Genomic DNA, 57,671 nt, shown 5'->3' with positions numbered 1-57,671 from the left:
TTTTTATCTGCTTAGGTTTAATCTTGGGTAACCGCTCCATACCCATTAAATTAAGAACGTTAATAATGATACAAGATAGGGGCGTAAGCTGGCTCACATCCGCATTTTGCCTATTTGGCGCTGCAAAACCTTTTGGTATCACCGCTATTAGGGCAACAAAGTAAAGGATAAGAAAAATAGAGGGGGTAACATGTTTGGTTTTCATTAACGAGTCCTTGTCATGAAAAATACCTTTATCAGCGCCATAAACAACTTGAGCTAATAAATAAGCTTTATTGTAGCCAGTACGTAATTCATGAGGAAAACTCAAACCGTAGGTGTGTATAACACCAAATACAGCAATAGGTTGCAATCAAAGTTAATCTGAAAAAATAATAATCGAAAGGTTTAAAATTGCGAGGAGCTAAAACGAGAAAACCCACCTCTATGAGGTGGGTTTTGGAATTTGGTCGGCGAGAGAGGATTCGAACCTCCGACCCACTGGTCCCAAACCAGTTGCGCTACCAAGCTGCGCTACTCGCCGAAAACGGTGTGAATAATACTGCCAAGAATGGGGGTCGTCAACCCATTTTTATCGAATCTCGTTCATTTGCTGATAAAACCACCAAAAAGGTAAGGTTTCTTTGTTCTTTTACCAAACTCACTACAAAAATAAGCGCTAAATACAATTTAGCGCTTATTTATCAAACAGATTAACTTTTATAAAAAGACACTCAGTTGCACATTAAATGTGCAATTTGGCCTTATTGTAGTAAAGAAATATCTGCCACCTTTAAAAATAGCTCACGTAACTGGCTTAAAAGTGTTAAACGGTTCACTCGAACAGCTTGATCTTCATCCATTACCATGACATTTTCAAAGAATTCATCAACGACATCACGTAAAGAAGCGAGCTCAGCAAGTGCATCTTGATAGTTTCTTTCTGCAAACATTGGTGCTAGCTTATCTTGCAGAACAACAACATGTGTCGCCAGTTTCACTTCTTCTGGCGTTTTCAGCACGGATGCTAAAACAGTATCAGATAATTTCTCATCTGATTTACTCAGAATATTTGAAACTCGCTTATTTGCCGCCGCAAGGGCCTGTGCTTCTTCCAATGTACGGAAATGCGTAACTGCTTTCACGCGTGCATCAAAGTCAGCAGGCTGCGTTGGACGACGCGCTAATACCGCTTGAATGGTATCAATGCTATAACCTAGCTCTTGATACCAAGAACGGAAACGGCCAAGCATAAATTCAACCACATCATTGACTACATCTTTGTTGGTTAATTTATCACCGTATAAACGTGCAGCCTCTTCAGTCATTTCCACTAAATCAAGCTGGTAACCTTTTTCAACGATAATACGCAGAACACCTAATGCGGCACGACGCAAAGCAAATGGGTCTTTATCCCCTTTAGGGTGCTGGCCGATTCCGAAGATACCCGCTAATGTGTCCATCTTCTCTGCAAGTGCTAATGCAGCAGAAACATCAGTAGAAGGTAGCTCATCACCAGCAAAACGTGGTTGATACTGCTCTTTAAGTGCTAATGCAACGTCTTCTGATTCACCATCATGGCGTGCATAATGCATTCCCATGACACCTTGTGTATCAGTAAATTCGAAGACCATGTTGGTCATTAAATCACATTTCGCTAATAACCCTGCACGAGTTGCATGGTTAACATCCGCACCAATTTTACCTGCAATCCAACCCGCTAAAGCTTCTAAACGATCCGTTTTATCACGCAATGTCCCTAATTGTTTTTGGAACAAGACAGTTTCTAGGCGTGGTAAATTATCTTCTAAACGTTGCTTACGGTCAGTTTTAAAGAAAAACTCCGCATCGGCTAGACGAGGACGAACGACTTTTTCGTTACCAGAAATAATCTGCTGTGGATCGGAAGATTCAATATTCGCCACGAAAATGAAATTTGGCATTAAATTGCCGGCGTTATCATAAACAGGGAAATATTTTTGGTCGCCTTTCATAGTATAAACCAGCGCCTCTGAAGGAACTTCTAAGAATTTCTCTTCAAATTTAGCAGTTAATACCACTGGCCATTCAACCAATGAAGCAACTTCTTCTAATAAGCTTTCGGTTAAGTCTGCTTTTCCACCCAACGCTTGGGCCGCTTTTTCTGCGTCGGCTTTGATAACCGCTTTACGCTCTTCGTAATCCGCCATGACTTTACCGCGTTCGCGTAAAATAGCCGGATATTGCTCAGCATTATCAATCGTAAACTCAGGTTCGCCCATAAAGCGGTGACCACGAATCGTTCTCGCGCTCTTAATGCCTAAAATTTCACCGTCAATAACATCGCTACCCAGTAGCAGTGTAACAGTATGAACAGGACGCACAAATTGTGTGTCTTTATCTGCCCAACGCATCAATTTAGGGATAGGCAGTTTCGCTAATGAACGGCTGACCATATCCACCAGCAATTCGCTGACAGCTTGGCCTTTCATTTGCGCACGATACAGTAACCATTCGCCTTTATCTGTCGTCAAACGCTCTGCTTGATCAACAGTAATACCACAACCACGCGCCCAGCCTTCCGCCGCTTTAGTCGGCTGTCCGTCTGCACCAAATGCTTGGGCAATAGCAGGGCCGCGTTTTTCAACTTCACGATCAGGTTGTGATGCCGCTAAATCGGCGATTTTAAGCGCTAAACGACGCGGAGCAGCAAACCAAGTTACTGCGCCGTGAGCAATGTCAGCTCCATCAAGCTCTGCGGTAAAGTTTACAGCGAATGATTCAGCTAATGAACGAAGAGCCTTCGGCGGTAACTCTTCGGTACCGATTTCCACAAGGAAAGTCTGTTGAGTCATGACAGCCTCTTAGTTCTTATGACACATAGGGAATCCAAGCGCTTCACGTGAAGCATAATACGCTTCTGCGACCCCTTTAGTGAGGGTACGAATTCGTAAAATATAGCGTTGGCGTTCAGTAACAGAAATGGCTTTACGCGCATCCAGTAAGTTGAAAGTATGAGCGGCTTTTAAGATACGTTCATAAGCAGGCAATGGAAGAGGAGTTTCCAATGCTAACAAATGTTGTGCTTCTTTCTCATATTCTTCGAAGCATTTGAAGAGAAAATCAACATTTGCATATTCGAAGTTATAGGTGGATTGCTCAACTTCATTTTGGTGATAAATATCACCGTAAGTGGTTTTGCCTAACGGGCCATCACACCACACAAGGTCGTACACACTGTCGACACCTTGGATGTACATTGCCAAGCGTTCTAAACCATAAGTGATTTCACCCGTTACAGGTTTACATTCAAGCCCACCAACTTGTTGGAAGTAGGTAAACTGAGTGACTTCCATCCCGTTTAACCACACTTCCCAACCCAGTCCCCAAGCACCTAGTGTTGGGTTTTCCCAGTTATCTTCAACAAAGCGGATATCATGAATAGTTGGGTCTACCCCTAGCTCTTTCAACGAGCCGAGGTACAGTTCTTGGATGTTGTCTGGTGATGGTTTGATGATCACCTGAAACTGATAATAATGTTGCAGACGGTTTGGGTTCTCACCATAGCGACCATCAGTTGGCCTACGAGAGGGTTGAACATAAGCCGCAGCAATAGGCTCAGGGCCTAATGCACGCAAACACGTCATTGGATGGGAGGTTCCTGCGCCGACTTCCATGTCCAGTGGTTGAACAATGGTACAGCCTTGACGCGCCCAATAATCCTGTAATGTCAGGATAAGACCTTGGAAGGTTTTGGTATCAAACTTTTGCATGTTAGATCCGCACGCGATACGTTAAATTTAATGAAAGTACGCCAGTATACCCTTTGACCGACAGATATACAGCATTGAATATGTCTGTATTTATTCTAAAAATAAAAAAATATCCTTTCATCCCTTTTAAACTGGTTATTTATACAGTATAAGTATTGTGTTTTTGAGGCAAGTTGATTGTGATTGGAAAAAGGATGAAAAATGGATACATCACCGACACGTTGTCATTGGGTCAATCAAGATCCTGAATATATTGCCTACCATGATGATGAATGGGGCAAACCAAACCATGATAATCAGCATTTATTTGAAATGCTTTGTTTAGAAGGGCAGCAAGCAGGGTTATCTTGGTACACAATTTTAAAAAAACGCAAAAACTATCGGGAATTGTTCCACCAATTTGATCCCCAACGTATTGCATTGATGAATGAAGACGATGTTGAGCGATTAATGCAAGACCCACGAATTATTCGTAACCGCTTAAAGATCAATGCGATAATTGCAAATGCAAACGCTTATTTAGCAATGCAAAAAAATGGAGAAGACTTCTCAACTTTTCTATGGGAATTTGTCGACGGACAGCCAATAATCAACCGCTGGGAAAGTTCGTCCCAAGTCCCCGCGGAAACAGAACTTTCCAAAAAACTCTCCAACGCACTCAAAAAACGGGGATTTAAATTTGTTGGCTCAATCACCTGTTATGCCTTCATGCAAGCCACTGGCATGATAAATGACCACTTAATTAGCTGTTACCAATTTAAATGATTCAGAATTTATAGATGGACCACCCTGCTGGGAAAGAAAAATAAACTATCAAAACATCAACATCAAAAACTATATGTCTATTTATTTCTTTATTTGCAACATTTTAAATTGAAATTAAATAAAAATAAGCGGTTGAACTCTAGGATTGGGCAGAGTATGTTTTAAATTCCATTAACAACCTAATAGACATATGTGAATTAATGCAATGATATTTTCTAAATTTGGTAATAAGTTCGCTCAAAATTCAGGGATTTCATTATTAATGAAAGACTTGAATGAGGGCATCAGAACCCCTGGCTCCATCATGCTTGGTGGTGGTAATCCCGCCCATATCCCTGAGATGGATAAATACTTCCAAGAATTATTAACTGAAATGTGTGCAAATGGCCAATTGACGGACACTTTATGCAACTATGATGGTCCTCAAGGCAAAGATGCCATGTTGAAAGCGCTTGCAGCAACGCTAAAAGCAAAACTAGGCTGGAACATCAGTGCGAAAAATATCGCGCTAGCAAATGGCAGCCAAAGTGCTTTTTTCTACCTATTTAACCTGCTAGCCGGTCGCTTTGAAGATGGTATCACTCGTAAAGTCCTCTTTCCTCTTGCCCCAGAATATGTCGGGTATGCGGACTCAGGCCTTGATGACGACCTGTTTGTTGCGAACAAACCACAAATTGAATATTTACCTAATGGCCAATTTAAATATCGTGTTGACTTTAATACTTTAGAAGTCACTGATGATATTGGTGTTATTTGTGTATCTCGCCCTACAAATCCAACAGGGAACGTGATCACAGATGAAGAAGTTGAGCACTTAGATCAATTAGCAAAACAACACAACATCCCATTGCTGATAGATAATGCTTATGGTGTACCTTTTCCAGGTATTATTTTTAGTGAAGCTACACCATTTTGGAATGAAAATGTCATTCTTTGTATGAGCTTATCTAAGCTTGGTTTACCAGGTACTCGCTGCGGTATCATAATTGCCAATGAAGAAATCATTGAAGCCGTTAGTAATATGAACGGTATTATTAGCCTCGCCCCTGGTGGTGTAGGCCCTGCATTAGCACTGGAAATGCTGAAAAGGGATGATTTAATCTCATTATCTAAGAATGTTATTGGCCCTTTCTACCAGCAACGTGTTGAAGAAGCTATTAAGATCATTCGCCGTTATATACCCGAAGATAAATGCCTCATTCACAAACCAGAAGGCGCTATTTTCTTATGGCTATGGTTTAAAGACTTACCAATTAATAGCTTAGAGTTATACCAACGTTTGAAAAAGCGTGGTGTCCTGATGGTACCTGGGCACTATTTCTTCCCTGGGATTGAACAAGACTGGCCACATGCACACCAATGCATGCGAATGAATTACGTTCCTGAGCCAGAAAAAATAGAGCAAGGGATCAAAATATTAGCGGAAGAGTTAGAAAAAGCATATCAGGAAGTGACTTGCTAGACGAGATAGAAATCTTGTTTTAACTGCGTCTGACTCGCTAATTTTAAGAAAAAAAAGCCCTTTCAAATTGAGAGGGCGAAAAATTAGCGAGAACTCCGTAATTGAAATAAAATAACTTTTTCAATACGAATATCATTCAAATCTATTAGAACACCTTTTTTGTTTGGTTATAGCTTGAACAAAAGCACTTTTAGCTGCTATATGTTCGGATACCTCATTTCACTGTCGTGCTCCCTACCTTACATCAGATTAACTATCCAATTGAAATATTAAATATTTTTAACCTTTCAATTGAAAAAACTCCGCATATCATCGTAAACATTAAAGAGTCCAAAATAGAATCGCAATTAATTGTGGAGAAATAATCCGCAAAAACATCGCTAATGGATATACCGTGGCGTAAGACAGCGCAGGTGCACCACTCGTTGGGTGAATGTTATTAGCAAATGCAAGCGCCGGAGGATCAGTCATTGAGCCCGCTAATACACCACATAAGCTCAAATAGTTCATTTTACCAAACACTCTGGCAACAATACCGGTAATAAATAAGGGAACAAACGTAATGAGTAACCCATAACCAATCCAGGTTAATCCATCGCCTCTGATCAGCGTTTCAATAAAATCACCACCTGAATTTAGCCCAACAACAGCAAGGAACATCACAATGCCAAGCTCTCTTAATGCAAGATTAGCACTTGGAGGCATAAACCAATACAGGCGTCCAATAGTACCAATTCGACCTAGAATCAGTGCAACAACTAGCGGTCCACCAGCGAGCCCCAATTTTAATGCGGCGGGGAAACCAGGCACAAAAACAGGAATTGAACCAAGAACCACACCAAGTCCTATACCTAGAAAGACAGGTAACATTTGCACCTGCTGTAATTTTTGTTTGGCATTTCCTAGCAACGCTGTGACAGCTTCAATGGACTCTGGCCGCCCAACAATATTTAAAATGTCGCCGAATTGCAGTACTGAATTATTATTCGCAACTAAATCAATCCCTGTTCGGTTTAATCGTGTGACAACAACATCATATTTTTGTTTTAAGTTCAGGTCTTTAAGCCTTTTACTCAATACAGCATCATTAGTAATCACTACGCGAACAGAATGCAAAATGGAACTTGATGTAGATAAAGAGGCATCAACTTCCTCTCCTAATATTAAGCGTACTTTGTTTAGGTCATCTTTTTGCCCAACAACATGCAGTAAATCACCTAAATGAATTTCTGTTGTTGGCTGGGGAACAACCAGCATATCGCCACGTTTTAGCCTTGAACACACAATCGCTTCACTACCGAGCAATGGAATATCTTGCATCATTAAGCCATCAAGGTTGGCATTACGGATCGCAATATTCATGGTTTGCAATGTATCGCGCTGTTGGATATTGGTACTATTAAAGGCAGAGTCTTCTTTATCGATTGAAATTCTGAAAATAATCCGCACTAGCCACATCACCAATAATATTCCACAGATCCCCATGGGATAGGCCATTGCATAACCCATTCCCATTTGGCCTACAAGGTTTGGGTCTGATCCTAAATCTGTCAGAATTTGCTGGCCAGCCCCAAGAGATGGGGTGTTTGTCACTGCCCCTGAAAAAATACCCAGAATAATGGGGAGTGGAATATTGGCAACTTTGTAAATAATGGCTGTAACTATTGCGCCTAAAGCCACAATCATTAATGCAAAACCATTAAGCTTCAAACCTGAAACACGTAATGAAGAGAAAAAACCAGGGCCAACTTGAATACCGATAGTATAAACGAACAAGATTAAACCGAATTCTTGAATAAAGTGCAGCATGTCCTTATTAAGTTGTAGGCCATAGCTTTGGGCGAAGTGCCCGACAATGATCCCGCCAAAAAGGACACCACCAATTCCCAATCCAACATTACGGATTTTCCAGTTTCCTATCCATAACCCTAGAGCGGCAGCCAACGCCAACAAACTTACAGTAAGAGCTAGTTCACTCATAGACCGCATCCTTTTGACGACAAGTTACCCAGAAACCAAGCCTATATCGGCGATAAAACATACTACTGAATCGATTATGCCAAATAGAAAAAGAGTAAGATGTGTCATAGAGCACACTTTAGAATGAATTAAAATCTCTATGTCTTTGAATTTTCAGATTGATAACAAATATCAAAATAATCATTCTTTCTTTTTCTAAGTTCTTCACAATTCATAAAATAAATACAAAAAAGAAACAATCTTCATCAATAAGATATAATTAAATATTAATTAAGAAAATGTATGCCATTTAATTAAATAATAATACAACACTGCGATTGTGAATTTTTTGTTTTTCGATATGATGAATGAAAATCAGGAATAATCAGCAAAATATAGGTTAACCACCATATGCCGAGTTTACATGCAGCACGATTAATTGCTCTTATCACACCGCTGTTTTTAAGCGGCTGCTCAAGTATTATGACTCATGCAGGTCCCTCTGATGGTTACTACCCAGGCTCTAAAAATAGCATTAAAATGATGAACGATGATGAAACTGGCTGGGTAGTTAGGCCTCTACTTGCGATTGACCTCCCATTTTCTATTGTTATGGATACACTTCTAATCCCTTTAGACTATGCAAGATCAGGCGATGATGGAAAAGAGGACTCCCCTAAGAAGCGATTAGAAGGTCTGAATAATAAAGAAAATAAAGAATAATACTCATTCAGGTTGGAAATCTATCTTAATCCCTAATTAAAAATGGGATATATAGTGCGTTATTTTCTATTTATTAGTGACACCAATTTTTCTTGTTATATTTTCGAAAATGCAATATTTAACGACACTTATCTGAAATATTTTCGTGTTGAATATCCAACTTAAAAAATTACCTTATTAAAATATAAAATAATTAGAGTATAATTCAGAATAAAATAAAGTCATTTATGAATAAAAGAGCTTACTACTTCTCTTTTATTCATAATTATAGTGACCTGCTGATATTATTCTAACAATGTAAACCCGTTTCTACGGTATAAAGTTGTCTAAAACCTTCTATGTCTCGCATGAATGCGATAAGTTTATCATTCGGAGAAAAAACGACCGCATCAGCGCTAGGCGCTTGTTCAGTACGCTCAGTTAATCTAATTAACGTTTGTGTCGCAACATGGCAAATGGTCACACTGTTGTCGTACACGAAGCAAATATGCTCACCTTTACTATCCCAATTAAATGCAGATTGTATTGAAGAATCACCATGAGTGATTTGATTTAACTCCCCCGTTACACTATTAACTAACCATAACTGCACGTTGCCAAAATCATCATGCATCAAACAAGCTATTGATTTACCATCTGGTGAAGTACGAAGCCAATGCCTCGGCTGTTTTGCTAAACCTGGATACTTACGCTGATGCGTATAAGTAAGCCGCTTTTGATGTACACCTTTTGGTGGTGCAGGCAGACTCAACTCCGTCCCCTGAAGTGGTTTTTCCCCTGCAACCATACAACATTGAGGCTGTGAAGGTAAATCCACAATGAAAATTTCAGGAATGACCTCACCATCCTGAGTATGTGTATCCCCAATAAAAACAAGTGCCCTTTCTTGCCATTGACCATCTTGCTTTTGGTAACCTCGTTGCCCAACCCAACCTTCTTCATAGGCACGGCTAATTTCATCACTATCAGGCTTAGGTTCTGCAATCGTCTGGCTCACAACACAACAAAAGTAGTCCCCATTATACTCACGTTTATGTTTTTTTGGCTCAACATTAACAGCCCCTGCGGGTACAGCAATAGCCACATTCCGTTGATCCAACGTCACATCTAACTCATGCATCACATGGTCGTTATACGTAAAACTTAACCATTTACCATCAGGACTATACACATGGACATGAGTCCCCCCTCTCAGTGCACCTGCAATATAAGGCGGTGAAATACACATCGCATCAATAGGACAAGCCACATTCAGTTGAATGTCATGGACATATACACCACGGCGATGATGAAAGTCATAATACCATTGCTCATCAGGGTATTCTGGGCCATGAATGAATGCATATTGAGGGGGGTGTTGTGAACTTACTGTCACGACACCAACATGCGCCCCATAGTTAGCTCGATAAATTTCGACTTCTTCCAATGTATTTACATGAATTTTTTCTATCGATAAACCCGTAAATGAACTGCCATTTGGTCGAATGTCATAAGCTATCCACAAGCTATCAGGTGTCCATACATTAATGTTCGTAAGTTGGTGGCTCCGATTATCGTTTGTTAAACGTGTTTCTTTATAAGGCAATTTACTATTCAATCTGTTATCCTTTCACATCATTTAATATAGCTATCGGATTACTTTAACTAATCTAATTTGCATGGTACTAGAAAATCTCAGTCGAGAAATTTCAAAAGTAATATTACCCTTTAGCAATAACTTTAATATTGAATAAAACCATTATGTTATTAAGTGTGCTTTATATTATAGGTATCACCGCTGAAGCAATGACAGGCGCTCTGGCAGCTGGTAGACGTAAAATGGATGTCTTCGGTGTCATTATTATTGCCTCTGCAACCGCTATAGGCGGTGGTTCTGTGCGTGATATCTTACTTGGACACTACCCATTAGGCTGGGTCGCACACCCAGAATATATCCTAACTGTTGCTGGCGCAGCTGTTGTCACCATTTGGATAGCGCCAATGATGAAACACTTGCGCCGCCTATTTCTTATTTTGGATGCCATTGGGCTAATCGTTTTCTCTATTCTTGGTGCTCAAATTGCGCTCGATATGAATTATAGCCCTATTATTGCCGCAATTGCTGCCGTTATCACTGGTGTATTTGGTGGCGTTCTTAGGGATATGCTGTGTAATACCATTCCTTTGGTTTTCCAAAAAGAAGTCTATGCTGGGGTCTCTTTCGCAGCCGCATGGATTTATATCGGTTTGTTACAAACCCCACTCCCCCAAGATATCGTCGTTATTATTACCCTTGTTGTCGGGTTAAGTGCACGCTTAATCGCAATTCGCTACCGACTTGGATTACCGATATTTAACTACGAAAACCAAGATTAACCTCTATTCTATTGAGCCATTAATTTATTCAGTTAATGGCTCATTTGCTTTAAATTTCTGTATGGCTTGTAACGCAGATTGAACTTCAGGCTCAGCTAACCATTTTTCTAACTTTTCCTTTTGCTTTTGGGTTAGCTTTAAGCGTTCAATTTCAGAACTGTTATAAAGGCCCTCTAGCGCTATAATTTGCTCAATTTTCATTTTCGGTAAGGGGATACCTAAACCTTTTAGCCATAATGGGATTGATTGAAATTTAACTGATTGAAACTGTTCGATTGAAGAGGTATTTTTTTTGTTTTTCGGTAGCCCGTTTTGCCAATCTTGTCGTAGCCATGTCGTTAACTCAGTTAGCTGATGATTTTCAACCCAGTCACGCCATGTGGCCTCATTCACCCCTTTAATTTTTAAGCTTTTACCTAACCAAATTAAACGAGCAACAAACTGTTGTAAGCAAGCATTTGTATATGCTAAGCAACTAAGTGAATTAAAACTATCAAAAGTAGAAAGATCTGGATATGTACGCTTTTCAAGCCGCCAAATAACGTCTTCTATTTTAGGTGTTCCAAGACCCGAAAGAGTAACCAAGACTTTATCTCCTTCAAGTAAATCTTTTTTTCTCCAAGATGCCAATGAGCCAATACTGACTCTAGAGATAGTTTTTCCTTCAAGATTGATGGGGTTAATCGTCGCAACAACGCTCACTCGTCCTGTTCGGCCAACTTTGAATTGTAAATACTTGACCACTGAAGCCACTCTACGCAGTGGATATTTCCAAGCAACCGCCCAACTATTTTGATTTGGTTTCCACGCAAACGCATCTGGAAATGGATAACTTTTTAGTACGATACCATCCGTGGCAAAAGGAAGTTCATTTTGATAATAGTGCTCACGCCATTGCTTTACTTGTGTTTTATTTTCAATTTTGTGACTATATTTTTTTGCTAAGGGAAACCCTAATTGAGCAAGATCCTGAAGCTGTTTCATTGGTTCTGATTCACCGTTTGGCCAAGCCCAAATAAATATTCCGATATCAGGCTCAAGAACTTTTGGCTGTGCCTTACGCATTAACCAACCCGCTATTTTATTTCGGGCGTTTACTCCCCCACTTTTTGCTTGGATGTGCTGGTTCAACCGCCAGAAAAGTTCACCTTGTAAAATGACACTTTTATGTATATCAATCTGCTTTGGAATTGCAGGTATAAAGTCAGCTTTATCGCGCCATTCTAAGCCTTCAATGCCATTACCACGACTGATCATAGAAACAAGATGACCATTTTGATAGACAAGGGTTACTGCCACGCCATCCACTTTCGGTTGTAACCAGATTTCACGGCGAGAATCAACCCATTTATATACCTCAGATTCGGCTAGCTTTTTCAATCCTGTATGGGGAATAGGATGTTTAATAAGTTGTACTTTTTTAGGTAGCACAACTTCGGGAAGTTCTTCAGAAAGTTGCTGGCAACGGCGTAAAGATTGCCATTGATGAAGTAATTGGTCATAAGCTTCATCACTAATTTGGCTATGACCAGATAACCGATAGACCTGATTCCATTCCTGTAACTGAGCGCCTAACCGATGGCTTTCTCGCTCAATCTCACTCATGTTCCCTAATTCGCAATGCTCATTTAATTCAACATGACTGGAACCAAAGGCTAAACTACCAATTCCCCAAAAACCAACCATCAACATACCAATAATAAACGCTAAGTTACTCCTAAATTTATCCATAAAACATGCCATAACAATTCCTTTTAAATAATTAACTTCCCCTATACTCAATACGCTTTATCTTTTTAAGCATGAAAGTATTTGTCTTAACGCTCACGCTAAAATGTGTTTTTTTGCGAAAAGCTTCGCAAGACAGATGTGATTTTCAAGAATACTCAATTAATTTCTGGAAGCTGCTCGCAGATTACTCATAGATCAAATTTCTATTCTCTACTATTTATGTTTTATTGATATCGCTGCATGTTGATGGAAGTGTGTGTATACTATGTGGGGTTTATCTCCGTCTTTTATGTTTAACCCTCGACTATTCAAGAAATCATCATGATACAAGGTACGTTATATATTGTTTCTGCGCCTAGTGGTGCGGGTAAATCAAGCCTTATTCAGGCTCTATTGAAAACACAACCGTTGTATGACACGCAAGTTTCTGTTTCTCATACAACTCGAGCTGCACGCCCTGGTGAAGTTCATGGTGAGCACTATTTCTTTGTATCAGAAACTGATTTCTTACAAATGGTCGAAAATGGTGACTTTTTAGAGCACGCTTGTGTCTTTGGAAATTACTATGGAACGTCTAAACCTATTATTGAAGACGTTTTAAAAAGTGGAGTGGATGTTTTTCTTGATATAGATTGGCAGGGAGCGCAACAAATTAGGGCTAGAATGCCAGAAGCGCGCAGTATTTTTATTCTCCCACCATCCAAAGACGAACTTTATCGCAGGCTACGTGGCCGTGGCCAGGATAGTGATGAAGTCATTGAAAAACGAATGTCACAAGCAGTAGGTGAAATCGAACACTTCAACGAGTATGATTACCTTATCGTTAATGATGATTTCAATACCGCATTAGGCGATTTACAATCCATTATCCGCACTGAACGCTTAAAATTAGGGCGCCAAGTTCAGAGACATGATGCTTTAATCAGCAAATTACTAGCAGACTGAGAATAGTTTCAGTATCATATCAGGTCATTTTTTTATTTCTTTTGGAGTAGCACACTTATGGCACGCGTAACTGTTCAAGACGCAGTAGAGAAAATTGGTAACCGCTTTGACCTCGTATTGGTCGCAGCACGCAGAGCTCGCCAGTTACAAACTGGTGGAAAAGACCCTTTAGTTCCTGAAGAAAACGATAAATACACAGTTATCGCGCTACGTGAAGTAGAAGAAGGTTTAATTAACGGTCACATTTTGGATGTGCGTGAACGCCAAGAACAGCAAGAGCAAGAAGCGGCTGAAATGCAGGCAGTTTCGGCAATCGCTGAAGGTCGTCGCTAATTACTAAGGTGGGTCTGCCTTGTATCTGTTTGAAAGCCTTAATTTAGTTATTCAAAAATACCTCCCTAAGGAGCAAATTGAATTACTAAAACAAGCCTATGTTGTCGCACGGGATGCCCATGAAGGACAGACCCGTTCAAGTGGTGAGCCTTATATTACTCACCCTGTTGCTGTTGCTTGTATTCTTGCCCAAATGCGTCTGGATCATGAAACACTTATGGCTGCGCTACTTCATGATGTGATTGAGGATACTCCAGCAACATTTCAGGACATAGAAGAATTGTTTGGAACAACCGTCGCAGGTCTTGTTGAAGGTGTTTCCAAACTTGATAAGCTAAACTTTCGCGACAAAAAAGAAGCTCAAGCAGAAAACTTCCGCAAAATGATTATGGCGATGGTCAAAGACATTCGCGTCATTTTGATTAAACTGGCAGACCGCACTCACAACATGCGCACATTAGGCTCATTAAGGCCTGATAAACGTCGCCGTATTGCTCGTGAGACCCTAGAGATTTATAGCCCGCTAGCACATCGGCTGGGTATACACCATATAAAAACAGAGCTCGAAGAGCTTGGTTTTGAAGCACTCTATCCTAACCGTTACAGAGTTATCAAAGAAGTCGTTAAAGCGGCTCGTGGTAACCGAAAAGAGATGATCCAAAAAATTCTCTCTGAAATTGACGGTCGACTCACTGAAGCTGGTGTTCCTTGTCGTGTCAGTGGTCGAGAAAAACACTTATATTCTATCTACCGTAAGATGCACCAAAAAGAGCAACGTTTCCATTCCATCATGGATATCTATGCTTTTAGGGTCATCGTCAAAGATGTAGATACCTGCTACCGTGTTTTAGGTCAGATGCATAGCTTATACAAACCACGTCCAGGGCGTATTAAAGACTATATTGCTATCCCTAAAGCTAACGGCTATCAATCCCTGCACACCTCTTTAATTGGGCCACATGGCGTGCCAGTTGAAGTCCAAATTCGCACCGAGGATATGGACCAAATGGCAGAGATGGGCGTTGCTGCTCACTGGGCCTATAAAGAGCAAGGTGAACAAGGCACTACAGCGCAAGTCAGAGCACAGCGTTGGATGCAGAGCCTGCTTGAATTACAGCAAAGTGCAGGTAGCTCATTTGAATTTATCGAAAGCGTGAAATCAGACTTATTCCCTGATGAAATCTACGTTTTTACCCCCGAAGGTCGTATTGTTGAGTTACCAACAGGCGCAACCCCTGTTGATTTTGCTTATGCGGTGCATACAGATATTGGACACGCTTGTGTTGGTGCTCGTGTTGACCGACAACCATACCCGTTATCCCAGTCATTGAGTAGTGGTCAAACCGTTGAAATCATAACAGCGCCAGGTGCACGTCCAAATGCCGCTTGGCTTAATTTTGTTGTCAGCTCAAAAGCTCGCGCCAAAATTCGCCAGTTACTGAAAAATTTAAAACGCGAAGACTCAATTAATCTTGGTCGACGGTTACTTAATCATGCTTTAGGGGCAGGAAATAAACTCGCCGATATTCCTCAAAATCATATCGATGCTGAACTGGCCCGCATGAAGCTCAATTCTATTGATGATTTGCTTGCCGAAATAGGCTTAGGCAACGCAATGAGTGTTGTTGTCGCGCGTAACTTACAAAATAATCCACAGGGCACACTAGAAGATCAAGCTGTCATTGAAAGCCGTAATAAACTGTCTATCAAAGGTGCTGACGGTGTTTTAATCACCTTTGCAAAATGTTGCCGCCCAATTCCTGGTGACCCTATCGTGGCACATATTAGCCCTGGAAAAGGCCTAGTTATTCACCATGAATCTTGCCGTAATATCCGTGGCTACCAAAAAGAGCCCGATAAATTTATGGCCGTTGAATGGGATAACGAAACTGATACCGATTTCATCGCTGAAATCAAAGTAGACATGATTAACCATCAAGGTGCGCTTGCAAACCTCACGGCTGCAATTAATGATGCCAACTCAAGCATTCAGAGTATGAATACTGAGGAGAAAGATGGTCGTGTATACTGTGCCTTTATCCGCCTGACCACTAAAAACCGTGTTCAGCTGGCAAATGTTATGCGTAAGATACGTATCATGCCAGATGTTCTACGAGTAAGCCGAAACCGTAACTAACGAATATGAATGAACGCCGCTATCGCCGCATTTGCCAAATGATGGCGATGCGGCAGCCAGACCTCACGATTTGCCTTGAAGAAATTCATAAACCCCATAATGTTTCTGCGATAGTCCGCAGCGCTGATGCTGTGGGTATTCACCAAATTCATGCTATTTGGCCAGACCAACAGGTTAAATTATCCGTCTCTTCCGCCGCAGGTAGTAACAGTTGGGTAAAGGTTATCTCTCATCAATCAACTGAAGATGCTATTTCACAAATAAAATCGCAAAATATGCAGGTATTAGTGACAAACTTATCTGAGCACGCTGTTGATTTTCGCGAAATTGATTATACCCGCCCAACTTGTATTATGGTGGGACAAGAGAAAAAAGGTATTTCAAAGCAAGCGCTCGCACTGGCAGATAAGCACATCATTATTCCAATGGCGGGTATGGTGCAATCATTGAATGTTTCTGTCGCCTCTGCCTTAATACTCTATGAAGCGCAAAGGCAGCGGCAATTAGCCGGCATGTATGACCGCCAACACAGCACGCTGTCAGCGCAAGAGCAGCAAGAGTGGCTATTTGAAGGGGGTTATCCTGTACTTGCTGAAGTGGCTAAACGCAAAGGCTTGCCGCGTCCATATATCAATGAACAAGGGCAAATTGAAGCCACTGATGATTGGTGGGTGCAAATGCAACTAACCGAAAAAATGAAAAGACAACAATTTGGTTAAGGAAAAGGAAAGAACATGAATAGTGGGCTACTTGATACCATTTCACTGACTTCGCTGCATGGAATTGGTGCAAGCCAGTCAGAAAAAATGCGTAAAATCGGTTTGAACACCGTTCAAGACCTACTTCTTCATTTTCCACTTCGCTACGAAGACCATACCCGTTTGTACCAAATCAAAGACCTTTTACCTGGAACAACGGCGACTATCACAGGTGAAGTGATCCAAACAAAAGTGGTTTTTGGTCGAAAGCGAATGATGACCAGCCTCATTACTGATGGAACAGGCAACTTAACACTGCGCTTTTTTAATTTCTCTGCTGCGATGAAAAACAACTTAGCAGAAGGCCGACAAGTTACCGCCTATGGCGAAATTCGCAGAGGTAATACAGGCCCTGAGATTATTCACCCTGAATATAAAGTTTCTCAAGATACAGGCAGTATTACGCTGCAGGAAAATCTGACGCCTGTCTATCCCACTACAGAAGGGGTTCGCCAAGCCACGTTACGCAAAGTCATGGATCAAGCTCTGGTCATGCTTGATAACAATAAAATTAAAGAGTTACTTCCTGAAGAACTGAGCCGTGGCATGATAAGCCTGCCAGATGCAATACGATTACTGCATAACCCGCCCCCCAATGTTGCACTCAGTGAATTAGAAAAAGGTCACCATCCTGCACAAAAACGTTTGATACTTGAAGAATTGTTAGCTCACCACTTAAGTATGTTAGCAATTCGAGCTGGTAACGAACGTTTATATGCACAACGGTTAACCTCTAATGGCAAGCTAAAGGCACAACTGCTCGCACAGTTACCTTTTTCACCAACCAATGCACAAAACCGTGTTGTGGGTGAAATTGAAGCTGATCTCGCGAAAGACTCACCAATGATGCGTTTAATTCAAGGAGATGTGGGCTCAGGAAAAACCCTTGTTGCTGCATTAGCCGCTGTATGTGCTATCGAAAATGGTAAGCAAGTTGCCTTAATGGCACCGACTGAAATTTTAGCTGAACAACACGCAAATACTTTCAAACAATGGCTCGAACCATTGGGCATCAAGGTCGGTTGGCTTGCTGGTAAACAAAAAGGGAAAGCGAGGGAACAACAACAGGAAGCTATTGCAAGCGGTGAAGTTTCAATGGTAGTTGGAACGCATGCTATTTTCCAAGAGCAAGTGAAGTTTAATCGCTTAGGTTTAGTGATCATTGATGAGCAGCATCGTTTTGGCGTTCACCAGCGCCTCGCTCTGCGAGAAAAAGGAGAGCAGCAAGGGTTTCACCCTCATCAACTTATTATGACCGCTACACCAATTCCACGCACGCTAGCGATGACCGCCTATGCGGACTTAGATACTTCCGTTATTGATGAACTCCCTCCTGGGAGAACACCCGTGACTACCGTCGCCATCCCTGATACACGACGTAGTGATATTATCGAACGTGTACGCCAAGCTTGTATTGACGAAGGTCGCCAAGCCTATTGGGTATGTACACTCATCGAAGATTCTGAGCTATTAGAAGCCCAAGCAGCTGAAGTGACAAGTGAAGAACTGGCACTAGCACTCCCTGAACTCAAAGTGGGCCTCGTTCACGGACGAATGAAGCCAGCTGAAAAACAAAGCATTATGGCGGCATTCAAAAATAATGAAATTCAGCTACTTGTCGCGACAACTGTAATTGAGGTTGGTGTTGATGTCCCCAATGCCAGTTTAATGATTATTGATAATCCTGAGCGTTTAGGCCTTGCTCAACTGCATCAATTAAGAGGCCGTGTAGGTCGTGGGGCGATTGCTTCTCACTGTGTACTTTTATATAAAACGCCGCTCACCCATATCGCCAAGCAACGCCTACAAGTCTTACGTGATAGTAACGACGGTTTCGTCATCGCCCAAAAAGACTTAGAAATTCGCGGGCCAGGAGAATTATTAGGCACGAGGCAAACAGGCAATGCTGAATTTAAAGTGGCTGACTTACTCCGTGATCAATATATGTTGCCAGAAGTGCAGCGCATTGCTCGCCATATTCAACAACAATACCCTGAAAATGCACAACAAATTATTGAACGCTGGCTACCTGAGCGCGAGCAATATGGGCATGCATAATCCATAATCCACGTTCTAAATACACTTCTTTAAACGAAAATTGCCGTGAACTTATTCACGGCAATACCTGTTTTACTATCGATAATTAGAATATTAATTATCCCGCAATAGTCGGGAAAACGGGTAACATCAGATACAATTTAATGACTATAGCATTCACAATATCAATAAAGAATGCACCAACCATTGGTACAACTAAGAATGCTAAGTGAGATGGTCCTAATCTATCTGTAACCGCTTGCATGTTTGCAATCGCTGTTGGTGTTGCACCAAGGCCAAAACCGCAGTGACCTGCCGCTAAAATAGCCGCATCGTAGTTTTTGCCCATCACACGGAAAGTAACAAAAATCGCGTATCCCGCCATTACACATGCTTGCACGGCAAGAATAACAATCATTGGAATAGCTAATGATGCCAACTCCCATAGTTTTAAGCTCATTAATGCCATCGCTAAGAACAATGATAAGCTAACGTTACCTAATACAGAAACCGCACGGTCAAACACCCGGTAAAAGCCCAGTATGGATAAGCCATTACTGAGGATCACACCGACAAAAAGAACACACACAAATTTCGGTAAAGCAAACACCGTTTCCGCTAATAAACCCGAAAGGTAGCTACCGACCAATAAGCAGATAGCGATTAAGGCAATGGTTTCAATCAGCACCATTGAACTTATCATACGGCCTGACTGTGGTTTTTCAAACGCTGTTGGAACGTCTTTATCGTCTTCTAGTGTACCTGGCGTCGGAATATTTCGCGTTAGGAATCGTGCAACAGGGCCTCCTATTAATCCCCCTAAGACCAACCCAAATGTTGCACATGCCATTGCAACTTCGGTTGCACTTTTAAAACCATAGCTTTCAGAGAATATTTTCCCCCATGCCGCGCCAGTACCATGACCGCCAGAAAGTGTGATTGAACCAGCAAGTAGCCCCATTAATGGGTCTAGTCCCAGTAGTTTTGCAAGGGCAATCCCCACAGTATTCTGGACAAGCAATAAACCGACAACCACAAAAATAAAGATAAACAACGCTTTACCACCTGCTTTTAAACTCGCTAGGTTGGCATTTAGACCAATGGTGGCGAAGAATGCCAACATCATCGGTTCTTGAAGTGATAAGTCGAAAGACAAGCTCCAATCAAACATTTGCTTCAGCAAAAGTAGACTAAAAGCGACTAACAATCCGCCTGCAACAGGCTCTGGAATCGTGTATTTTTCTAAAAAAGGAACGGTTTTAACGAGTTTCCGTCCAAGCAGTAATACTAATGTAGCTGCTACCAAAGTCCCGTAGACATCGAGATGATACATTTACGTACCTCGTCTGTTGTTAAAATTATTAAATATTAGTAAGACGTTAATTTCTTCCTTAAAACGCCAAAAACAGGTGAACAGATTAGAAAAAAAAACTGTTATAAATACAAGTCAAAAGATATAAAAATGTGATGAACTTAGTTTAACTATTTACAATATTTATTTTGCGCAAACGATTGCTTTTTAATTTAGTCGCTTTACAATGCGTTTTTTGTTGGTGGGAAATGAAGGCAATGAATACAGCAACGTCTGAAAAACAAAATACGGAATCAACGATAAACACCCAAAGTGAGCTCATCTATAAATTAGAAGATAGGCCACCGCTTCCCCAAGCCCTATTCGCGGCTGGGCAGCACCTTCTCGCGATGTTTGTTGCTGTTATCACCCCCGCAATGCTGATCTGCCAAGCCCTCGGGTTACCTGCACATGATACCCAACGTATTATTAGCATGTCTCTATTTGCTTCTGGTATTGCCTCTTTAATTCAGATTAGAGCATGGGGGCCTATTGGTTCAGGGTTATTATCTATCCAAGGAACCAGTTTCAACTTTGTTGCACCTTTAATTATGGGAGGTGTTGCACTCAAGCAAGGTGGGGCAGATATTCCATCCATGATGGCGGCACTATTTGGTACGTTATTAGTTGCTGCGCTCACTGAAGTTATTTTGTCTCGCTTCTTACATTTAGCGCGTCGCGTCATTACGCCATTGGTCTCTGGTGTTGTTGTAATGATTATTGGGCTATCACTGATCCAAGTCGGTCTCACCTCTATTGGGGGCGGTTATGGGGCAATTAGCGATAATACCTTTGGCTCCCCTGATTATTTAATTTTGGCAGGCATTGTTCTCGCAGTCATTATTCTGCTCAACCGCCAAAAAAACCCCTATCTACGAGTCGCCTCTTTAGTCATAGCAATGGCAGTAGGCTACCTTGCTGCTTGGTGGATGGATATGCTACCAAATGCGCAGCCAACTGAGCCAAATCAGTCTATTATCACTGTACCTGAACCTTTCTATTATGGTTTATCATTTGATTGGAACTTGTTGATCCCCCTGATCTTAATCTTTATGGTAACTTCTTTGGAAACCATTGGTGATATCACCGCAACCTCTGACGTTTCTGAACAACCCGTTCGAGGCCCACTTTACATGAAACGCATTAAGGGTGGCGTATTAGCAAACGGCTTAAATTCAATGGTTTCCGCCGTATTTAATACCTTCCCGAATTCCTGTTTTGGTCAGAACAACGGGGTTATTCAATTAACTGGTGTTGCTAGCCGCTATGTGGGTTATATCGTCGCATTGATGCTTGTTTTACTGGGGTTGTTCCCTGCTGTTGCGGGTTTTGTACAGCAAATCCCTGAACCCGTTCTTGGCGGTGCAACCATTGTGATGTTTGGGACGATTGCGGCATCTGGTGTGCGTATTGTTTCCCGCGAGCCACTTAATCGCCGAGCGATTATGATTATCGCGCTGTCACTCGCTGTTGGAATGGGAGTTTCACAGCAGCCGTTAATTCTGCAATTTGCCCCAGACTGGCTGAAAACCTTGTTTTCTTCTGGTATTGCCGCAGGCGGATTAACAGCAATTGTACTGAATTTAGTTTTCCCACTCGAAAAATAATCGTTCATCTAAACCGCTAGAGTTGAATATTCTGGCGGTTCTTCTGTATGCTATCCTTAAATTATCGCGATATTAAACGCATTCCCCCACAAATTTGAGGAGCAGCTAGCTGTGAAATGGTTAATTAAATTTGTTACCTATGCATTCTTGCTACTGCTGCTATTGTTTATCGCCGCCTACATTGGGTTACAAACGCGCTGGGGAGCATCCTATTCGAGTCAATTCCTTAGCAAATTTACTGACTACGATATTCATGTAGGGATTATGGGACATGAATTTTCCAACCCTGGCGAATTCATCTTCCAAGATGTACAATTAACCTCACAAAACAAAGACTTGTCCCTAGATGCACGTCAAATCGTGGTTGATGTAAATTGGCGCAATATTTTCAGTGGTACAGCGATCCGTCGCTTCATCATCACACAAGGTGAGCTTTCTACCACCCTATCCCCTGAATCAACACCACTGCCTATTTCGGCGGATATTCTGCAATTTGAAAATAGTCAGCTAACCCTTAAACAAGGTGATGACACCATTTTCGCTACAGGGTTTACTGGGGGGATCACGCCGTGGAGGCCGACAGTGAATCATCCGTTTGGCTATGGCGATTTTCGTTTCACCTCCAGCCAATTAAAAATCAATGAATTACCATTTAAAAATGTGGCACTGACTGGAAAGTTGCAAGAGCAAGTCACTGAAATCAACAAAGCGAGTGCATACCTAAATAACGGTTATATTGCAGGTGAAGGTAAAGTATTTACTGATGGTGCAATTACGATTGATTCATTAGCAATGAATAAGGTTGGCTGGGAAAACAGTATTGATTTCGATACATTATTTGATGCAATTAGTAGTGATAGAACCATTCAAATCAAAAATCTTGAATTAACTAACATTGATATTCAAGGAAAAGACTGGGCGCTTTCAGGGCTGAGTACAGAAATCGATCAGCTAAGTTTGGTCAGAGGTAGCTGGACAAGCCCTAAAAGTAAAATTAGCTTTAATGTTGACCAATTAGTCATGAAAGATCAACAGCTAAGTACACTAATCGGTGACTTGAATATTGATGGAGACAACCTAAACATCAACAAGTTATCAGGCTACTATAACAAAGGCGTATTTAATTTAAATGGTGCTTGGCAACGTAATGATCAAGTTCTTACCATTAATGAAGGTAAGCTAGGCGGCATTTTATATACCCTACCAGAAACTTGGCTCGCTTTTTTTGCTGAACCCGCACCCTCTTGGTTATCAGGCCTATCCATCAAAAAATTCACTGTCTCCCAATCGTTGCTGATGAATATCCAGCCAGAATTCCCGTTCGAATTCACAGCGTTAAGCGCCAACATTGAAGATGTTGACCTCATTAAACTAAAACAGTGGGGAGTTTGGAGCGGTAAGGCGACATTCAATGCCGATAGCGGCACAATTAACCAAGTTTTAGTTCGTCGTCCGTTCTTAGAAGTACGTCAGAGTGGGAAATCCTCTGCCGCAGCGAGTTTAACAGTCAGTACGGAAAGAGGTATCAGCAAGATTGGTGTATTAGTGAAACAAGAACCGAAAAAAGTGCCATTTTTGTTGCGAGCTTCAGGGACTAACATTGATTTAATCGATTTAAATCAATGGGGATGGTCAGGTTTCCCAGCACAAGTTATTGGGGATTTTGATGCAACACTACAGGGAGATTTCCTCGCCCCTTCAGTTGCTAAAAGCGTAAATGGCGAGCTGATGGCGATGCCTCTTCAAGGTAAGCGCTTATATCGTACGGTCGTAAAAGGGGTTGTGACCTCTTCGGTGGAATCTGATGCTACTCAGCAACCTTCTGAAATGCCTCAGGAAGAGCCCTCCCCTGCTCTTATCACTCAATAATGAGTCCACGAGAGGCTGCTGAGTATGGTTTACCTTTTATTGGTCAAATTGAACAAGCGCCAGCGCCATGCTTTTGCACATAATGCTGATCTTTCTCATCCGCTAATTGAAACTCTGCGAATGTGACGATTACTGTGGCGACAGGTTTACCTTGATAATGCTGCTGCTCCAGTAATTTTTTTGATGCGATTGCCTGATTGGCTTGAGCAATTGAATGCGTAAACACCGCTGAACGGTATTTCTCACCGACATTATTACCTTGTTTATCAATAGATTGTGGGTTATGAATCTTCCAAAATAGCGATAAAAGTTCATCATAACTCGTTTGCAGAGGGTCAAAATCGACCTGTACCACTTCTATCCATGGAGAGGTTTCATCGGCAGAACGTGCATAACCTACACGGCTATTTAATACCCCATTTTGCGTTTGAAACGCGGCTTCAGCTCCCCAGAAACAACCTGCGCCAAAAGTGGCTTGTTGTAGCGCTTCCTGACTCATTGTGACCTCGTCATCGATATCAATATTTACTTATTGACCCGCCAACCATTTATCAACGGTGGCTGAATTATTTTTAACCCAATTTTTAGCCGCAATAGCAGGTGGTACATTTTCCTTTTCAATTTGTAGAATAAGTTGATTTAACTCAGCAGGTTCGATTGCCACATTACGCAAGAAGGCAGCAATTTTTGAAGAACGTTTTTCTATACTCGCAGCAGACAGCACATAAACTTTTGCATCAGGATAAGCACATGTAATATGGCTTTTATTTAACCAATCAGAGTCGACTGTTGGGCTGATAAATTTCCAACATCCATCAGCCTTATAAGCTGGGTCATCTTTTTTGTTATCTTGCGCATAACCATCAAAAGTGGGCTCTTCTAGGCGGCGTAAGTCATAGGCTGCGAATATCCAATCAGGCGTATAGGCATAGAAAATCACGCCACGTTTAGCTTTATAAGCGGCTGCGAGTTTTGCATATGTAACAGAAGCTTCAGTTGACACTGGCGCAAATTTATCGCCAAAACCATAGTCTTTCGCTTTAATTTCGCCAATATAAGTTGACTCCCACCCCGCAGGGCCGACCAATAACTCAGGCTTTCCGCCACCTAAAGGTGAAAACAGTGCCGCAATTTCAGGTTTTTGTAAGTCATAAACTGATTTAATGTTGTATTTATCTTGTAAATACCCTGGGATGTAAAACCCTTGCTCACCAATATAAGGGTTTTTAGTTGGTATCAATGTTTTGCTGCCGGTGACGTATTTTGCCCATGCTGCCGATTGGTTTGGCAGCCAAACATCCGTCAGAACATCCACGGTTCCATCGTCTTTTCCTGCTGCAGCGAATAGCACGGGCAAATCCCCCGCAAGATAGGTTACATCGCCATCTAACCGACTTTTAATAACTTCGCCTAAAATATGTTGGATAGCGATGGCACCCGTCCAATTTTGCTCGCCAATAACAATTTTATCTTTTGCTAGTGTTGGAAATGAAAGGGCTGCAAATAATAAAGCAGCACCAACTTGCTGAAATACTGATTTTTTCATAATTTAGCCTTAAAACAGGTGGTTATTATTGTTGCTTGTGTAGTTTTGATTGAATGATACGGTCAGGAATGAGCGCACAAAGTACGATAGCTATCCCAGCAAGAACACCTTCCCCTCCTTTAATGTTACGTAATGCAGCCATAACGTCATAACCCAAGCCGCCTGCACCGATAAGAGCAGCAACAACAACCATAGAAAGACTCATCACGATGGTTTGGTTAATACCTAACAGGAGCGAATGTCTGGCTAAGGGCAGTTGGACTTTGGTTAAAACTTGCCAAGGGTTTGCACCATGGGCAATTGCAGCCTCGACAGATTCTTTTGGAACTTCTTGTAACCCTAAAGCCGTCAAACGGATCATTGGCGCAAGAGAAAAAACAACGGTGGCAATTACTGCAGGTGTTTTCCCGATAGAAAAAAAGGCCACGGCGGGGATTAAATACACAAAGGTTGGTAAGGTTTGCATTATATCGAGTATCGGCGTCAATATTTTGCGAGCTAGGGATTTTTTAGCGACTAAAATGCCAAGTGGAATACCCAGAATTAAAACAATAATGACCGAGGAACCGACGAGTGCGAGGGTCGAAATCGTTCTTTCCCAAAAACCAAATAAGCCAATATAAATAATGGATAAGGTGCTTAATAAGCTCAGACCAAAACCCGCAGCACGCCACGATAAGAAAATCAATGCCACTGCACTAACAGGCCAAGGTAGCCAGCCAAATATCGCTTCAATACTTTCAATAACGGTTCGGACTAATACGATAATGCCAACAAAAGCACTTTCAAATGTATTTTGTGACCAATCAATAATATTATCAATCTGTTGAGCTGTTTCAGAAAAAAGCAGTCGATCAACAGGAAAGGTAAAAAAAAGCGTTTCAATTTCAGAAGTCAACGCTCGCCAAATGACAAATATTTGGCTAAAAAGCAAAACTGATAATGGCAACTTCCAACCTGAATGCGGGTTTTGTCGAGAACGCCGAATCACAGATAAGGTGAAAAAACGGCTCGCAATGACTAAAAGTAAGCCTGATAACCATAAATCAATGTCCGATAATAAGCCTTGTACTATTAGGCTAATTGCCGCTAATTCAATCGCCATTGTTAGCCAAAACAACCCTCCTTTACCATATTCAGCTAGTGCAGCGGGGCCTAACAGTAATGTTTTCCAACGTGCAAGGGCATCGTGGGAGCCCGGTGAAGGAATATCCGTTACTGCAGGATCTGTGCTGGTGACTAAAGCAGCAATACGAACAGGAGAAGATGAATAGTCTTGAAAAAACTCGGCAATTTCTGCATCAGCAGGGGTAGCAAGAAGTTCATTTGGGCTTGCAACTTGCACGAGTTGACCATGACGCATTACGGCTATTCTGTCTGCGAGGCGTAGCGCTTCACTAGGATCGTGGGTGACAAATAAGGTAGTGATCCCACGTTCACGAACTAATTTTAGAAAATGATACTGTAAGCTACGGCGGATAGTCGGGTCGAGAGCACTAAACGGCTCATCCATTAATAAAATATCCGGTTGAGTGATTAATGCGCGAGCAAAACCCACTCGCTGTTGCATGCCACCAGAGAGCTCATGTGGATAATGGTTATCCCATCCTTCTAATCCTACGGCTTTCAGTTGCTCCCTAGCAGCAGCGAAGCGGGCAACTTCGGGCACCCCGTCCAATTCAAGCGGAAAAGCGACGTTTTCAATAACCGTTCGGTGAGGCAACAACCCAAAATGTTGAAAAACCATGCCAATACGCTTTGCACGTAATTCACGCAATAATTTCGGGTTTAGTTGACTGATATCTTGACCTTCAATAAAAACGTGACCACTACTTGAATCAATTAACCGGTTAACGTGACGTAACAATGTTGATTTTCCACTGCCGGATGTCCCCATCAAGCAAACAACTTCGCCGCGATAGACTTGTAAGTTAATGTGGTTTACAGCCAGTTTTTGCTCATTTTTCAACTTTGATGAGTAGGTTTTTGTGACATCACGAAACTCAACAACGATTTCATTAGCAGCATCGTTATCTAACGCTGCTGCGGCGTATTTCCCTAATGGTGATTGAATATTCACAGGTTAAGCTCTCAATAAAATTTTTATTCAAAACGGCCACTTCCACGCAATAATTAAGATTTATTATTAAACGTGTTATGTGACGTTAAATTAATTTTAAGTTTTATTTATATTGTTGATGATAACTTGCTAGTAGGGTAATGGATTTGGAGGAAATAAAAGAAGTATTAAATTTGAATAGATTAGAGCAGATAGTTATTACGGCTACAGGTTATATATTTCAACTAATTACTATTATGTTTGCTAAATTCTACGCATAAGCTAAATATGAAAGGATACAGTGCAAAAACCTGTTAATACCTCAGCAAAGGACGTTTTTGTAATGCACACACATTTAGCTATCCAATAGGCTAGCCAAATGTGTTATTTGCTATTCATATAATATTATTTATTCATCATCCAAATACCACTCCGATGTTTGTGTATTAATATCAAAAACTTGGCCCTGATATGGTGTGAGTGGTGTAAGGCCTTTATCTCGCATCATCGGGATACTCTCACGCACCGATTCATTCCATGGATGAAATGCCATCGCATAGGCGCCCCAGTGCACAGGAACAATGCGTTGTGGGTTGATATCGAACGCAGCTTGCGCCGTTAAACTTGGAAACATATGGTCGTCTGGCCAACGTTTGTCATATTGCCCATTTTCAATAAATGCAATGTTGATATTAGGAAATTTTTTAGCAATTTCAGCGAAATGAGGGCCATAAGCAGTATCCCCACTGTAATACAGTGTTTCATTCATATCCTGAATAACATATCCTCCCCAAAAGCTTTTATTACTGTCAGTCAAGCTACGTCCAGAATTGTGCAACGCAGGGACTAAAGTGTAGCGGTTTTCACCAACCACAGCCGTTTGCCACCAATCCAGCTCTTCAATATTTTTTGCATCAATTCCGAGCGGTTTGAGATATTCACTTAAACCCAGAGGAACAATAAATCGTGCATTTTGTTGCCCAAGTTGCCGTAATGTCTCTTCTTCAAAATGGTCATAATGGTTATGGGAGATTAAAACAATATCGGTTTGTGGCCATTCATCAATGGAAGCCGCGGGTTCTTGAAAACGGCGCATATTAATAACCAACGGAGAAACCGATGGCCCAAGAACAGGGTCAACTGCGATAGTTTGTTGATTAACTCGCATTAATAATGTGGAATGACCGAACCAAATAAACCGATTAATCCCATCATCCTTTAGAAATAATGACCAATCTGGTTTTTGCATTGGGAATTTTATTTTAGGCTTATATTGGCTTTCACCCCCTAACATTTTAAATAACCCTGTTGCACCATCACTCAAAGTCACACTGCGTAATAGTTGAGGATTAACAAATGCTTTTTTTTCCTGACTATAGTTAGCGCTCGTTAGGTATTGGGGGAATGTACGCGAAAAAATAGCACACCCAATAACAAGCAAAATGAATAAACCTAAAAAGAATATGAGCATTATCTTTTTCTTCAATATCATATAGTTAAATTAAACTGTATTTATAAAATAGTTAAAATTAGCATAGTAATATGCATTAACATTATGTATGCTAATTTTATTGGCCTAGGGTAAAGTAATTAATCACCATATCATTTAATTATCAGTTACTAAATTTATATATCTGATATTAAAAGACGATAACCTATTACTGTTTAAATACAATATACATAATTTTCAGATAAGGGTTATATAAATTGAATGAGTATTAATTTTATCGAATCGGTAAAGATAATAACTCTTCTGTCATTTCCCATAAACGTACTGCATTATTTTTATCTAATGCCCAACCCGCTACAACGGAAAACTCCTTCATTCTATCGCCACAAGTGTGGGTTATCATTTCCGCTTCATTACAGTCAGCAAAATAACGGCCACCAATATTCTCAATAATAGGTGAAGTCGCGACAAATATTGATGTTGCTGCACCTTGTTGTGGTGTTTTCCAAAGGTGCTCAGGCACAGGTAATTCACCTGAGTAGCGTTGTAAATTAGATTTAATCGCCCCTGGCATAACCGCATTAGTCCATATTTTATCTTTTTCCCAACGGCGCGTAGCCTCTACCGCAAATAAAATAAGCGCCGTTTTAGATTGCCCATAAGCACTCCAAGGGTCATAAGGTCGGATATGATAATGAATATCATCAAACACAATGGGACTAAAATGATGAGCCGACGAACTAACAACCACGACTCTCGAGCCATTTGCTTTTTTTAGAGCCTCATATAACCCATTTGTGAGTAAAAAATGCCCTATATAATTAGTCGCAAATTGGGCTTCCCATCCTTCATTTGTTCGTGTTTCTGGCATTGCCATAACACCTGCATTATTAATAAGTATATGCAGCGGTTTTGACCATGTTGAGGTAAATTCACGAATTGAGCTTTTATTCGTTAGATCAAGGTAAGCAACATCAACCTGCTGATTGCCTGTCGATTTTATTATTTCTAATGCAGCTTGTTGGCCAGCCTCAATATTTCTGACCGCCAGTGTTACACTGGCGCCATTATTTGCAAGAGAGCGAGCCGTTTCAAACCCAATACCTGAAGCCGCCCCCGTTATAATGGCATTTTTACCCGTTAAATCTATACCGTTAATCACTTCGTCTGCGAGGCTATGGAAGCCAAACGATGTTTTGATTTTCATGATCCTATTCCTAATTTAATACAAAAAAAGGGCGAGCAAAAGAATTGGCAATGATTCATTGCCAGTTAAATTGCTATTCATTAATAAATATTAAATATAATGCTTATGCTGAAATCGCTTTCCACATTATTTCAAAACCAAGTTGTAATAATGCATCTTTACGTTCTGGTTGCTTTTCAATTTGTTCACTTGTTGCATCTGATATATTCTGAAAAATGTTATAAATAAAATCTTTTTCATCAGAAACTAAAAGATTATCTTTAATCGCTTGAGTAAACATTTGGTCGATTAAAACAAGAGGCTCAGGTGTTTTAGCAAGGGTTTCAGGCGTCAGTAGCTCAGAGACAGAAAGCAATCTAAGCACTCGTTTTCCATTAGGATTTTTTAATGCCCACTCAGTATACCCTGACCACACATGCTTTATTTGTGTATGCACATCAGCATTTTTAGGGTAACCAGTGACTAGGCGTTCAGCCATATCGCTTTTGAGTAGCAAATAAACATCATTAAATAATTGTTCTTTGGTTGGAAAATAGGTAAAAAGAGTGCCTACGGCTACTTTTGCACGTTTTGCAATATTTGCCGTCGTTGCTGATAAACCATTTTCAGCAAGAGTACTTATCGTTGCATTAATCAATGCAGTGTATTTTTGTGAGCTCAAGGGACGAGCCATAGAGTATCTCCAAATAAAATATTGCGTCTCTCATTAACTTTAATGACTGACTAATCACTCAATTATATTGATAGAGAGAAATAGATGCAATAAGTTTGAAGATAAATTTAAAAAAATGTGAGTCCATTTTCTCGTTCCATTAAAACCATGCCAAAACATCTCTAATGGAACGAGTCGTACTCAAAAATAGGGCAATGTGCGGTATAACTGGGAGCAATTACGCTTTCTCCGTGCTTGTATGCCCCCTTTATCATTTACGCCCAATAATCTATTTTACTTTGTTTTATCAACGGGTAACACCATGTACACACCACTAAAAACTGCACCAACTTGGTTATTTGGGTTACTTACTTCCACTTTCAGTTTAACTCGCGCTTTGCTGCCTCGCGCTAAGCGGTCAAGGTCACCACTCATATTCGCTAAATCCGCAATTGCCGTTGGCCTGCCACTCACTGGCTTGCCGTAGCGGATGTTGGCATCCACTAACACAATATCACCACCAAGTTGATGCTCTTGCATTAGCAGCCAAATAAGCCCCCAACCGGTTAATGTCGCGAGTGAAAATTGGCTACCTGCAAAAATAGTTTCATGGGGGTTTTGGTTGCCCGCTTCTGGCATTGTCGTAATAAAACGGGTCCCTGTATATTGTTCGATGCGAACACCCATTTTTTCACTTAACGGAATGTATTTATGCCATGCTTGCTGTAATTCACCACACCAATCAGGACGATGTAAGATTTGGTCTAGGGTTTCAATTGGCTTGATCATTAAATAATGACGCACAGGTGTTTTAAGCTGCCCTGCAACTTGCCCCCTATTTTCAAACCCCATCTTATTAAAGAAAGGAACGGCTTCTTCACGCACACTGGAAACAATACGTTTTACACCTTCTTGCCGTGCAACTGACTCCAGAGCCATAATAATCAACTTCCCCAGCCCTTTACCTTGCATGACGGGATTAACAGCGAGGAAGCGAATTGCACCTTCGTTATCGGCATTAATATATAGACGGCCAATCGCCAAAATACGGTTTTTATCATCCACCACCATTTGATGGTGAGCCGTTAAATCATAACCGTCTTTTTCAGAACCGAGGGGTTGATTGAAGGGTTTTCGCAACATTTCCCAACGAAAGTGGTAGTAAGTTGCAAATTCAATTTCATCTTTCGGTGTACGTAAATGGTACATCGTTTCCCCCTTTAAAAATGGAATCACACTTGCAGCCAAAAGGTCACAGGGCCGTCATTAGTTAAGCTCACTTGCATATCAGCAGCAAATTGCCCAGTTTCAGTCGTGACGCCATGCTGACGGCTTTGTTCCACAAAATACTGGTACAGTTTATCGGCTTTTTCAGGCTCTGCCCCCCCAGAAAAACTAGGTCTCATGCCTTTTTTGGTGTCTGCCGCTAACGTAAATTGTGAGACAACCAATAAGCTGCCCCCCGCTTGCTGAACATTCAGGTTCATTTTCCCTTGTTCATCACTAAAAATACGGTAGCCCAGCACCTTTTCACATAAGCGTTTTGCTTTTTGCTCGTCATCGTCTTTTTCAACGCCAAGCAGAACCAACAAACCTGAGTTTATTTGCCCAACCGTTTGTTCATCAACAACCACACTCGCATGAGTGACTCTCTGGATTAATGCAATCATGATTACTCTGCACAAAAAGATGGAGCAACGTTAGCCGTTGCTCCATCTTCAATATCAAATATTATTCAACTTCAGCACTAAAATCGTAAGTACGGAAATATTCAGGAACGGTATCTTTATCCACAACATGAATACTATGGATACCAAGAGCTTGCGCGGCTTTAACATTTTCCTCTACATCATCGAAGAAAACGGCATCTGCTGCTTCAAATTCTTCGGATTGCAGAACGTATTTGAAGATTTCAGGATCAGGCTTACGCATACCTAAATCTTGGGATAAATAGAGAAAATCGGAGGAAGCTGCAATCTCTGGGTAGTGTTCTGGCCAGTAGTCCAAATGTAGACGGTTAGTATTCGATAAGACGACAACACGGTGCCCTTGTTCACGCAGGCGCTCCATAATGTCAATCACTTCTGGTCTTAACGAAATAAAAATAGCGTGCCAGCCTTCAGCAAAGTCTTCAAAGCTCAGAGTGATCCCCATTTCTTCACAAAGTAGCTCTGCAAACTCTATATCTGAAATTTTTCCACACTCATGTAATTGAAAGATATTGCCAAAAGTAAACCGTGATTTGATTTCTTCACTTGGTGTGCCGCTCAGTTCAGACCATTTATCAAACACACGATTAAAGTCGATATCAATAATCACATTACCCATATCGAAGATATACAGCATAAATTTTCCTCTTTGTTATTCACTAAATTTACTTTAATCATTATTCGTCCAACTGAACAGCCCTAATTGGTGATAATTCACGTTATTTTGTCAATTCATCGGTTGAGCACTAAACCAGAAAATTGCTGCCGACCTAACCCTTTTTACTGCAGATACAATAACAGGGCTATTAATCACTTTTACGCTGGCTCTTTACTACGACAATAAATACGGAATAACCGAGCTAAATGTTCCCCTGCTGGCGTTAATGTTGCGTCCCGGCGCTGCACGAGAGCAAACGTGGCATAAGGTAGTTTTTCGATTAAATCCAATGCGATATACCGTTGTTCAAAGAGAGGCTCATCTATCGTGTCTATCGACACAATGGTTAAAAAATCACTTTGCGCGACTAAACTTAAACAACCAATTAAGGTTTCACAGGTCACACTGAAATCCATGGGGCGCTCCATCATGGAGAACACATCGGCGAGTTGCTTGTAATATGTGCCCTTTGGGGTTGGCATCGTCCAATCGCAGTCCACTAACTCAGTAAGCGATTTTGCATGCCGTAAGGGGTGATCTTTACGCATAATCACTTTGTATTCTTTTTGCATCAACCGCTCAAAAGTAAACTCCGCATCCAAGCTTCCTGGGTAATAAGTGTTAATCGTGAAGTCCAGTTCCCCTTGCCTCAATTGAGTTAGCATGGTTAATAATTGCCCTTCCATAATGCGCAATTTGATATTGGGATAATCGCGGTGAAATTGAGTGACGACTTTTGGCATTAATGAACGAGCAATACTACCTGCAACACCAATGTTCACCGTTCCACCAATCAATCCAATACGTTGTGAAATCTCTTCTTGCCCGACCCGTAATTCTTCAAGAATTAAACTTGCACGGCGTAAAAAACCCTCCCCACATTCCGTTAAATAAATCCCTTGGTTACTGCGAATAAACAATTTAGCCCCCAAGCTACTCTCTAATTCACGAATAGATTTCGTCAATGCAGGCTGAGAAAGCTGTAGAAAACGGCTGGCGGCTCGAATACTGCCATGCCGGCTAATTTCGACGAACGCCCTGAGCTGATTTAATTTTATGGGTGGTGCCATATCAATACCCCGATAACTTTTAGTTATATAGCCAAAGATAATTGTATCTTTTTTACTCTAATTTGATTGTGTACAGTCAGAAAATGGAGAAACAAAAAATTAACATTTAGCAAATTAAATAATTTTTTATAAATTAAAATAACCAAAGCAAATTAATATACTACTTTTTAAAATTAAACGAATTTTAATTTTAAAACCCATACACATCCCTATTTCAATATCCCTGTACTGATTTTTCTTGTGATAACTAAAAGAGATACAAAATGAATACTGACTTAGATAGCACCATCCAGCAGATGGCACAACAATTACAAGCATGGCGGCGTGATTTTCATCAGTATGCAGAATCAGGTTGGTTTGAATTTCGTACAGCAACGCTTGTTACCGAAGAACTGCATCAACTTGGTTACCAACTGCAACTGGGCAAAGAAGTCGTTAAAGCGGATGCTCGAATGGGCCTTCCTACCGAAGAAAAATTGGCAGAACAAGAAAAAAGAGCGATTGAACAAGGCGCTTTAACTCAATGACTACCTCACTTTTCAGGGGGGTTCACTGGTATCGTTGCCACACTCGATACTGGCCGTCCAGGCCCAACACTTGCTTTTCGTGTCGATATGGATGCCCTTGATTTAAATGAAGAACATTCGTGCCAACACCGTCCACATAATGAAGGTTTTGCTTCCTGTAATCCGCACATGATGCACGCGTGCGGCCACGATGGGCACACCGCCATCGGCCTTGGGCTTGCTCGTATTCTCAAGCAATATGAAGCGAAGCTGTCTGGTCGCATCAAGGTTATCTTTCAACCTGCGGAAGAAGGCACCCGAGGTGCCAAATCCATGATGGAAGCAGGTGTGGTTGATGATGTCGATTTCTTTGTGGCTATCCATATCGGTACAGGTGTGCCAAAAGGCGAAGTCGTCTGCGGCAGTAAAAACTTTTTAGCTACTACAAAGTTTGATGTGACCTATCAAGGTGTTGCGGCACATTCAGGTGCAAAACCTGAAGATGGCAAAAATGCATTAATTGCCGCAGCCCATGCAACCCTAGGCCTATATGGTATCCCGCGTCACAGTGAAGGAAGCTCACGCATTAATGTTGGTGTATTGCAAGCAGGTATTGGCCGCAATGTCATTCCCGATACCGCACTGCTCAAAGTTGAAACGCGCGGGGAAACCAATGAAATCAACAAGTTTGTCTACGAAAAAGCGATGCACATTATTGAAGGCGCCGCCAAAATGCAAGATGTCGCCTTTGATATCAAACTGACGGGAGCCGCACAAAGTAGCCACCCAAGCAATCAGTGGGTTGATTTTATTTGCGATTTAACAAAAAAACAGCTTCCTGAATTAACCTCTATCGTTAAAAACCGCTACCAAGCCGCAGGTTCGGAGGATGCAACCTATTTTATGGAACGCGTAAAAGAGCGTGGAGGCCAAGCCACTTACATGATTTTTGGTACAGATCTCAGTGCAGGTCACCACAATGAGCGCTTTGATTTTGATGAAAATGTGATGATAACAGCAGTAAAAACGCTGTCGACAATTGCCCTGCACCTCCCTGAATTCGGAGCGAAAAATGGATAAACAATTCACATCATTTATTGGTGATTATATTGAAAATCATCGCGCCCAGTTTACCGCGCTAAGCGACAATATTTGGGATCACCCTGAAACCCGCTTTGAAGAAACCTATTCTGCTAATTTACTGGCTGACGCATTAGAGCAAGAAGGCTTCCACGTTGAAAGAGGGGTTGGTGATATTGAAACGGCGTTTATCGCCAGCTATGGTGAGGGGTCACCTGTCATTGCATTATTGGGCGAATATGACGCTCTCGCAGGGTTAAGCCAACACTCTGCTTGCAGCGAGCCAAATCCCTTAGTGGAAAATGGTAATGGTCACGGGTGTGGGCATAACTTACTAGGCACCGCCGCGTTATCTGCCGCTTTTGCTGTCAAAGCCTGGCTGCATGACAATAATTTACCTGGTACTGTGCGGTTTTATGGCTGCCCTGGGGAAGAAGGCGGATCAGGTAAAACATTCATGGTCAGAGAGGGCTTATTCGATGATATTGATGCTGCCATTACATGGCACCCAGAATCATTTAGTGGTGTCTTTAATGTGCAATCCCTTGCTAACATTCAAACAGCTTTTCGCTTTAAAGGTATTGCTTCTCACGCAGCAAACTCCCCACACCTAGGCAGAAGTGCACTTGATGCCGTCACCTTGATGAATGTTGGCGTGCAATTTTTACGCGAGCACATTATTCAAGACGCTCGGATACACTATGCCGTCACCAACACGGGGGGCGCATCCCCAAATGTCGTGCAACCTGATGCAGAAGCCCTCTACCTTGTCCGCGCCCCGCAACTTGATGAAGCACAAGATATTTACCAGCGTGTGATTAATATTGCACAAGGAGCTGCCCTGATGACAGGGACGCAACTAGAAGTCCGTTTTGATAAAGCATGCTCAAACTATGTGCCTAATCGGACGCTAGAACACGCCATGTTTAACCACATTACTGAATTTGGCATCCCTGAATATACCGATAAAGAACGTCAATTCGCTGAGCAAATTCATAATACATTGACGAAAGATGATTTACGCAATGCCAAGCTAAATGCTGCCCGCAGTGGAGGAGAAGAAGGCGAACGTTGGTGTGAAAGGCAGGGCAATAAAGTACTCACGAATGAAGTACTGCCTTACGTTGAGTCCAAAGAGTTGATGTACGGCTCAACCGATGTTGGTGATGTCAGCTGGGTTGCCCCTACCGTTCAATGTTTTAGCCCATGCTTTGCCTTTGGTACCGCACTGCATACTTGGCAATTAGTAGCACAAGGGCGCACCTCTATTGCCCATAAAGGGATGCTACTCGCAGGGAAAATCATGGCCTCTAGCGCCATTGAGTTGTTCTTGAAGCCCGATTTATTAGCACAAGCAAAAGCTGAATTTACGCAGAAAAGGCAAGTTACCCCTTATCAGTGCCCTATTCCCAAAGATATTAAGCCTTCAAAATTAAAATAAGTAGTTCCTTAATACAGGCGGGGTTTACCCGCCCATAAGTCATAACAATAACAATGAAGATAGACACAAGGAAACCCTATGAGCGACTCAACAACTGTGCACAAAAGCCCCGGGGCAATTTTTCGCTGGATAGAACGAGTGGGAAACAAAATCCCAAACCCATTCATTTTGTTCGTTTATTTAATTGCCGTGCTGATGATTGCGACGGCTGTATTATCTTGGTTTGATTTATCTGTTAAAAACCCCGCCAATGATGAGATGGTCAGCGTTAAAAATTTATTAAGCGTGGAAGGGTTACAGTGGATTTTACCTAATATCGTTAAGAATTTTAGCAGCTTTGCCCCCCTAGGCGCCATTCTCGCGTTAGTCATTGGGGCGGGTTTAGCTGAGAAAGTAGGCTTACTTCAAGCTTTAATGTACAAAATGGCATCGGGTATTAATAAGCGCTATGCCAGTTATATGGTACTGTTTATCGCCTTTTTCAGCCATATTTCTTCAGATGCGGCGTTAGTTGTCATGCCACCACTAGGTGCCTTGATCTTTATCGCGGTAGGTCGCCATCCTGTCGCTGGCCTATTAGCTGCAATTGCTGGGGTCGCTTCGGGTTTTACCGCAAACTTATTGATTGTCACCACCGATGTATTGTTATCGGGAATCAGTACAGAAGCAGCAATGATGATTGACCCAAATCTACATGTCAGCGTTATCGATAACTGGTACTTTATGGCCACATCGGTGATTGTGTTAACCATCGCAGGTGCACTACTGACAGACAAATTTATTGAACCCCGTCTCCCCGTGTGGGAAGGCACGTCACATGACCGACTCGAAGAATTGACGCCAATTCAAAACCGTGGTTTATTGATGAGTGGCTTGTCTGCACTAATCTTTATCGGTTTAGTTGCGCTCATGGTTGCCCCAGAAGGCGCACCACTGCGTGATCCAGTAACTGATACAGTGATCCCTTCGCCGTTTATCAAGGGTATCGTTCCTGTCATTATTATTTTCTTTTTCGTCGTTTCCATTACCTATGGTGTATCAACCAAACAAATCAAAAAGCCGAATGATATCCCAGACTTATTAGTTGACCCAATGAAAAGCATGGCAGGTTTCATTGTGATGGTTTTCCCACTTTCTCAGTTCGTTGCATTCTTTAACTGGAGCAATATGGGGAAATTCATGGCGATTGGTTTAACTGACTTGCTAGAAAACTTAGGGATGACGGGTGTGCCCGCGTTTATTGGGTTAATGTTTTTATCTGCGTTTCTGTGTATGTTTATCGCCAGTGGTTCTGCTATTTGGTCAATACTGGCACCGATATTTGTGCCGATGTTTGTGTTACTTGGCTTTCACCCTGCTTTCGCACAGATTGTGTTTCGTATCGCTGACTCCGCTGTGTTACCCCTTGCGCCGATGTCACCGTTCCTTCCGCTCTTTTTAGGCTTTTTACAACGCTACTATAAAAATGCGCAGCTAGGGACCTACTATACCTTAATATTGCCGTATCCAATTGTATTCTTTATTGTTTGGATGTTATTGCTAGTAGGCTGGTACTTTGCAGGCTTACCTATCGGGCCCGGAGTTTACCCACAACTTACCCCATAAAAAAAGGCGCCTAAATGGCGCCTTTTTACTACTTATTTTAACTAAAAATTAGTCTTCTTTAGAACGGTTTGCACGACGGCGATCGTTCTCAGTCAGATGACGTTTACGCAGACGGATAGACTGCGGAGTCACTTCAACTAATTCGTCATCATCAATAAACTCAAGCGCTTGTTCCAAAGTCATTTTAATTGGTGGTGACAGAGTTGTTGCTTCATCGGTACCTGACGCACGCATGTTAGTCAGTTTTTTACCGGTTAAGCAGTTAACTGTTAAGTCATTAGAACGTGAGTGAATACCAATGATTTGGCCTTCATACACTTCAGCACCGTGACCTAAGAATAATTTACCGCGATCTTGCAGGCTGTACAGCGCGTAAGCAACCGCTTTACCTTGACCGTTAGAGATCAGCACGCCGTTTTGACGACCACCGATTTCACCTGGGCGAACATCATCGTAATGGCTGAATGTTGAGTACAGTAAGCCAGTACCTGAAGTCATTGTCATGAACTCGGTACGGAAGCCAATCAGGCCACGGCTTGGGATGATGTAGTCAAGACGCACACGGCCTTTACCATCTGGCATCATGTCACGCAGGTCGCCTTTACGCTCACCTAACGCTTTCATGACATCACCTTGGTTTTGTTCTTCAACGTCTAAAGTGACTTGTTCGAATGGTTCTTGTTTACGACCATCGATTTCGCGAATGATAACTTTTGGACGAGATACCGCTAACTCGAAGCCTTCACGACGCATGTTTTCGATCAGAACAGATAAATGCAGCTCACCACGACCAGATACACGGAATGCATCAGGGTCTTGAGTTTCTTCAACACGCAGTGCAACGTTGTGAACCAGTTCTTTATTCAGGCGGTCAAGGATCTGACGTGAAGTCACGAATTTACCTTCTTTACCGCAGAAAGGTGAGGTGTTAACACAGTAGAACATGCTAACTGTTGGCTCATCAACCGCTAACGCAGGCAGTGCTTCAACGCTACCCACTTGGCAGATAGTGTCAGAGATATTCAGTTCGCCTAAACCTGTCAGCGCAACGATATCGCCCGCTTCAGCTTGTTGTGAATCGATACGCTCTAAACCTAAGTGAGTCAGAACTTTACCTATTTTACCGTTGCGAGTGTTACCTTCGCTGTCGATAACAGTCACTTGTTGGTTAGGTTTAACCACACCACGTTTGATACGACCGATACCGATAACACCTAAGTAGCTGTTGTAATCCAACTGCGAAACTTGCATTTGGAAAGGACCATCGACATCGACTGCAGGTGGCGCAACATGCTCTACGATAGCTTCGTACAGCGGAGTCATGTCTTCAGCCATGTTTTCGTGCTCGAGACCAGCAATACCGTTTAATGCAGATGCGTAAACGATAGGGAAATCGAGTTGCTCATCCGTTGCACCTAAGTTCACGAATAAGTCGAATACTTGGTCAACAACCCAATCAGGACGTGCGCCTGGGCGGTCAACTTTATTGATAACAACAATAGGACGTAAACCGTGGTCGAACGCTTTTTGCGTTACAAAGCGAGTTTGTGGCATTGGGCCATCCATCGCATCAACAACCAGCAGCACACAGTCAACCATAGACATAACGCGCTCAACCTCACCACCGAAATCGGCGTGACCTGGGGTGTCTACGATATTGATATGATAACCATTCCATTGGATAGCGGTATTTTTAGCAAGGATAGTAATACCACGCTCTTTCTCCAAGTCATTGGAGTCCATAACACGCTCATCAACCGTTTCACGTTCACCGAACGTGCCTGATTGTTGCAATAATTTACCCACCAGTGTGGTCTTGCCATGGTCAACGTGAGCGATGATGGCGATGTTTCTTAAGTTTTGAATTGACAAGGATTTTTACCGTTTAATTGACAGGAAAGGAATATGCTTTTTGCGGTATTCTAATTACCCAAACATACTTTCTACGTTAATTTGCTGTTATTTTACACGTTTTTCCGCACAAGTGGAATAAATGTGAAACCCATCACTGTATAAAAAGTTTTTAACGAAAAAACATTCAGTTGCGTAACAGTACCAGATTCCCTCATAAAATAATGAGCATCATCTCTGCGAAACCACGAAGTGACAGAATAATACGCTAAAAACTTAATATTAGCAGCCCAAAAAAAGAACAAAAAATAGACTTTCTTTCTTAATCGCTATTTTTAATGCCTTTTTGTGTTATTTAGATATATCTAAATTGACTAATTAGATATATCTAAATATAGTAAAGCCATAAAATGAATTCGATATATCTAAAGTTACAAACTAAGGAGTAACTATATGCTAATTAAATCTTGTCGTCATGTATATTATGCGCGCCATGACGAAAATCAGCGCGGCCACCACGATGGCTGTTGCCATGGCGAAGGTCGTCACGGGCACGGTGAACGCCGCCATGGGCATGGTGAATGTTGCCACGGTGAAGGCCGTCATGGGCACGGACACGGCGAACGTTGCCACGGTGAAGGCCGTCATGGGCACGGACACGGCGAATGTTGCCACGGTGAAGGCCGTCATGGTCACAGTGATGAGCGCCAAAGAGGCCGCGGAAGAGGCAAAGGCCTGCGCCGTTTATTCGACCACGGTGATCTTCATATCATGGTGCTTTCATTAGTGGCGAAAAAACCGAGCTACGGTTATGAAATTATCAAAGATATTCAAGAAGCTTCGAACGGTCTTTATGTGCCAAGCCCAGGTGTTATTTATCCAACATTAACACTGTTAGAAGAACAAGGCTTTTTAGAGTCTCAAATTGTTGAGCGCAATCGCAAAAGTTTTACTATTACGCCAGAAGGCGCTGCGCACTTAGCACAGAATAAAGAAACAGAAGCGGTTATTGCTCGTAAGCTGGCGAAAGCACGTGATATGCAACAAGGCAGCAATTTAGCAGAAGACATTGAAATGGCAGTCAGCCGCTTTAAAGCCCTACTGCGCCACAAAATGGTTCTGAAACAATTGAATGAAGAACAAACACGTCAAATTGCTTCCATTATCAATGATGCCGTAAAACAGATTGAAGAAGTGAATACCTTATTAACGAACAGTGATGATGAATAACACCTCCTCACTCATTAAATAATGTTTGCCAATTCAGCTTTGGGCTTATTATTAAGCACAAAGCTGGCTTTTTTCTCTATCCTTTTCTTTTTGCACCAAAACAGTGCAGCCCATCATCAAAAATGCACCAACTAAGTGCAAACTGTGACTGTTTTTAACTCAATCGATTGACATTCTCTCGTAACAATCCGTATTTACTCTTCTTTTAAAAGTTGGCACGATTTTCGCTTATAGTATTTATAGTGAGCGAGCAACGTGCATTAATGTGATTAATCACCGCCGCCATGCCAGACAAACCAACAAACGCAAAATATGATGCGGTTTGTTGATTAGACCCGACCAGGAGAGCCGAGAATGTCCGCTGAACATGTTTTATCGTTAATTAAAGAGCACAATGTAAGATTTATTGATCTGCGTTTTACCGACACAAAAGGTAAAGAGCAACATATCACTATCCCTGCTCACCAAGTTGACGAAGACTTCTTTGAAGAAGGCCAGATGTTCGACGGTTCATCAATTGGTGGCTGGAAAGGCATCAACGAATCTGACATGGTACTGATGCCAGATGCATCTACTGCAATGTTAGACCCATTCTTTGCTGATGTGACCTTAATTATCCGTTGCGATATTTTAGAGCCGGGTACCATGCAAGGTTACGACAGAGACCCACGCTCCATTTCTAAACGTGCGGAAGATTTCCTGCGTTCAAGTGGTATCGCTGACATCGTGTTATTTGGTCCAGAACCTGAATTCTTCGTTTTTGACGATATTCGTTTCGGCAACAACATGCACGGCAGCTACTACCATATCGATGATATCGAAGCGGCATGGAACACTGGCACAAAATACGAAGGCGGCAATAAAGGCCACCGTCCAGCCGTTAAAGGTGGTTACTTCCCAGTACCACCTGTAGACTCATCACAAGACCTGCGTTCTGCAATGTGTACCACAATGGAAGAGATGGGCTTAGTTGTTGAAGCTCACCACCATGAAGTGGCAACTGCAGGCCAAAACGAAGTCGCCACCCGCTTTAATACGATGACCAAAAAAGCGGATGAAACCCAGATTTATAAATATGTTGTGCACAATGTTGCCCATGCATACGGCAAAACAGCTACCTTTATGCCTAAGCCATTAGTCGGTGATAACGGTTCAGGTATGCACTGCCACATGTCTTTATCAAAAGACGGCGTGAACCTGTTTGCGGGTGACAAATACGGCGGTTTATCTGAAATGGCGCTGTACTACATCGGCGGTATCATTAAACATGCTCGTGCGCTGAACGCATTTACAAACCCAACAACAAACTCATACAAACGTTTAGTTCCAGGCTTTGAAGCTCCTGTAATGCTAGCTTACTCTGCACGTAACCGTTCTGCATCTATCCGTATTCCTGTGGTTGCAAGTACCAAAGCACGTCGTATTGAAGTGCGTTTCCCAGACCCAGCAGCTAACCCATACTTAGCGTTTGCAGCGCAGTTAATGGCGGGTCTTGATGGCATTATCAATAAGATCCACCCAGGTGATGCAATGGATAAAAATCTGTATGACTTACCACCAGAAGAAGCAAAAGAAATCCCAACTGTTTCAGGTTCTTTAGATGAAGCACTAGCGGAACTGGATAAAGATCGCGAGTTCTTAACTCGTGGTGGTGTATTCACAAATGACGCTATCGATGCGTACATTGAATTAACCCGTGCTGACATTCAACGTGTCCGTATGGCACCACACCCGCTCGAATTTGAAATGTACTACAGTGTGTAACACGCCGTTCCACTGATAGTCTTTGTTGCCGTGAAGCACTTGCCCCATCTTTTGATGGGGCCTTTTCTCTCTAAAACTGCACCAAAGAAACAAAAATCAAATATCGGTTGTTTGGTCTATCAGGTATAATGCACCAAAATAGTGCAGGAGTGACATGACATGAAAACCGAACATTTGCCAGCACCCGAACAAATCCTCGACTCCCTTATTAATAGCGTGCTTATTTTGGATTATGATTTGGTTATCCATTACGCCAATCATGCCGCATTGCAAATCCTAACCCAAAGTCAGCGCAAACTCTATGGGACTCCCCTTCCACTCTTATTTAGCTATTGCTCACTCAATGATGAATTAATGCTCAATAGTTTAAAAGAAGGCCACAGTTTTACTGAAAATGAGGTCACGTTGGTGTTTAATAACCATTCCCACGTAATGTCATTCAGCGCACAACCTTTTTCAGAACAATTTATTTTAGTTGAGCTGTCACAACTCGATAGCCAGCGACGCCTTAGCCAAGAATTGGCGCAAAATGCACAGCAACTTGCCGCGCGTGAACTGATCCGCGGTCTGGCTCACGAAATAAAAAACCCACTGGGTGGGTTGCGGGGGGCTGCGCAGTTGTTATCTAAGGCGCTGCCCTCCCCACAATTAAATGAATATACTCAAGTCATTATCGAACAAGCCGACCGCTTAAGAGCCTTGGTCGATAGATTGCTTGGGCCACAGTATCCAGGACCAAAAACTCAGCAAAGTATTCACCATATTATGGAAAACGTGGTGCGCTTAGTTTCCCTCGAAAAACCTGCTAATGTCACATTAACTCGCGACTATGATCCAAGTTTGCCCGATTTAGACTATTACCCCGATCAAATCGAACAAGTTTTACTGAACGTCACCCGCAACGCTCTACAAGCCGTCGCTGATACGGGCGGTCATATCACACTACGCACGCGCACTGCATTTCAAGTCATGCTACAAGGTGAGCGTTATCGGTTAGCTGCGAGGATTGATATCGAAGACAACGGCCCTGGCATTCCATTGGCCATCCAAGATACGCTTTTCTACCCAATGGTGAGTGGCCGACCTGATGGGACAGGGCTTGGGCTGTCAATTGCGCGAAGTTTAGTGGATCAACATGCAGGGAAAATCGAGTTTACCAGTTGGCCAGGGCACACTGAGTTTTCTATTTATCTACCCATCAAAAAATAGGGGATAACCATGTCGCAGGGAAAAATTTGGGTCGTGGATGACGACAGTTCCATTCGCTGGGTTTTAGAGCGAGCACTCAACAGTGCAGAATTTGTCTGCACCTGCTTTGACAGTGCTGATGCAGTACTTGCTGCATTGGAAAACGCACTCCCTGATGTTTTGTTATCCGATATTCGCATGCCTGGAACCAATGGTATTGAGCTACTCAATACCATTAAACAATCACACCCCCTTTTGCCGATCATCATTATGACAGCTCACTCAGACCTCGATGCTGCCGTTAATGCCTATCAATCTGGTGCCTTTGATTACCTGCCTAAACCGTTTGATATCGATGAAACTGTGGCATTGGTTGAACGTGCGTTAAATCATAGCCGTGAACAGAACCACACGGGGCGTGAAACAAAACAAAAAGCGCCGATTGTTTCATCCACCATGATCGGTGAAGCGCCTGCAATGCAGGAGGTGTACCGCATTATCGGCCGCTTATCGCGCTCATCAATTAGCGTACTGATTAACGGTGAGTCAGGGACAGGGAAAGAGCTTGTTGCCCACGCGTTGCACCAACATAGTCCACGAGTTAGTGAGCCATTTATTGCCCTGAATATGGCCGCTATTCCAAAAGATCTCATCGAGTCGGAGCTTTTTGGTCATGAAAAAGGCGCATTCACAGGAGCAACCCAAGTTCGTCAAGGGCGTTTTGAACAAGCCAACCGCGGTTCATTATTTTTAGATGAAATTGGGGATATGCCCCTTGATGTACAAACACGGTTATTACGTGTTCTTGCTGAAGGGCAATTTTACCGTATTGGTGGCTATACTCCTGTGAAAGTGGATGTGCGAATTATTGCCGCCACCCACCAAGATCTTGAAAAACGGGTTAAAGAAGGTTTATTCCGTGAAGATTTATTTCACCGATTAAATGTGATTCGAGTACAACTTCCTCCTTTGCGAGAACGAACGGAAGATATTCCACGCCTTGCACACTATTTTTTACAAAATACCGCAAAGGAGTTAGGTGTAGAAAGTAAAGTACTGCACCCTAACAGTGAAAAAATTCTGCAGCGCTATTATTGGTCAGGAAATGTTCGCCAATTGGAAAATGTCTGTCGCTGGCTGACCGTTATGGCGGCAAGCCAAGAAATTTTACCGCAAGATTTGCCAGATGATTTACTGGAAGAGCACTCAATACAAAACACTGAAACCAATAAACCAAAGGCCAATGAACCTGCAAAGGCTCCTTTACCTGTGCATCAATTCACCTCAGATGCACAATGGTTTGAATTATTGGAAAAGTGGGCTGACCATGCGTTATCCGCTGGAAAAGATGATTTATTAGCACAAACAGTGCCACTATTAGAACGCACTCTACTTAACTGCGCACTGAAACACACCGATGGACATAAACAGGAAGCTGCTCGCTTATTAGGCTGGGGGCGCAATACCCTAACCCGTAAATTAAAAGAATTAGGCATTGAATAAACCACAATAAAATTAAGTAACTTCATTTAATTTTGGCAATTATTCAAAAAGGAGTAGAGGAGAACTCTACTCCTTTATATTAATTATAAAATAGTTTTATTAACGTTTCATATTAAAACAAATAAGCACTCTCTATTTTAGACAAACTAACCCCTATCCCACTCCTTATAATGACCATTAAAATACGATATTCTATTTAATGCAGTACATTAATGATTCTCTTTAAGAAAATCACATATCTTATTTAGCCCAGTGAAATTATTAAACACCCTATGAACACATTATACGTGAAATATAAAATACAAATATTAATTTAAAGTTAGTTTAAATTAATATTATTTTATTACGACCTAAAAAATCAAAAAAACGACAGGAAACATGCCAATTGTGAAAGGCAGTATTTAAACCCACTCAGTAACACAAAATTTTCACTTTATGATTAAAACCTAAAAAATAACGACTAAAATAAACATCTTCTATATCGTAAATTTTTTATTCTATAACTGTAAGCATTTTTAGCAATAACGAAGATGTTTTTTATAAAAACAATGAAATTCGAGTATACTATTTTGAGCAACCTTTTCAGATATTACGATATCAATCATTGATTTTCGTTATTTCGCTCTCTTTTCAAACAAAAATAAAATTTGACTTAAGATTAAAAACCCAAAAATCACATTATGCGAGAGGAATAAAATTTAAAAATCACGCTAAAATTATTACTGGGTTTTTATTTTTATTTAACTTTAGTTATTCATGAATAAAAAATGAAAATTCTTTTATTTTAAAACATAAGCCCATTCTCTAACACATAATGTGTTTTCTATTTTAAAAAAACCAAAAATAAAATTAAATTATTATTTAATGCTATTTTTTAGTTGACTTGTTTATTTGAAAAAATAACCACAAAATACTCTCCAATTGAGTAAGCGAATATTTATCTCGCTCTCAATACCATCAAATAAAATATCTTCCTTGGAGAGTCATAAATGAAAAAGAATATCATCGCAACGTTAATTGCGACGTCGTCTATTTTTGCTATTAATAATGCATTCGCTGCTGACGGTACTATCGATTTCACGGGTGAAATTACCGACCAAGCCTGTGAATTAGCCGCAGGCTCTGATGCGTTAAAAGTAAATTTAGGGAAAGTTTCTAAAACCGCATTACCTAGCGCTGGAAGCACTGCCGCTGCCACTAAATTCACCATTAAATTAATTAACTGCCCAGCCACCGTCACCACGGCATCCGTAAAATTCGATGCTGACTCGTATTTAGGAGATGACACGGTTATCAAGCTAAAAGAAGAAGCGGGTGTGGCTACAGGTGTAGGGATCCAAATTACTGATGATATAAATACCGTTGTTCCGCTGTTTACGGCATCTAAAAACTACCCATTACAGCAAAATGTGGAAAATAACTTAGATTTTAGAGCGCGTTATATTGCGAAGTCTGACACGGTAACAACGGGTCCAGCTAACGGCACCGCAACGTTCACAATCAATTATAACTAATTGGACTTTAAGGTTTAAACGGACTTAAACCTTATTCCTGTATTACTAGGTGATAATATGAAACGCTTAATTTGTTTTTTTATATCTTTATTCTTATTTATGCAAACCGCTAACGCTGGTGTAATTATTGGCGGCACCCGCGTGATTTATAATGAAGGGAATAAAGATGTCAGTATCAGTGTCGAAAACCCCGATAAAATCCCTTACTTAATTCAATCGTGGATTGATGGCATCGACGAAAAAAAACAATCGGATTTTACTATTACACCACCATTATTCCGATTAAATGCCGATAAAACCAATGCACTGCGTATCTTTTTAACGGCGAACACCTTACCCAAAGATAAAGAATCGTTATTTTGGCTCAATATTAAAACCATTCCTGCCACCGAGCGCACGGAAAATTCGTTGCAAATTGCCTTTAAAACACAAATGAAATTGATTTACCGCCCTTCAGCGATTAAAGACGTGAACTTTGAAGAACAACAAAAAAAACTGACATGGTCGAAATCGGGTAATCAATTAACCGTAAAAAACCCGACACCCTATTTTATGAATTTCCAAAGCATTACCTTTAATGGCAAAAAAGTGAGTGATGTCTCCTATGCAGCACCCTTTTCTAGCGCCACCTTTGACGTCAATGACAACGCAGCCCACGGCACCGTGAAATGGGAAGTGATTAATGATTATGGCTCTGCCGCTGAGGCGTCTGAAGCAAAAATATAGCCCAATATCTTTGTAGGTTGTGAACATGAAAATAAATAAAATATGCCTTAGCCTATTCATTTATTTAGGCTATACGGCACCTTTATACGCCGAAAACCCGACCAACAATAATACGGCTGAGGGAAAAACGTATTTTGACCCTGACTTTTTAGAATTGCCAAATAAAGAAGCGGTGGACTTAAGCCAATTTGAAAATAACCAACAATTAGCTGGCAGCTATTATGTCGATATTTATGTGAATACCAATTTAATTGGCGCGAAAAGTTTAAAGTTTGATAAAAATAGTGATAATAAATTAGCACCATGTTTAACACTCGATGATTTAAAAAGTTTTGATATTAAAATTGCGGATTACCCTGAATTAAATAATAGCCAAAATAACTGTGTCAATTTGTCCGCTATTCCTGATGCCAAAAGTGACTTTGATTTTGATTCTCAACGTTTATATTTGAGCATTCCACAAATCGCACTGGCGAAAAACCCGCGGGGTTACGTGGACTTAGCGGATATCGATAATGGCATCACCGCCCTGTTGCTCAATTACAGCTACAGTGGGTCGAAAAATACTGACCGTAAAGGCGGCGAAGATACCACGTCAAACTACGTGAACCTGCGCCCAGGGATTAATATCGGGGCATGGCGCCTGCGTAACTACACCACATGGTCAAATAACAGCGGGCAATCCAATAAATGGGATACCATTTACACCTATGCATCCCGTGGTATCAACAGCCTAAAAAGCCAGTTAATACTGGGAGATAGCACATCGCCATCTCAAGTGTTTGATAGCGTGCCGTTTCGTGGGGCGCAACTCGCTACCGATGACGATATGTACCCCGAAAGCTTACGCGGTTATGCCCCTGTGGTACGTGGAATAGCACGCAGCAATGCACAAATCACCATTCGCCAAAATGGCTATACCATTTACCAAACGGACGTGGCCGCAGGCCCGTTTGAGATCAGCGATCTTTACCCGACAGGGAGCAGCGGTGACTTACATGTGACGATAAAAGAGTCGAATGGCAGCGAACAAGTACAAATTGTGCCGTTTGCGTCACTCCCTGTATTACAACGCGAAGGGTATTTAGCCTATAGCGCCACTGCGGGTGAATATCGCTCTTACGATAGCAACGTAGATAAAACCAAATTTGGCCAGTTTACCTTGATTTATGGCTTACCCCATGGCGTGACCGCCTACGGTGGTAGCCAGTTAAGTGAAGATTATCAATCTTATTCAGTGGGTGCGGGGCAAAACTTAGGTCGATTTGGGGCGGTATCTATTGACGTCACCCAGTCCTACGCTAAGCTGCGTAGCGACATCAAAGAGCGCGGGCAATCCTACCGTTTTCGCTATAACAAAAACCTGAATGATATCGGCACCAATATCGCCTTAGCGGGTTATCGTTATTCCACAGAAGGATTTTACAGCTTATCGGAAGTGTTCGATACCTTCCGTGATACCAACTATGTGCCTGAAATTGAACGCCGCCGTAATCGCGGGGAAATTACCTTGAGTCAAAATCTTGGGGACACTTACGGTTCGATTTCAGCGGGTTACGTCAACGAAGATTATTGGAACAGCGACCGCAAAACACAGTCTGCTACGCTGGGTTATAACAATAGCTGGCAAGGGATCAGCTATGGGCTGAATTATACCTATAACAAGAACACCAGCAGCTATTCATACACTACGGGAACGAAAAACCAGAGTGATGAAGACCACTTATTCACGTTCTCGGTCAATATTCCGTTTAGCTTGTTTGATGACACGGCGTACATCAACTTTGTTAGCAACCATAGCAGCCGTGACTCCAGCACAGGTAGCATGGGGGTGTCTGCATCCCAGCTTAATAACCGTTTAAATTGGAGCATGCAACAAGGCTTTACCAATCAAGAAACGGGAACAACAGGTAACTTAAATGCCTCCTATAAAGGGCAATATGGTGAAGTGTCTGGTGGTTCGGGTTACAGCAAAGACAACTATAACCTCTATTACGGGGTGAACGGCAGCTTAGTCGCACACTCAAACGGGCTAGTGTTAGGGCAACAGTTGGGTGAGACCGCCGCCCTTGTGGAAATCCCGAATGCAGGGGATGTACCGATTATGAATCAAGCTGGCGTGGTAACCAATAACCAAGGTTATGCGTTAGTGCCGTACATGACGGCTTACCGTAAAAATACCGTGGATATCGATACTTCCGCGTTACCCGACAATACCGAAATGGAGTTAACCAGCCAAACCGTCGCACCAAGCCGTGGCGCCTTAGTGAAAGCCAGCTTTGCGGCAAACGTTGGTTACCGTGCGATTATGGCGCTGACCTTTGTTGACGGTAAACCAGTACCATTTGGGGCACAGGCCATCTTTAACGATAACAACCAATTAAATAGCCTTGTCGGTAATGACGGTGAAGTGTATTTATCCGGCTTAGCAGAAAGTGGGCAGTTTATTATTCAATATAATGAGAAACAACAATGCCAAGTAAATTATAACTTAGCAGGTATTTCGGATTATATGGGCTTATATAAAACCACTGCGGTTTGCCAATAATAAGGAAATAGAAAATGAGAAAATTAATTTTTCAATCAATATTAGCGGCTAGTTGTGTATATTTATATTCAGGATATGCGACTGCGGCTTGTACGCAAAATCCTAATTTCAGAAATATACAGGCTAATATTCCATCTGCTACCTATAACCTTCAATATGATGATACCGCAGCGAGAGATCTTGGTTCGTTTAATGTACGTTACTTATCCGCTTCATCAACAAATACTTATGGTGAAAATACCAGTTGTGGTAATTCCTATTTACAAGGAAATTTTATCAATAGTTGGACGCCTAATAATTATATCGCACCTTCAAATATACCTGGAATTGGCATTACAGTTGCAACAGGGGGTATTGGTGGAAATTTTAATCGCCAGTTTGGGCCCCAAGGCTCAGGGCAGTTAGGTTGGATTGTCTATGATACTGTTTGGCATATTACAATCAAAAAAACTGGGCAAGTGACTAGCTCGGGTGTGATTCGCTCAGGAAGCGTTGCACAGCTAACCCAAACTAATAGTGGAGTATCAGGTACATGGTATTTAACAACTCTAAACATGCCTGCTAATGCCATTCGTATAAACGTATTAAGCTGCTCATTAAAAAGCCCCGTACCAACGATTAATTTAGGTGATTGGTATGATACTCAATTCCCTTCAGTTGGTAGTACCAGTACAGAAGTCGATATCCCCATTACATTAACCTGTATGGCTGGCACCAATATTAAAGCAACCGTCACAGCAACCAGTGGCACTGTTAATGCAGCACAAGGCCAATTAGCCTTGTCAGGGGGAGCCGATAAAGCTACTGGGGTTGCGATACAAATTATTGATGCTAATAAAAACCATATCCCTTTAAACAGTAAACGAACCATAAAAGATAATGTCGCCGCAGGCGATTATATTTTCGGTTGGAAAGCGCGCTATATTAAAACTGCCGATAAAATTACCCCAGGCCCTGCAAATGGCACTGCCACTATTAATATTCGCTATGAGTAGGAATAATTGTATGAAAAAAATATTACTCGCTATTTTGTCGATAAATTTATTCGCTGTGCATTTATCCTCTTTTGCAGGTACAAATATTACTGTTAATTTCACCGGTAATATTAAAGCCGCCACCTGTAATATTTCTGGCGGTAATAATATCGATATTGATTTGAAACGTTTGCCAATTGATATTTTTAATGGCGCACAAACAGGTTCTACTTGGAATACGTTTAATATTAACTTAAATAACTGCTCGTCATTTGTGAACCAAATCAAATTGACCTTTACAGGTACCGCTGAAACAGGGGATACCACCAATAGCTTATATAAAAACTTAGGCACCGCAAAAAATGTCGCCGTGCAATTACAAAGTGATGACGGAGCTACTCCCCTAGGTAATTTAAAAGTCTTACAGGTGCCATTGAATGGACAGTCAGATATTGCCATTCCATTACGTACCCGTGCTTACAGTGCCGTGGGTAATGTGGTACCAGGATCTATTTCTGCCAATATTACCGCCACCATTACCTATTTATAAGAAAAGGAATGAAATAATGAAAAAATTTGCACTTTCATTATTGCTGGTATCTGGCTCACTGTTTGCCGCCGACCAGCAAATTAATATCAATGTTCATGGCTATGTTACGGCTATGCCGTGTGAATTAGATACCACAAACTATGTGATTGACCTGAAAAAAATCAATATTTGGAATATTAAAGATACTCAAAAATCCCCTTGGGTGGATTTTTCAGTAAAATTGAAAAATTGCCCAGTGGCGACTCAAGAAGCTATTATGACCTTATCTGGTACACCTGATACCATCACTCCCGACTATTTTATTAATAATGGCACAGCAAAAAATGTCGCCTTAAATTTAGCGGATGGCACCAGCAAAACCACCCTTAAAAATGGTGCAAAAATCACTATTCCCGTGAACAGCCAAACACGCAGTGTGGAGTTTCCATTTTCTGCTCGCGTAGCCGGTTATGGCAGTGGTATGGAGCCAGGTTCATTTCGTAGCCATCTAGAATTCAATTTTGTTTATCATTAATAAATAGTGTCTTGTTCTATTTCTAATTAGAGGTGGTTAAATGCCTGAGTATTATCCAGTATCTAGAATTATTGGAAATAAAATAACTTATTATCGAAAAATGAAGGGCATGTCCCTTCATGAACTTGCAATTATCGTTGGTGTTAGCGAACAACAACAATCTCGATATGAGCGGGGGATCAATAGAATTAATTTAGACAGGTTAAATGAGTATGCTAATATATTTGGCGTTGAGCTAGCACATTTTTTTATTTTAAATGAAAAAGAGAATCAAGAAATTTTAAATAAGTTAAAATTAATCATAAAGGAAAATGAGTGAAGATTTATCATTTATTTATTATTGGATTTTTATCATCCATTTCTGCTTATACAAATGCAGCTTGCTATCAAAACCCAAATTTTAATAATTTACAACGTACATTACAAAATCAAACTATCACACTACAATATGATGATATGCGAACCAATGTTGTGCTTGCAACAATCAATACCTCAATGTTTAGTGGGTGGCGTAGTTCGCACTCGGGGACAAATAGTGATTGTGGTGCATGGCAAGTTGGGCGTTTTTTAAACGGCTGGAGTTCAACCAATAATATTGCCCCAACTAATATCCCTGGGATTGGTGTTCGCGTGGGAATTAACAGCAGCAATATCTGGTTTCCCTTCCGAATTGCCTATACGGATCAGTCATGGGGATTTGAAAACCTAGGATGGAAAACTGAAATCGTGAAAACAGGTCGAGTTACTACAAGTAATTATATCCGAGGGGGTCAGCTCGCCCAATTTTCACAAGAAAATACCAAGACAAATTCAACGTTTATTTTATCCACGCTCTATATGCCCACAAATGGTATCAGAATAAATGTTGTAAAGTGTACAGCAACTTCAGCTAACTATTCCGTACAGCTTGGAGATTGGTTTGATACTCAGTTTAAGAATATCGGTGATACCAGTGAGATGGTTAATATCCCCGTGATATTAACCTGTGATAAGGGCACCAATATTAAAGCTACTGTCACCAGCAGTGCTGGGTATGTTGATGAGACAACAGGAAAAATAAAACTAACGGGGGCAAATTCTGCGACAGGTATCGCAATCCAGTTACTGGACAAAAACAATATCCCCATTAAGCTAAAGGTCAAAACCAGCCTACAAAATAATATCCAAACCAATGAATACCTGTTTAATTGGAAAGCTCGTTACGTTAAAACAGCCAATAACATCACAGCTGGCGCAGCAAATAGCACTGTCATAATAAATATTTCATATGAATAACAACAAATAATATTAACAATTTATATATTGTACATCAGTTTAGATATAATAGATTAGAAACAGTTCATTTAAATATCTTCATAATAAGAAGCTCATGTTTCAATATGAAATAAATTCAGTATTTATAATTTAACTTTCTTTAAAATTTTTTATTTTAATGATCAATATCTATTTTTATATTAATTACACTCTGCTAGAGTAGTCATTCAATATAAAAAACTAATTTTAATTTAAAATTCTTTTTTATGTCAAAGTAGTCATTTTTAAATAGTTGTTCCGATATAAAAGGAGTTTACTATGCAGAAAAATTATCCTGCATCAAAATTAGTCGGTCGTAAAATAACTTATTATCGAAAAATGAAAGGTATTCCATTATCTAAAATGGCTAATGATTTTGGAATTAGTGAGCAACAGCAATCAAGGTACGAACGAGGGATAAACCGTATTAATTTAGACCGTTTAGCCCAATATGTTAATTACTTTGAAGTTAACTTTTATGATTTATTATCGGATAAAGATATAAAAGAGTTAGCTAAATTAAAATAAATAACAACATTCGAAGTAATATTAATAAACATTCATTAAGGAATATTATGAACAAAAAAGTATCCATATCTGTTGGTGTGAAAATTAGGTCATTAAGAGAAAGCTACGGAATGAGTGGCAAGGAACTCAGTGCCTTGTTAGGAATTAGCCAACAACATCAATCTCGCTATGAAAATGGAGAGGTAAATATCCATGTTGATACGTTATTCCAACTTTGCCAAATATTCGATATCGACCCCGCCTATTTTTTCACCGACTATAATCCATTAAATCATGCAAATAACTTTATTCATGACAAAAAAAGTTTATATGAGGCCGAAACGCTTGTGTTTTAAAGCATGGCCCTCAGATAAACTGCAAATTAACGTTACCTAAGCCAGTCACATTGTTGTGCTGGCTTAACTTAATTGTGCCTCTTCTAATATCCACTGCTGAAAAATCATCATTGCCGATGTCATCGGCTTCGACTTTAAACGACTTAGCCAGTATCCCCCTAATGTCACACCAATATCGAAAGGCTGAACGAGTGCTCCAGCGCTAATTTCGTGCTCAAACATACAGCTTGGCACTAATGCAACACTATCCGTTAATATTGCGGCCTCAACCATTAAGCGAGAGGAGTCAAACACAGGCCCTTTCACTCGCCATGGCTCGACTTGTGCAGCAAGAAACCACTTTTCCCACTCATCTTTACGATAAGAGCGCAGTAAATTGTGATCTTTTAAATCCAGTGGTGATATTAAATTAGCAGCGACTTTTTCTGTGCATAGCACTGTATGGGAAGTCGAAAATAAAGGTGTATTTTCCACTAATGGCCATAAGCCCTCCCCAAAGCGGATGGCGAAATCAACCCCTTCCGCCGCTAAATTGACCACGTTATTGTGGGTCATAATACGTAAATCAATATAGGGGTATAAATCAGAAAATTTGCTTAAACGCGGTAATAGCCAACCTACTGCAAAGGTTCCCACGACTGAGATACTTAACACTTCATGATAATGACCATCTTCAAATTGCAACAATAACGATTCGATTTGATCAAAAGAACGACTCAACACAGGTAACAGAGCCAAGCCTTCATCTGTTAATGCTAACCCTCTTGATAACCGAATGAATAATTCCAAACCTAGCTGTTCTTCCAGCAACCGAACTTGCTGGCTTACTGCAGCCTGAGTGACATTCAATTCAAGCCCCGCTCGCGTAAAACTTAAATGCCGGGCAGATGCCTCAAATGCACGAAGTGCATTAAGTGGGAGGCGATGACGGTAATTTCCTGACATAAGATTTTCTTTTGGCTCATCGAATTTTATATCGTTTTAAAAAATAGCTTAAAACACGCATACTCTTGCTCAACGGCTACTTTAACCGAATAAATGCTATATTACGGCACTTATTTGTCGTACTGAAGTACTTTTCAAAATCAGCTATCAATAACTTAAACTTTTATTTAATTGGACAACTCTATGAGAAATCTTTTTCGTCAGGGGCGGATTTTTGTCGCTCTTAGTTTGGCTTTTACGACCCTTTCAGCCAACGCGTTAAGCCAACAGGATGTTGATAACATCATTAAACCGTTGATGAAAAAGCAAGGTATTCCAGGGATGTCTGTCGCCATTTCCATGGAAGGCAAACGCTATATTTACCACTATGGCGTGCAATCCAAACAAACCCAAGAGCCTGTCAATAACAATACGCTGTTTGAAATTGGATCGCTGTCTAAAACTTTCACAGCAACTTTGGCTGCCTATGCACAAGTGCAGGGAAAATTAGATTTTTCACAAACAGTGAGTCATTATCTGCCTGAATTAAAAGGTTCTGCCTTTGACCACATTAGCGTTATGAATCTTGCAACCCATACATCGGGCTTACCTTTGTTTGTACCTGAAACAATAACAAATTCAATGGAATTAACGCGTTATTACCAAAACTGGATCCCTGAAAAAGCGATTGGTCAGTTTCGTTCATACTCTAATTTAGGGGTGGGATTATTAGGTATTGTGGCAGCAAAACAGTTAAAAATGCCTTTTGAACAAGCCATGGAAAAATTGATGCTGCCTTCTCTTGGCCTCAAGCATACTTATATTCATGTGCCTAAGAATCAACAAAAAAATTATGCACAGGGCTACAATAAAAAAGACCAACCTGTACGAGTCACTCCGCAAATTCTAGATGCTGAGGCTTATGGTTTAAAATCGAACGCGAAAGATTTAATTCGTTTTCTTGAAATTAATATGCAAACGGTAAAAGTCGCAAAATCGTGGCAAGAAGCCGTTGAAGATACCCACACGGGGTTATATCTAACCGATTCATTTGTGCAAGATATGATGTGGGAAAGTTACCCGTGGCCAGTCTCTTTATCACAATTACAACAAGGTAACCGTGATGAAATGGCATTACAGCCACAAAAAGTCGAAGCAATTAAACCCGCAATGCCACCAGAAACCCGTGCATTTTATAATAAAACAGGGTCAACCAATGGCTTTGCCACTTATGCCGTGTTTCTTCCAGAAGAACAAGTCGCCGTGGTGATCCTTGCCAATAAATGGTATCCGATCCCCGACCGCATTAATGCCGCTTATCAGCTAATTGAAAAAATTGATAACTAGAATTGATATCACAATATAATACTCAAAATAGTTCGTGCTAGAGCAAGGCGGCAAAATTCGGATATCTCGGGGAGCATACAAAAGTATGTGACCCGAGTAGCCGAATAAAGCCAACGCCGCTATTGCGCGAAATATG

The 57,671-nt window shown here is 41.3% G+C and carries 47 protein-coding genes, 1 tRNA gene and 1 pseudogene (1 of these 49 running past the window's edge); 29 read left to right on the top strand and 20 right to left on the bottom strand.

The features are described 5' to 3' along the window. The 4 genes from PR808_RS06100 to glyQ form a co-directional block, all read right to left on the bottom strand. Window positions 1–205, bottom strand: the beginning of a protein-coding gene (locus PR808_RS06100; RefSeq protein WP_272538932.1) for a ShlB/FhaC/HecB family hemolysin secretion/activation protein. The gene continues 1,361 nt to the left of window position 1, outside the view; only the first 205 of its 1,566 coding nucleotides appear in the window; its start codon is at window positions 203–205; its stop codon lies off the left edge, out of view. A gap of 241 nt (window positions 206–446) precedes the next feature. Next, window positions 447–523: transfer RNA gene (locus PR808_RS06095), tRNA-Pro, on the bottom strand. A gap of 220 nt (window positions 524–743) precedes the next feature. After that, window positions 744–2,813 (bottom strand): glycine--tRNA ligase subunit beta, encoded by a 2,070-nt coding sequence (gene glyS, locus PR808_RS06090; RefSeq protein WP_272538931.1) that lies wholly within the window; start codon window positions 2,811–2,813, stop codon window positions 744–746. Window positions 2,814–2,822: 9 nt separating this feature from the next. Then, window positions 2,823–3,731: a glycine--tRNA ligase subunit alpha gene (glyQ, locus tag PR808_RS06085; RefSeq protein WP_206084853.1), complete on the bottom strand. Its 909-nt coding sequence runs from the start codon at window positions 3,729–3,731 to the stop codon at window positions 2,823–2,825. A 201-nt stretch (window positions 3,732–3,932) separates the two neighbouring features. On the opposite strand from glyQ, the gene PR808_RS06080 reads away from it, so the two are divergent. Then, window positions 3,933–4,496, top strand: coding sequence for a DNA-3-methyladenine glycosylase I (locus PR808_RS06080; RefSeq protein ID WP_206084855.1), 564 nt, complete (start codon window positions 3,933–3,935; stop codon window positions 4,494–4,496). Window positions 4,497–4,701: 205 nt separating this feature from the next. Continuing rightward, window positions 4,702–5,958 carry a valine--pyruvate transaminase gene (locus PR808_RS06075; RefSeq protein ID WP_206084856.1) on the top strand — a complete coding sequence of 419 codons (1,257 nt, stop codon included), beginning with the start codon at window positions 4,702–4,704 and terminating at the stop codon, window positions 5,956–5,958. Between the two features lie 321 nt (window positions 5,959–6,279). On the opposite strand, the gene PR808_RS06070 is transcribed toward PR808_RS06075, so the two are convergent. Next, window positions 6,280–7,938 carry a putative transporter gene (locus tag PR808_RS06070; protein ID WP_206084859.1) on the bottom strand — a complete coding sequence of 553 codons (1,659 nt, stop codon included), beginning with the start codon at window positions 7,936–7,938 and terminating at the stop codon, window positions 6,280–6,282. Between the two features lie 390 nt (window positions 7,939–8,328). Here PR808_RS06070 and PR808_RS06065 point away from each other — a divergent pair, with 390 nt between their 5' ends. Continuing rightward, on the top strand, window positions 8,329–8,640 hold the full coding sequence (locus PR808_RS06065) for a YceK/YidQ family lipoprotein (RefSeq protein WP_206084861.1): 312 nt from the start codon (window positions 8,329–8,331) through the stop codon (window positions 8,638–8,640). Between the two features lie 289 nt (window positions 8,641–8,929). Here PR808_RS06065 and PR808_RS06060 read toward each other — a convergent pair whose 3' ends face one another. After that, a complete protein-coding gene (locus PR808_RS06060; RefSeq protein WP_272538930.1) occupies window positions 8,930–10,237 on the bottom strand; it encodes a DUF3748 domain-containing protein in 1,308 nt (435 codons plus the stop codon). Window positions 10,238–10,380: 143 nt separating this feature from the next. Here PR808_RS06060 and PR808_RS06055 point away from each other — a divergent pair, with 143 nt between their 5' ends. Beyond that, window positions 10,381–10,995 carry a trimeric intracellular cation channel family protein gene (locus PR808_RS06055; protein WP_206085224.1) on the top strand — a complete coding sequence of 205 codons (615 nt, stop codon included), beginning with the start codon at window positions 10,381–10,383 and terminating at the stop codon, window positions 10,993–10,995. Window positions 10,996–11,019: 24 nt separating this feature from the next. Here PR808_RS06055 and ligB read toward each other — a convergent pair whose 3' ends face one another. Then, window positions 11,020–12,726, bottom strand: a complete 1,707-nt coding sequence (gene ligB, locus PR808_RS06050; protein ID WP_272538929.1) for an NAD-dependent DNA ligase LigB — start codon at window positions 12,724–12,726, stop codon at window positions 11,020–11,022. Window positions 12,727–13,047: 321 nt separating this feature from the next. On the opposite strand from ligB, the gene gmk reads away from it, so the two are divergent. The 5 genes from gmk to recG are packed head-to-tail and all read left to right on the top strand — an operon-like array spanning window position 13,048 to window position 18,957. Further along, on the top strand, window positions 13,048–13,671 hold the full coding sequence (gmk, locus tag PR808_RS06045) for a guanylate kinase (RefSeq protein ID WP_206084863.1): 624 nt from the start codon (window positions 13,048–13,050) through the stop codon (window positions 13,669–13,671). A gap of 57 nt (window positions 13,672–13,728) precedes the next feature. Then, on the top strand, window positions 13,729–14,004 hold the full coding sequence (gene rpoZ / locus PR808_RS06040; RefSeq protein WP_004262665.1) for a DNA-directed RNA polymerase subunit omega: 276 nt from the start codon (window positions 13,729–13,731) through the stop codon (window positions 14,002–14,004). Between the two features lie 19 nt (window positions 14,005–14,023). After that, window positions 14,024–16,141, top strand: a complete 2,118-nt coding sequence (gene spoT / locus PR808_RS06035) for a bifunctional GTP diphosphokinase/guanosine-3',5'-bis pyrophosphate 3'-pyrophosphohydrolase (RefSeq protein WP_206084865.1) — start codon at window positions 14,024–14,026, stop codon at window positions 16,139–16,141. Window positions 16,142–16,146: 5 nt separating this feature from the next. Further along, the gene (gene trmH / locus PR808_RS06030) at window positions 16,147–16,860 is read left to right on the top strand and encodes a tRNA (guanosine(18)-2'-O)-methyltransferase TrmH (protein ID WP_206084867.1); all 714 of its coding nucleotides are present in this window, start codon (window positions 16,147–16,149) and stop codon (window positions 16,858–16,860) included. Between the two features lie 15 nt (window positions 16,861–16,875). Beyond that, complete coding sequence (gene recG / locus PR808_RS06025) at window positions 16,876–18,957, top strand: ATP-dependent DNA helicase RecG (RefSeq protein WP_206084874.1); 2,082 nt, start codon at window positions 16,876–16,878, stop codon at window positions 18,955–18,957. Between the two features lie 97 nt (window positions 18,958–19,054). Here the strand turns inward: recG and gltS are convergent, their stop codons facing one another. Beyond that, window positions 19,055–20,269 (bottom strand): sodium/glutamate symporter, encoded by a 1,215-nt coding sequence (gene gltS / locus PR808_RS06020; protein WP_206084875.1) that lies wholly within the window; start codon window positions 20,267–20,269, stop codon window positions 19,055–19,057. Between the two features lie 236 nt (window positions 20,270–20,505). Between gltS and PR808_RS06015 the strand changes: the two genes are divergently transcribed. Together PR808_RS06015 and PR808_RS06010 are read left to right on the top strand one after the other, a co-directional pair. Beyond that, window positions 20,506–21,894 carry a uracil-xanthine permease family protein gene (locus tag PR808_RS06015; protein WP_206084876.1) on the top strand — a complete coding sequence of 463 codons (1,389 nt, stop codon included), beginning with the start codon at window positions 20,506–20,508 and terminating at the stop codon, window positions 21,892–21,894. Window positions 21,895–22,005: 111 nt separating this feature from the next. Further along, on the top strand, window positions 22,006–23,763 hold the full coding sequence (locus PR808_RS06010; RefSeq protein WP_272538928.1) for an AsmA family protein: 1,758 nt from the start codon (window positions 22,006–22,008) through the stop codon (window positions 23,761–23,763). Between the two features lie 43 nt (window positions 23,764–23,806). On the opposite strand, the gene msrA is transcribed toward PR808_RS06010, so the two are convergent. The 10 genes from msrA to PR808_RS05960 form a co-directional block, all read right to left on the bottom strand. Next, the gene (gene msrA / locus PR808_RS06005; protein ID WP_206084885.1) at window positions 23,807–24,262 is read right to left on the bottom strand and encodes a peptide-methionine (S)-S-oxide reductase MsrA; all 456 of its coding nucleotides are present in this window, start codon (window positions 24,260–24,262) and stop codon (window positions 23,807–23,809) included. 30 nt (window positions 24,263–24,292) lie between these two features. Beyond that, window positions 24,293–25,309: an ABC transporter substrate-binding protein gene (locus PR808_RS06000; protein WP_206084887.1), complete on the bottom strand. Its 1,017-nt coding sequence runs from the start codon at window positions 25,307–25,309 to the stop codon at window positions 24,293–24,295. A gap of 25 nt (window positions 25,310–25,334) precedes the next feature. After that, window positions 25,335–27,389, bottom strand: coding sequence for an ATP-binding cassette domain-containing protein (locus tag PR808_RS05995; RefSeq protein WP_272538927.1), 2,055 nt, complete (start codon window positions 27,387–27,389; stop codon window positions 25,335–25,337). Between the two features lie 388 nt (window positions 27,390–27,777). Continuing rightward, a complete protein-coding gene (locus tag PR808_RS05990; protein WP_272538926.1) occupies window positions 27,778–28,839 on the bottom strand; it encodes an MBL fold metallo-hydrolase in 1,062 nt (353 codons plus the stop codon). Between the two features lie 253 nt (window positions 28,840–29,092). Beyond that, a complete protein-coding gene (locus PR808_RS05985) occupies window positions 29,093–30,025 on the bottom strand; it encodes an SDR family NAD(P)-dependent oxidoreductase (protein WP_272538925.1) in 933 nt (310 codons plus the stop codon). 103 nt (window positions 30,026–30,128) lie between these two features. Next, window positions 30,129–30,698: a TetR/AcrR family transcriptional regulator gene (locus PR808_RS05980; protein ID WP_206084903.1), complete on the bottom strand. Its 570-nt coding sequence runs from the start codon at window positions 30,696–30,698 to the stop codon at window positions 30,129–30,131. Between the two features lie 273 nt (window positions 30,699–30,971). Continuing rightward, window positions 30,972–31,886 (bottom strand): fatty acid biosynthesis protein FabY, encoded by a 915-nt coding sequence (fabY, locus tag PR808_RS05975; protein WP_272538924.1) that lies wholly within the window; start codon window positions 31,884–31,886, stop codon window positions 30,972–30,974. Window positions 31,887–31,909: 23 nt separating this feature from the next. Further along, complete coding sequence (dtd, locus tag PR808_RS05970; RefSeq protein ID WP_206084907.1) at window positions 31,910–32,347, bottom strand: D-aminoacyl-tRNA deacylase; 438 nt, start codon at window positions 32,345–32,347, stop codon at window positions 31,910–31,912. Between the two features lie 61 nt (window positions 32,348–32,408). Next, entirely contained in the window at window positions 32,409–33,023 is a 615-nt protein-coding gene (gene yihX / locus PR808_RS05965; RefSeq protein WP_206084909.1) for a glucose-1-phosphatase, read from the bottom strand. 179 nt (window positions 33,024–33,202) lie between these two features. Continuing rightward, entirely contained in the window at window positions 33,203–34,114 is a 912-nt protein-coding gene (locus PR808_RS05960) for a LysR family transcriptional regulator (RefSeq protein ID WP_206084911.1), read from the bottom strand. Between the two features lie 263 nt (window positions 34,115–34,377). On the opposite strand from PR808_RS05960, the pseudogene PR808_RS05955 reads away from it, so the two are divergent. The 3 genes and pseudogenes from PR808_RS05955 (at window position 34,378) to abgT (ending at window position 38,746) form a co-directional block, all read left to right on the top strand. Next, window positions 34,378–35,700, top strand: a pseudogene (locus PR808_RS05955) (M20 family metallo-hydrolase). Beyond that, window positions 35,693–37,141: a M20 family metallopeptidase gene (locus PR808_RS05950; protein WP_206084915.1), complete on the top strand. Its 1,449-nt coding sequence runs from the start codon at window positions 35,693–35,695 to the stop codon at window positions 37,139–37,141. Before PR808_RS05955 ends, PR808_RS05950 begins: the two are co-directional and overlap by 8 nt. Window positions 37,142–37,219: 78 nt before the next feature. Continuing rightward, on the top strand, window positions 37,220–38,746 hold the full coding sequence (gene abgT, locus PR808_RS05945; protein ID WP_206084917.1) for a p-aminobenzoyl-glutamate transporter: 1,527 nt from the start codon (window positions 37,220–37,222) through the stop codon (window positions 38,744–38,746). 48 nt (window positions 38,747–38,794) lie between these two features. Here the strand turns inward: abgT and typA are convergent, their stop codons facing one another. After that, the gene (gene typA / locus PR808_RS05940; RefSeq protein ID WP_206084923.1) at window positions 38,795–40,618 is read right to left on the bottom strand and encodes a ribosome-dependent GTPase TypA; all 1,824 of its coding nucleotides are present in this window, start codon (window positions 40,616–40,618) and stop codon (window positions 38,795–38,797) included. A 432-nt stretch (window positions 40,619–41,050) separates the two neighbouring features. Between typA and PR808_RS05935 the strand changes: the two genes are divergently transcribed. From PR808_RS05935 to PR808_RS05870, 14 genes are all read left to right on the top strand, one after another. Continuing rightward, the gene (locus tag PR808_RS05935; protein ID WP_272538923.1) at window positions 41,051–41,827 is read left to right on the top strand and encodes a PadR family transcriptional regulator; all 777 of its coding nucleotides are present in this window, start codon (window positions 41,051–41,053) and stop codon (window positions 41,825–41,827) included. 354 nt (window positions 41,828–42,181) lie between these two features. Further along, window positions 42,182–43,591, top strand: a complete 1,410-nt coding sequence (glnA, locus tag PR808_RS05930) for a glutamate--ammonia ligase (protein ID WP_206084925.1) — start codon at window positions 42,182–42,184, stop codon at window positions 43,589–43,591. A 159-nt stretch (window positions 43,592–43,750) separates the two neighbouring features. Further along, window positions 43,751–44,800, top strand: a complete 1,050-nt coding sequence (gene glnL / locus PR808_RS05925) for a nitrogen regulation protein NR(II) (protein ID WP_206084927.1) — start codon at window positions 43,751–43,753, stop codon at window positions 44,798–44,800. Window positions 44,801–44,809: 9 nt separating this feature from the next. Next, window positions 44,810–46,282 carry a nitrogen regulation protein NR(I) gene (glnG, locus tag PR808_RS05920; RefSeq protein ID WP_206084929.1) on the top strand — a complete coding sequence of 491 codons (1,473 nt, stop codon included), beginning with the start codon at window positions 44,810–44,812 and terminating at the stop codon, window positions 46,280–46,282. 989 nt (window positions 46,283–47,271) lie between these two features. Then, window positions 47,272–47,796, top strand: coding sequence for a fimbrial protein (locus PR808_RS05915; RefSeq protein ID WP_206084931.1), 525 nt, complete (start codon window positions 47,272–47,274; stop codon window positions 47,794–47,796). Between the two features lie 57 nt (window positions 47,797–47,853). Next, window positions 47,854–48,522 carry a fimbrial biogenesis chaperone gene (locus PR808_RS05910; RefSeq protein ID WP_206084933.1) on the top strand — a complete coding sequence of 223 codons (669 nt, stop codon included), beginning with the start codon at window positions 47,854–47,856 and terminating at the stop codon, window positions 48,520–48,522. Window positions 48,523–48,547: 25 nt separating this feature from the next. Further along, entirely contained in the window at window positions 48,548–51,070 is a 2,523-nt protein-coding gene (locus PR808_RS05905; protein WP_272538922.1) for a fimbria/pilus outer membrane usher protein, read from the top strand. A gap of 14 nt (window positions 51,071–51,084) precedes the next feature. Further along, window positions 51,085–52,065 (top strand): fimbrial protein, encoded by a 981-nt coding sequence (locus PR808_RS05900; protein ID WP_272538921.1) that lies wholly within the window; start codon window positions 51,085–51,087, stop codon window positions 52,063–52,065. A 10-nt stretch (window positions 52,066–52,075) separates the two neighbouring features. Further along, window positions 52,076–52,594: a fimbrial protein gene (locus PR808_RS05895; protein WP_206084943.1), complete on the top strand. Its 519-nt coding sequence runs from the start codon at window positions 52,076–52,078 to the stop codon at window positions 52,592–52,594. A gap of 16 nt (window positions 52,595–52,610) precedes the next feature. Further along, window positions 52,611–53,108 (top strand): fimbrial protein, encoded by a 498-nt coding sequence (locus PR808_RS05890; protein ID WP_206084945.1) that lies wholly within the window; start codon window positions 52,611–52,613, stop codon window positions 53,106–53,108. 40 nt (window positions 53,109–53,148) lie between these two features. Continuing rightward, window positions 53,149–53,427 carry a helix-turn-helix domain-containing protein gene (locus PR808_RS05885; protein ID WP_206084947.1) on the top strand — a complete coding sequence of 93 codons (279 nt, stop codon included), beginning with the start codon at window positions 53,149–53,151 and terminating at the stop codon, window positions 53,425–53,427. Beyond that, window positions 53,424–54,383 (top strand): fimbrial protein, encoded by a 960-nt coding sequence (locus PR808_RS05880; protein ID WP_272538920.1) that lies wholly within the window; start codon window positions 53,424–53,426, stop codon window positions 54,381–54,383. The genes PR808_RS05885 and PR808_RS05880 overlap by 4 nt, the downstream gene beginning before the upstream one ends. Window positions 54,384–54,680: 297 nt before the next feature. After that, on the top strand, window positions 54,681–54,929 hold the full coding sequence (locus tag PR808_RS05875; RefSeq protein WP_272538919.1) for a helix-turn-helix domain-containing protein: 249 nt from the start codon (window positions 54,681–54,683) through the stop codon (window positions 54,927–54,929). Between the two features lie 47 nt (window positions 54,930–54,976). After that, complete coding sequence (locus PR808_RS05870) at window positions 54,977–55,264, top strand: helix-turn-helix domain-containing protein (RefSeq protein ID WP_272538918.1); 288 nt, start codon at window positions 54,977–54,979, stop codon at window positions 55,262–55,264. Window positions 55,265–55,327: 63 nt separating this feature from the next. On the opposite strand, the gene PR808_RS05865 is transcribed toward PR808_RS05870, so the two are convergent. Beyond that, complete coding sequence (locus PR808_RS05865; RefSeq protein ID WP_206084954.1) at window positions 55,328–56,209, bottom strand: LysR substrate-binding domain-containing protein; 882 nt, start codon at window positions 56,207–56,209, stop codon at window positions 55,328–55,330. Window positions 56,210–56,392: 183 nt separating this feature from the next. Here PR808_RS05865 and ampC point away from each other — a divergent pair, with 183 nt between their 5' ends. Continuing rightward, window positions 56,393–57,535, top strand: a complete 1,143-nt coding sequence (gene ampC / locus PR808_RS05860) for a class C beta-lactamase (RefSeq protein ID WP_206084956.1) — start codon at window positions 56,393–56,395, stop codon at window positions 57,533–57,535. Window positions 57,536–57,671: the final 136 nt, after the last annotated feature.

Origin of the sequence: Providencia sp. PROV197 (assembly GCF_028479625.1) — a bacterium.
Lineage (GTDB): Bacteria > Pseudomonadota > Gammaproteobacteria > Enterobacterales > Enterobacteriaceae > Providencia > Providencia vermicola.
The sequence above is the reverse complement of the archived record's forward strand: the minus strand, read 5'-3'. Positions and strand labels throughout refer to the sequence as shown.

Excerpts from the sequence above, each read along its gene's own strand:
- PR808_RS06075 (WP_206084856.1), top strand. The coding sequence starts at position 4,702 with ATGATATTTTCTAAATTTGGTAATAAGTTCGCTCAAAATTCAGGGATT.
- PR808_RS05960 (WP_206084911.1), bottom strand. The coding sequence starts at position 34,114 with ATGGCACCACCCATAAAATTAAATCAGCTCAGGGCGTTCGTCGAAATT.
- PR808_RS05985 (WP_272538925.1), bottom strand. The coding sequence starts at position 30,025 with ATGAAAATCAAAACATCGTTTGGCTTCCATAGCCTCGCAGACGAAGTG.
- PR808_RS05905 (WP_272538922.1), top strand. The coding sequence starts at position 48,548 with ATGAAAATAAATAAAATATGCCTTAGCCTATTCATTTATTTAGGCTAT.
- glnL (WP_206084927.1), top strand. The coding sequence starts at position 43,751 with ATGAAAACCGAACATTTGCCAGCACCCGAACAAATCCTCGACTCCCTT.
- PR808_RS05990 (WP_272538926.1), bottom strand. The coding sequence starts at position 28,839 with ATGCTCATATTCTTTTTAGGTTTATTCATTTTGCTTGTTATTGGGTGT.
- PR808_RS06000 (WP_206084887.1), bottom strand. The coding sequence starts at position 25,309 with ATGAAAAAATCAGTATTTCAGCAAGTTGGTGCTGCTTTATTATTTGCA.
- PR808_RS05885 (WP_206084947.1), top strand. The coding sequence starts at position 53,149 with ATGCCTGAGTATTATCCAGTATCTAGAATTATTGGAAATAAAATAACT.
- PR808_RS05915 (WP_206084931.1), top strand. The coding sequence starts at position 47,272 with ATGAAAAAGAATATCATCGCAACGTTAATTGCGACGTCGTCTATTTTT.
- dtd (WP_206084907.1), bottom strand. The coding sequence starts at position 32,347 with ATGATTGCATTAATCCAGAGAGTCACTCATGCGAGTGTGGTTGTTGAT.
- ampC (WP_206084956.1), top strand. The coding sequence starts at position 56,393 with ATGAGAAATCTTTTTCGTCAGGGGCGGATTTTTGTCGCTCTTAGTTTG.
- fabY (WP_272538924.1), bottom strand. The coding sequence starts at position 31,886 with ATGTACCATTTACGTACACCGAAAGATGAAATTGAATTTGCAACTTAC.
- abgT (WP_206084917.1), top strand. The coding sequence starts at position 37,220 with ATGAGCGACTCAACAACTGTGCACAAAAGCCCCGGGGCAATTTTTCGC.
- yihX (WP_206084909.1), bottom strand. The coding sequence starts at position 33,023 with ATGCTGTATATCTTCGATATGGGTAATGTGATTATTGATATCGACTTT.
- ligB (WP_272538929.1), bottom strand. The coding sequence starts at position 12,726 with ATGGATAAATTTAGGAGTAACTTAGCGTTTATTATTGGTATGTTGATG.
- PR808_RS06065 (WP_206084861.1), top strand. The coding sequence starts at position 8,329 with ATGCCGAGTTTACATGCAGCACGATTAATTGCTCTTATCACACCGCTG.
- PR808_RS05910 (WP_206084933.1), top strand. The coding sequence starts at position 47,854 with ATGAAACGCTTAATTTGTTTTTTTATATCTTTATTCTTATTTATGCAA.
- PR808_RS05870 (WP_272538918.1), top strand. The coding sequence starts at position 54,977 with ATGAACAAAAAAGTATCCATATCTGTTGGTGTGAAAATTAGGTCATTA.
- PR808_RS05865 (WP_206084954.1), bottom strand. The coding sequence starts at position 56,209 with ATGTCAGGAAATTACCGTCATCGCCTCCCACTTAATGCACTTCGTGCA.
- glyS (WP_272538931.1), bottom strand. The coding sequence starts at position 2,813 with ATGACTCAACAGACTTTCCTTGTGGAAATCGGTACCGAAGAGTTACCG.
- PR808_RS06055 (WP_206085224.1), top strand. The coding sequence starts at position 10,381 with ATGTTATTAAGTGTGCTTTATATTATAGGTATCACCGCTGAAGCAATG.
- PR808_RS05935 (WP_272538923.1), top strand. The coding sequence starts at position 41,051 with ATGCTAATTAAATCTTGTCGTCATGTATATTATGCGCGCCATGACGAA.
- msrA (WP_206084885.1), bottom strand. The coding sequence starts at position 24,262 with ATGAGTCAGGAAGCGCTACAACAAGCCACTTTTGGCGCAGGTTGTTTC.
- glnG (WP_206084929.1), top strand. The coding sequence starts at position 44,810 with ATGTCGCAGGGAAAAATTTGGGTCGTGGATGACGACAGTTCCATTCGC.
- gltS (WP_206084875.1), bottom strand. The coding sequence starts at position 20,269 with ATGTATCATCTCGATGTCTACGGGACTTTGGTAGCAGCTACATTAGTA.
- recG (WP_206084874.1), top strand. The coding sequence starts at position 16,876 with ATGAATAGTGGGCTACTTGATACCATTTCACTGACTTCGCTGCATGGA.
- PR808_RS06080 (WP_206084855.1), top strand. The coding sequence starts at position 3,933 with ATGGATACATCACCGACACGTTGTCATTGGGTCAATCAAGATCCTGAA.
- PR808_RS06015 (WP_206084876.1), top strand. The coding sequence starts at position 20,506 with ATGAATACAGCAACGTCTGAAAAACAAAATACGGAATCAACGATAAAC.
- PR808_RS05875 (WP_272538919.1), top strand. The coding sequence starts at position 54,681 with ATGCAGAAAAATTATCCTGCATCAAAATTAGTCGGTCGTAAAATAACT.
- trmH (WP_206084867.1), top strand. The coding sequence starts at position 16,147 with ATGAATGAACGCCGCTATCGCCGCATTTGCCAAATGATGGCGATGCGG.
- rpoZ (WP_004262665.1), top strand. The coding sequence starts at position 13,729 with ATGGCACGCGTAACTGTTCAAGACGCAGTAGAGAAAATTGGTAACCGC.
- PR808_RS05895 (WP_206084943.1), top strand. The coding sequence starts at position 52,076 with ATGAAAAAAATATTACTCGCTATTTTGTCGATAAATTTATTCGCTGTG.
- PR808_RS05950 (WP_206084915.1), top strand. The coding sequence starts at position 35,693 with ATGGATAAACAATTCACATCATTTATTGGTGATTATATTGAAAATCAT.
- PR808_RS06070 (WP_206084859.1), bottom strand. The coding sequence starts at position 7,938 with ATGAGTGAACTAGCTCTTACTGTAAGTTTGTTGGCGTTGGCTGCCGCT.
- glyQ (WP_206084853.1), bottom strand. The coding sequence starts at position 3,731 with ATGCAAAAGTTTGATACCAAAACCTTCCAAGGTCTTATCCTGACATTA.
- PR808_RS05980 (WP_206084903.1), bottom strand. The coding sequence starts at position 30,698 with ATGGCTCGTCCCTTGAGCTCACAAAAATACACTGCATTGATTAATGCA.
- glnA (WP_206084925.1), top strand. The coding sequence starts at position 42,182 with ATGTCCGCTGAACATGTTTTATCGTTAATTAAAGAGCACAATGTAAGA.
- gmk (WP_206084863.1), top strand. The coding sequence starts at position 13,048 with ATGATACAAGGTACGTTATATATTGTTTCTGCGCCTAGTGGTGCGGGT.
- PR808_RS05900 (WP_272538921.1), top strand. The coding sequence starts at position 51,085 with ATGAGAAAATTAATTTTTCAATCAATATTAGCGGCTAGTTGTGTATAT.
- PR808_RS05890 (WP_206084945.1), top strand. The coding sequence starts at position 52,611 with ATGAAAAAATTTGCACTTTCATTATTGCTGGTATCTGGCTCACTGTTT.